This is a genomic window from Streptomyces sp. JK94 (assembly GCF_053613315.1).
This window is the reverse complement of record NZ_JBSICH010000017.1, coordinates 168,358-224,411: the sequence shown is the minus strand read 5'-3', so window position 1 is coordinate 224,411 and position 56,054 is coordinate 168,358. Positions and strand designations below refer to the sequence as shown.

The 56,054-nt window shown below is 74.1% G+C and carries 52 protein-coding genes and 5 pseudogenes (1 of these 57 running past the window's edge); 23 read left to right on the top strand and 34 right to left on the bottom strand.

What is annotated here, in order from left to right; all coding sequences use genetic code 11:
- The 4 genes from ACVV2G_RS18000 to ACVV2G_RS17985 all read left to right on the top strand — a co-directional run.
- Positions 1–186: the 3' portion of a hypothetical protein gene (locus tag ACVV2G_RS18000; RefSeq protein WP_356609522.1), read on the top strand. It extends 138 nt beyond the left edge of the window; only the last 186 of its 324 coding nucleotides appear in the window; the start codon falls outside the window, past its left edge; the stop codon is at positions 184–186.
- An 83-nt stretch (positions 187–269) separates the two neighbouring features.
- Positions 270–1,034 (top strand): maleylpyruvate isomerase family mycothiol-dependent enzyme, encoded by a 765-nt coding sequence (locus ACVV2G_RS17995; RefSeq protein WP_453843714.1) that lies wholly within the window; start codon positions 270–272, stop codon positions 1,032–1,034.
- Between the two features lie 195 nt (positions 1,035–1,229).
- Positions 1,230–1,769 (top strand): hypothetical protein, encoded by a 540-nt coding sequence (locus ACVV2G_RS17990; protein WP_453843728.1) that lies wholly within the window; start codon positions 1,230–1,232, stop codon positions 1,767–1,769.
- Positions 1,770–2,576: 807 nt separating this feature from the next.
- Positions 2,577–3,614, top strand: coding sequence for an NAD-dependent epimerase/dehydratase family protein (locus tag ACVV2G_RS17985; protein ID WP_453843713.1), 1,038 nt, complete (start codon positions 2,577–2,579; stop codon positions 3,612–3,614).
- A gap of 306 nt (positions 3,615–3,920) precedes the next feature.
- Here ACVV2G_RS17985 and ACVV2G_RS17980 read toward each other — a convergent pair whose 3' ends face one another.
- The 4 genes from ACVV2G_RS17980 to ACVV2G_RS17965 all read right to left on the bottom strand — a co-directional run bounded on the left by ACVV2G_RS17980 (position 3,921) and on the right by ACVV2G_RS17965 (position 8,249).
- Positions 3,921–4,484, bottom strand: coding sequence for a hemerythrin domain-containing protein (locus tag ACVV2G_RS17980; protein WP_453843712.1), 564 nt, complete (start codon positions 4,482–4,484; stop codon positions 3,921–3,923).
- Positions 4,485–4,585: 101 nt separating this feature from the next.
- Positions 4,586–5,119, bottom strand: a complete 534-nt coding sequence (locus ACVV2G_RS17975) for a DoxX family protein (protein WP_453843711.1) — start codon at positions 5,117–5,119, stop codon at positions 4,586–4,588.
- A gap of 152 nt (positions 5,120–5,271) precedes the next feature.
- A complete protein-coding gene (locus ACVV2G_RS17970; protein ID WP_453843710.1) occupies positions 5,272–5,763 on the bottom strand; it encodes a hypothetical protein in 492 nt (163 codons plus the stop codon).
- On the bottom strand, positions 5,760–8,249 hold the full coding sequence (locus ACVV2G_RS17965; RefSeq protein ID WP_453843709.1) for a molybdopterin oxidoreductase family protein: 2,490 nt from the start codon (positions 8,247–8,249) through the stop codon (positions 5,760–5,762). The genes ACVV2G_RS17970 and ACVV2G_RS17965 overlap by 4 nt, the downstream gene beginning before the upstream one ends.
- A 110-nt stretch (positions 8,250–8,359) precedes the next feature.
- Between ACVV2G_RS17965 and ACVV2G_RS17960 the strand changes: the two genes are divergently transcribed.
- The gene (locus tag ACVV2G_RS17960; protein ID WP_453843708.1) at positions 8,360–9,001 is read left to right on the top strand and encodes a GNAT family N-acetyltransferase; all 642 of its coding nucleotides are present in this window, start codon (positions 8,360–8,362) and stop codon (positions 8,999–9,001) included.
- 15 nt (positions 9,002–9,016) lie between these two features.
- Here the strand turns inward: ACVV2G_RS17960 and ACVV2G_RS17955 are convergent, their stop codons facing one another.
- From ACVV2G_RS17955 to ACVV2G_RS17945, 3 genes are read right to left on the bottom strand one after another with little or no spacing between them, the layout of a single operon-like run.
- Positions 9,017–9,742 (bottom strand): metallophosphoesterase family protein, encoded by a 726-nt coding sequence (locus ACVV2G_RS17955; protein ID WP_453843707.1) that lies wholly within the window; start codon positions 9,740–9,742, stop codon positions 9,017–9,019.
- The gene (locus tag ACVV2G_RS17950; RefSeq protein ID WP_453843706.1) at positions 9,742–10,041 is read right to left on the bottom strand and encodes a BON domain-containing protein; all 300 of its coding nucleotides are present in this window, start codon (positions 10,039–10,041) and stop codon (positions 9,742–9,744) included. The genes ACVV2G_RS17955 and ACVV2G_RS17950 overlap by 1 nt, the downstream gene beginning before the upstream one ends.
- Positions 10,038–10,784: a nucleotidyltransferase family protein gene (locus tag ACVV2G_RS17945; RefSeq protein ID WP_453843705.1), complete on the bottom strand. Its 747-nt coding sequence runs from the start codon at positions 10,782–10,784 to the stop codon at positions 10,038–10,040. The genes ACVV2G_RS17950 and ACVV2G_RS17945 overlap by 4 nt, the downstream gene beginning before the upstream one ends.
- Positions 10,785–10,944: 160 nt before the next feature.
- On the opposite strand from ACVV2G_RS17945, the gene ACVV2G_RS17940 reads away from it, so the two are divergent.
- On the top strand, positions 10,945–11,250 hold the full coding sequence (locus tag ACVV2G_RS17940) for a hypothetical protein (protein WP_453843704.1): 306 nt from the start codon (positions 10,945–10,947) through the stop codon (positions 11,248–11,250).
- Between the two features lie 28 nt (positions 11,251–11,278).
- On the opposite strand, the gene ACVV2G_RS17935 is transcribed toward ACVV2G_RS17940, so the two are convergent.
- The gene (locus ACVV2G_RS17935; protein ID WP_453843703.1) at positions 11,279–12,463 is read right to left on the bottom strand and encodes a PP2C family protein-serine/threonine phosphatase; all 1,185 of its coding nucleotides are present in this window, start codon (positions 12,461–12,463) and stop codon (positions 11,279–11,281) included.
- 595 nt (positions 12,464–13,058) lie between these two features.
- On the opposite strand from ACVV2G_RS17935, the gene ACVV2G_RS17930 reads away from it, so the two are divergent.
- Both ACVV2G_RS17930 and ACVV2G_RS17925 read left to right on the top strand, forming a co-directional pair.
- A complete protein-coding gene (locus ACVV2G_RS17930; protein ID WP_453843702.1) occupies positions 13,059–13,253 on the top strand; it encodes a hypothetical protein in 195 nt (64 codons plus the stop codon).
- A gap of 271 nt (positions 13,254–13,524) precedes the next feature.
- On the top strand, positions 13,525–14,568 hold the full coding sequence (locus ACVV2G_RS17925) for a polyprenyl synthetase family protein (RefSeq protein ID WP_453843701.1): 1,044 nt from the start codon (positions 13,525–13,527) through the stop codon (positions 14,566–14,568).
- On the opposite strand, the gene ACVV2G_RS17920 is transcribed toward ACVV2G_RS17925, so the two are convergent.
- The 3 genes from ACVV2G_RS17920 to ACVV2G_RS17910 all read right to left on the bottom strand — a co-directional run bounded on the left by ACVV2G_RS17920 (position 14,491) and on the right by ACVV2G_RS17910 (position 17,514).
- A complete protein-coding gene (locus ACVV2G_RS17920; protein WP_453843700.1) occupies positions 14,491–15,033 on the bottom strand; it encodes a terpene synthase family protein in 543 nt (180 codons plus the stop codon). The two genes, ACVV2G_RS17925 and ACVV2G_RS17920, sit on opposite strands and share 78 nt — an antisense overlap.
- 976 nt (positions 15,034–16,009) lie before the next feature.
- Positions 16,010–17,173: a S1 family peptidase gene (locus ACVV2G_RS17915; RefSeq protein ID WP_453843699.1), complete on the bottom strand. Its 1,164-nt coding sequence runs from the start codon at positions 17,171–17,173 to the stop codon at positions 16,010–16,012.
- A 194-nt stretch (positions 17,174–17,367) separates the two neighbouring features.
- Entirely contained in the window at positions 17,368–17,514 is a 147-nt protein-coding gene (locus tag ACVV2G_RS17910) for a hypothetical protein (RefSeq protein ID WP_453843698.1), read from the bottom strand.
- Positions 17,515–17,789: 275 nt separating this feature from the next.
- Here ACVV2G_RS17910 and ACVV2G_RS17905 point away from each other — a divergent pair, with 275 nt between their 5' ends.
- The 7 genes from ACVV2G_RS17905 (at position 17,790) to ACVV2G_RS17875 (ending at position 25,669) form a co-directional block, all read left to right on the top strand.
- Positions 17,790–18,296, top strand: a complete 507-nt coding sequence (locus tag ACVV2G_RS17905; protein ID WP_453843697.1) for an SRPBCC family protein — start codon at positions 17,790–17,792, stop codon at positions 18,294–18,296.
- Positions 18,289–19,908, top strand: a complete 1,620-nt coding sequence (locus tag ACVV2G_RS17900; RefSeq protein WP_453843696.1) for a phytoene desaturase family protein — start codon at positions 18,289–18,291, stop codon at positions 19,906–19,908. Before ACVV2G_RS17905 ends, ACVV2G_RS17900 begins: the two co-directional genes overlap by 8 nt.
- A gap of 49 nt (positions 19,909–19,957) precedes the next feature.
- A complete protein-coding gene (locus tag ACVV2G_RS17895; protein ID WP_453843695.1) occupies positions 19,958–20,839 on the top strand; it encodes an SDR family oxidoreductase in 882 nt (293 codons plus the stop codon).
- 788 nt (positions 20,840–21,627) lie between these two features.
- Positions 21,628–23,142 carry a phytoene desaturase family protein gene (gene crtI / locus ACVV2G_RS17890; protein ID WP_453843694.1) on the top strand — a complete coding sequence of 505 codons (1,515 nt, stop codon included), beginning with the start codon at positions 21,628–21,630 and terminating at the stop codon, positions 23,140–23,142.
- Positions 23,139–24,146 (top strand): phytoene/squalene synthase family protein, encoded by a 1,008-nt coding sequence (locus tag ACVV2G_RS17885; protein ID WP_453843693.1) that lies wholly within the window; start codon positions 23,139–23,141, stop codon positions 24,144–24,146. The genes crtI and ACVV2G_RS17885 overlap by 4 nt, the downstream gene beginning before the upstream one ends.
- Complete coding sequence (locus ACVV2G_RS17880) at positions 24,143–25,165, top strand: Rieske (2Fe-2S) protein (RefSeq protein WP_453843692.1); 1,023 nt, start codon at positions 24,143–24,145, stop codon at positions 25,163–25,165. The genes ACVV2G_RS17885 and ACVV2G_RS17880 overlap by 4 nt, the downstream gene beginning before the upstream one ends.
- A gap of 15 nt (positions 25,166–25,180) precedes the next feature.
- Positions 25,181–25,669, top strand: coding sequence for an MSMEG_6728 family protein (locus tag ACVV2G_RS17875; protein WP_453843691.1), 489 nt, complete (start codon positions 25,181–25,183; stop codon positions 25,667–25,669).
- A gap of 5 nt (positions 25,670–25,674) precedes the next feature.
- Here ACVV2G_RS17875 and ACVV2G_RS17870 read toward each other — a convergent pair whose 3' ends face one another.
- The 5 genes from ACVV2G_RS17870 to ACVV2G_RS17850 all read right to left on the bottom strand — a co-directional run bounded on the left by ACVV2G_RS17870 (position 25,675) and on the right by ACVV2G_RS17850 (position 32,173).
- Positions 25,675–26,424 (bottom strand): hypothetical protein, encoded by a 750-nt coding sequence (locus ACVV2G_RS17870; RefSeq protein ID WP_453843690.1) that lies wholly within the window; start codon positions 26,422–26,424, stop codon positions 25,675–25,677.
- A gap of 422 nt (positions 26,425–26,846) precedes the next feature.
- A complete protein-coding gene (locus ACVV2G_RS17865) occupies positions 26,847–28,919 on the bottom strand; it encodes an iron ABC transporter permease (protein ID WP_453843689.1) in 2,073 nt (690 codons plus the stop codon).
- A gap of 7 nt (positions 28,920–28,926) precedes the next feature.
- Entirely contained in the window at positions 28,927–29,910 is a 984-nt protein-coding gene (locus ACVV2G_RS17860) for an ABC transporter substrate-binding protein (RefSeq protein WP_453843688.1), read from the bottom strand.
- Positions 29,907–30,767 carry an ABC transporter ATP-binding protein gene (locus ACVV2G_RS17855; protein ID WP_453843687.1) on the bottom strand — a complete coding sequence of 287 codons (861 nt, stop codon included), beginning with the start codon at positions 30,765–30,767 and terminating at the stop codon, positions 29,907–29,909. Before ACVV2G_RS17855 ends, ACVV2G_RS17860 begins: the two co-directional genes overlap by 4 nt.
- A 227-nt stretch (positions 30,768–30,994) precedes the next feature.
- Complete coding sequence (locus ACVV2G_RS17850) at positions 30,995–32,173, bottom strand: spore photoproduct lyase family protein (RefSeq protein WP_453843686.1); 1,179 nt, start codon at positions 32,171–32,173, stop codon at positions 30,995–30,997.
- A 158-nt stretch (positions 32,174–32,331) separates the two neighbouring features.
- On the opposite strand from ACVV2G_RS17850, the gene ACVV2G_RS17845 reads away from it, so the two are divergent.
- Positions 32,332–32,517 (top strand): hypothetical protein, encoded by a 186-nt coding sequence (locus ACVV2G_RS17845; protein ID WP_053126814.1) that lies wholly within the window; start codon positions 32,332–32,334, stop codon positions 32,515–32,517.
- 34 nt (positions 32,518–32,551) lie between these two features.
- Here ACVV2G_RS17845 and ACVV2G_RS17840 read toward each other — a convergent pair whose 3' ends face one another.
- The 5 genes and pseudogenes from ACVV2G_RS17840 to ACVV2G_RS17820 all read right to left on the bottom strand — a co-directional run bounded on the left by ACVV2G_RS17840 (position 32,552) and on the right by ACVV2G_RS17820 (position 39,207).
- Entirely contained in the window at positions 32,552–33,343 is a 792-nt protein-coding gene (locus ACVV2G_RS17840) for an SAM-dependent methyltransferase (protein ID WP_453843685.1), read from the bottom strand.
- 429 nt (positions 33,344–33,772) lie between these two features.
- The gene (locus ACVV2G_RS17835; RefSeq protein WP_453843684.1) at positions 33,773–35,818 is read right to left on the bottom strand and encodes a beta-galactosidase; all 2,046 of its coding nucleotides are present in this window, start codon (positions 35,816–35,818) and stop codon (positions 33,773–33,775) included.
- 85 nt (positions 35,819–35,903) lie between these two features.
- Positions 35,904–37,247, bottom strand: coding sequence for an ABC transporter substrate-binding protein (locus tag ACVV2G_RS17830; RefSeq protein ID WP_453843727.1), 1,344 nt, complete (start codon positions 37,245–37,247; stop codon positions 35,904–35,906).
- A 78-nt stretch (positions 37,248–37,325) separates the two neighbouring features.
- A pseudogene (locus ACVV2G_RS17825) lies at positions 37,326–38,273 on the bottom strand (carbohydrate ABC transporter permease); the annotation flags it as partial.
- A gap of 7 nt (positions 38,274–38,280) precedes the next feature.
- Complete coding sequence (locus tag ACVV2G_RS17820; protein WP_453843683.1) at positions 38,281–39,207, bottom strand: carbohydrate ABC transporter permease; 927 nt, start codon at positions 39,205–39,207, stop codon at positions 38,281–38,283.
- Between the two features lie 324 nt (positions 39,208–39,531).
- Between ACVV2G_RS17820 and ACVV2G_RS17815 the strand changes: the two genes are divergently transcribed.
- Positions 39,532–40,524 carry a LacI family DNA-binding transcriptional regulator gene (locus ACVV2G_RS17815; RefSeq protein WP_453843726.1) on the top strand — a complete coding sequence of 331 codons (993 nt, stop codon included), beginning with the start codon at positions 39,532–39,534 and terminating at the stop codon, positions 40,522–40,524.
- Positions 40,525–41,003: 479 nt separating this feature from the next.
- Here the strand turns inward: ACVV2G_RS17815 and ACVV2G_RS17810 are convergent, their stop codons facing one another.
- The 11 genes and pseudogenes from ACVV2G_RS17810 to ACVV2G_RS17760 form a co-directional block, all read right to left on the bottom strand.
- Positions 41,004–41,810, bottom strand: a complete 807-nt coding sequence (locus tag ACVV2G_RS17810; protein ID WP_453843682.1) for a ribonuclease BN — start codon at positions 41,808–41,810, stop codon at positions 41,004–41,006.
- A gap of 363 nt (positions 41,811–42,173) precedes the next feature.
- The gene (locus ACVV2G_RS17805; RefSeq protein WP_453843681.1) at positions 42,174–42,575 is read right to left on the bottom strand and encodes a hypothetical protein; all 402 of its coding nucleotides are present in this window, start codon (positions 42,573–42,575) and stop codon (positions 42,174–42,176) included.
- 142 nt (positions 42,576–42,717) lie between these two features.
- A pseudogene (locus tag ACVV2G_RS17800) lies at positions 42,718–42,975 on the bottom strand (cytochrome P450); the annotation flags it as partial.
- A pseudogene (locus tag ACVV2G_RS17795) lies at positions 42,968–43,189 on the bottom strand (ATP/GTP-binding protein); the annotation flags it as partial. The pseudogenes ACVV2G_RS17795 and ACVV2G_RS17800, both read right to left, overlap by 8 nt.
- Before the next feature lie 25 nt (positions 43,190–43,214).
- Complete coding sequence (locus tag ACVV2G_RS17790; protein WP_453843680.1) at positions 43,215–43,562, bottom strand: DUF742 domain-containing protein; 348 nt, start codon at positions 43,560–43,562, stop codon at positions 43,215–43,217.
- Entirely contained in the window at positions 43,559–43,966 is a 408-nt protein-coding gene (locus tag ACVV2G_RS17785) for a roadblock/LC7 domain-containing protein (RefSeq protein ID WP_453843679.1), read from the bottom strand. The genes ACVV2G_RS17790 and ACVV2G_RS17785 overlap by 4 nt, the downstream gene beginning before the upstream one ends.
- Positions 43,963–45,687, bottom strand: coding sequence for a sensor histidine kinase (locus ACVV2G_RS17780; RefSeq protein ID WP_453843678.1), 1,725 nt, complete (start codon positions 45,685–45,687; stop codon positions 43,963–43,965). The genes ACVV2G_RS17785 and ACVV2G_RS17780 overlap by 4 nt, the downstream gene beginning before the upstream one ends.
- 174 nt (positions 45,688–45,861) lie before the next feature.
- On the bottom strand, positions 45,862–47,175 hold the full coding sequence (locus ACVV2G_RS17775; protein WP_453843677.1) for a cation:proton antiporter: 1,314 nt from the start codon (positions 47,173–47,175) through the stop codon (positions 45,862–45,864).
- A 75-nt stretch (positions 47,176–47,250) separates the two neighbouring features.
- Positions 47,251–47,943 (bottom strand): GAF and ANTAR domain-containing protein, encoded by a 693-nt coding sequence (locus ACVV2G_RS17770; RefSeq protein WP_453843676.1) that lies wholly within the window; start codon positions 47,941–47,943, stop codon positions 47,251–47,253.
- Positions 47,944–48,192: 249 nt separating this feature from the next.
- Positions 48,193–48,564, bottom strand: coding sequence for a hypothetical protein (locus tag ACVV2G_RS17765; RefSeq protein ID WP_453843725.1), 372 nt, complete (start codon positions 48,562–48,564; stop codon positions 48,193–48,195).
- Positions 48,563–48,706 (bottom strand): annotated as a pseudogene (locus ACVV2G_RS17760) (snapalysin family zinc-dependent metalloprotease); the annotation flags it as partial. The gene ACVV2G_RS17765 and the pseudogene ACVV2G_RS17760, both read right to left, overlap by 2 nt.
- Positions 48,707–48,713: 7 nt before the next feature.
- Between ACVV2G_RS17760 and ACVV2G_RS17755 the strand changes: the two are divergent.
- The 4 genes and pseudogenes from ACVV2G_RS17755 to pgm all read left to right on the top strand — a co-directional run.
- Positions 48,714–49,232 (top strand): annotated as a pseudogene (locus tag ACVV2G_RS17755) (LysR substrate-binding domain-containing protein); the annotation flags it as partial.
- Positions 49,233–49,306: 74 nt separating this feature from the next.
- Entirely contained in the window at positions 49,307–50,056 is a 750-nt protein-coding gene (locus tag ACVV2G_RS17750; RefSeq protein WP_453843675.1) for a PepSY domain-containing protein, read from the top strand.
- Positions 50,057–50,583: 527 nt separating this feature from the next.
- The gene (locus ACVV2G_RS17745; protein WP_453843674.1) at positions 50,584–51,012 is read left to right on the top strand and encodes a hypothetical protein; all 429 of its coding nucleotides are present in this window, start codon (positions 50,584–50,586) and stop codon (positions 51,010–51,012) included.
- Positions 51,013–51,276: 264 nt separating this feature from the next.
- Positions 51,277–52,917, top strand: a complete 1,641-nt coding sequence (pgm, locus tag ACVV2G_RS17740; protein ID WP_453843673.1) for a phosphoglucomutase (alpha-D-glucose-1,6-bisphosphate-dependent) — start codon at positions 51,277–51,279, stop codon at positions 52,915–52,917.
- Positions 52,918–53,034: 117 nt separating this feature from the next.
- Here the strand turns inward: pgm and ACVV2G_RS17735 are convergent, their stop codons facing one another.
- Together ACVV2G_RS17735 and ACVV2G_RS17730 are read right to left on the bottom strand one after the other, a co-directional pair.
- Entirely contained in the window at positions 53,035–53,235 is a 201-nt protein-coding gene (locus ACVV2G_RS17735; protein WP_453843672.1) for a hypothetical protein, read from the bottom strand.
- A gap of 234 nt (positions 53,236–53,469) precedes the next feature.
- Positions 53,470–54,438: a LysR family transcriptional regulator gene (locus ACVV2G_RS17730; RefSeq protein WP_453843671.1), complete on the bottom strand. Its 969-nt coding sequence runs from the start codon at positions 54,436–54,438 to the stop codon at positions 53,470–53,472.
- Between the two features lie 313 nt (positions 54,439–54,751).
- Here ACVV2G_RS17730 and ACVV2G_RS17725 point away from each other — a divergent pair, with 313 nt between their 5' ends.
- Both ACVV2G_RS17725 and ACVV2G_RS17720 read left to right on the top strand, forming a co-directional pair.
- Entirely contained in the window at positions 54,752–54,976 is a 225-nt protein-coding gene (locus ACVV2G_RS17725) for a hypothetical protein (protein ID WP_453843670.1), read from the top strand.
- A gap of 99 nt (positions 54,977–55,075) precedes the next feature.
- Positions 55,076–55,546, top strand: a complete 471-nt coding sequence (locus ACVV2G_RS17720) for an ATP-binding protein (protein ID WP_453843669.1) — start codon at positions 55,076–55,078, stop codon at positions 55,544–55,546.
- The last annotated feature ends 508 nt before the right edge of the window (positions 55,547–56,054 follow it).

Genomic DNA, 56,054 nt, shown 5'->3' with positions numbered 1-56,054 from the left:
GGCGACGACTTCGCGTTCTCGGTCCCGGTCGTCGAGCAGGCCGCGGGCTGCCTGCTGGTGCTGGCCGCCGAGAGCGCCCAGAGCCTGCGCCCCTCCGCCCTGCGCGCGCTGATCACCGTCGCCCTGCACCTGCGGGACGCCGTCGAAGCCGTCCGCCGGCCCGCGATCCCCACCGGGACCTGGTGAGCACCCCGGGGCCCACCGGGGCGGAGGGCGCCGTGGCGGGAAACTCCGTGCCCCGTCCCTGAGCCTGTGCTTGGCTCTGCGGCATGGACTTCTCCCGTCACCTCGACTGCCTCGCCGCCGACTACGACCGGCTGCGGGCCGTCGTCGGGACCGGTGCCGACGTGCCGGTGCCCACCTGCCCGGGCTGGACCGTCGCCGATCTGACCCGCCACGTGGGCGACGTCTACCTGCACAAGACCCTCGCCATGCGCGAGGGCGTCGAACCCGAGCCCTGGCCGCCGGCGGAGTTCGCCGAGGAGGAGCCCACCGCGCTGCTCGACCGGGGGTACACCGCGCTGCGCGCCGAGTTCGCCACCCGCGCCCCCAGGGACCCGGCCGCCACCTGGTACGCCCCCGACCAGAGCGTCGGCTTCTGGATCCGGCGGATGGCCCAGGAGACCGTCGTCCACCGCATCGACGCGGAACTCGCCGCCGGCCAGGCCGTCGCGCCCGTCCCGGCCGACCTCGCCGTGGACGGGATCGACGAGCTGCTCAAGGTCTTCGCCGCCTACTCCGTCGCCGCGTGGGGCGACTACTTCACCGACGTCCTGGACGGTTCGCCGGGACGCACCGTGCTGCTGCGCGCGGGCGACGCCGCGTGGCGGGTGCGGACGGGCCCGGGGGAGTTCGCGGTGACGGACGGCGCCGGCGGCGGCACGGCGGACGTGACGCTGAGCGGCTCGCCGCAGGCCGTGCTGCGCCGGCTGTGGAACCGGGAGGCCGCCGGCGCCGAGGGCGCTGTGGCGGTGGAGGGCGCCATCGAGGCGGCCGAGGAGCTGCGACGGTGCATCGTCGTGGCGACCCAGTGAACGGCCACCCGGGATCGGCGGACCCCGCCACCGGCTGACCCGGATGTGTCCGACGCCACGTCGACGACGAGAGCCGGGCCATGTTCGGCGCGGCGGGCCGCGGACTACCGTGCTCGCGGACCCCGCGTTCCTCCGTCACCCTCCTCCCGACCACCAGACCCCTGTCCCATGACGAGCAGTTCGGACGGCCCGGCAGTGCATGCAGATCTCTCCCCCGTCATCGCGGCGACCGCCCGGTGGCTCACCTGCGCCTACCCGGCGTCCGGCGGCGCGCTGGCCTGCGCCCTGAGCGAGGTGCAGGCGCGGCAGGCCGTCACGGTCGCCGCACGGCTGCGCTATCCGACCCCGATGGACGTGGCCCTCATGGACATGGCCGGTCCCGGAGGCTCGGCCCGGCTCGACCGGGTCACCGGCGCGAACGGCTCGGCGGACACCGGCCCGGTCCAGGACGCCTGGCGGACCTGGGTGGACGAGGTCCTCGCGAGCTGGGCCGCCTGTCTGCTGGCCGACCCGGACCTCGCCGCCCGCGCGGTGGCCGTGCTGGCCGACGGCCCCTCCTCGGCCGGGACCGCGTCCGGCGCCCCGGCCGAATTCCGCCGGCTGCTCACGCCCGACGACCGGGACCGGCGGGCGGCGGTGCTGCTGCGCCATCCCGACCTCGTCGCCGCCGTGGCCGGGCTGCACCACGCCCAGCTCCTCGCGCGCCTGGGCCCCGGCCAGGCACTCGTCGCCTGACCCCGCGGGCCGTCGGCGGCGCGGGCGCCCACGGCCTTCCGCGGGCGCGCGCCCGCCGCCGCTGGGTCCTTCGTGTCGCGGGGGTCCTTCGTGACGCGGGTGGCTGCCGACTCGTACAGCTCCCGGCGGTGGCCGCGCCGTCCGGTTCCGGGCCTCACGCATCGCGGTCCCGGCGGCGTCCGACTGCGCCAGGTGCCGACATCGACAGTCCCGTCGCCGCGGCGGATCCGGTGATCTGCAGGGCCAACAGATTCTGCACCGTGAGCTGCCTCCAGGCGCCCGGTTCGAGACGAAGTTCGCGACGCGACCGACCACCAGCGCGTGCTGCGGTATCTCGGGGACCGCAACGGTGAGCGGGAGGCCGCGGGGGCGGGAGGCGGGAGGGAGCCGGAGGAAGAAGACACAGTGCGCCACTCGAAGACGAGTCGTGAGAACCGGACGGGGAGGAGGACGGGAGCGAGGAGGCCGGCTGCGCCGCGCGGCCACTCCCAGAGCCGGAGGACGGCGCCGACATCGTGGCAGAAGGGCTCGGCCGGTCCTCGCCGACGCCCGCTCCCGGGCCTGGGCCGTACGGGCCGAACGCCGTGCCCGGCGCAGTCCTTGGTCCACGAAGTGTGCTTGATCACGGCTCCGGCCGCCCGCCGGCCGGGACCGGCCGGCGGGACGGGGGTCACCGCGGCCGTGATCCCCTCGGCCGGCCGCGTAATGGATCAAAAGTGGTCACAGTGGACGTTAGGGAATGAAGCCAACTCAACCGGGCACTCGGGGCCCGCTCGTCAGCGCTTCACGGAGGAAGGAAGGGTCCTCATGATGCCGACGGCGGCGTTCGGCCCGCGGGCGGAGGCCCGCCCGTCCTGGAGCCGTGCCCTGGTGACCGGTGGTGCGGGGTTCCTCGGGTCCCACCTGTGCACCCGCCTGCTGGATTCGGGTGTCGAAGTCGACTGCCTGGACGATCTCTCCACGGGCCGGGCCGAGAAGGTGGCCCACCTGGCGGGCCGCCCCGGCTTCCGGTTCCTGGAGTGGGACGTCTCCGCACCCGGCTGCGCGGACGCGCTCACCGGCCCCTACGACCTGGTGCTGCACCTGGCGGGTCCGGCTGCCCCGGCCGCCTGGCCGGACCGGCCCGTGGAGATCCTCGACACCGGCAGCCTCGGCACCCGCGCCGCGCTGGCCGTCGCCGAGCGGGACGGCGCCCGGTTCCTGCTCGCCTCCTCGCCGCCGGTGTTCCCCGGCCGACCGCCGTACGAGAGCCCTCAGGGGAGCGACGCCGACCCGGTCGGTCCGCACGGCGCCTGCGCCGAGGCCGTCCGGTTCGCCGAGGCCCTGGTCGCCGCGCACGCGGGCGCCCACGGATCGAACGCCGGGATCGTGCGGCTGTTCACCGGCTACGGACCCGGTATGCGGACGGACCGCGGAGGCGTGCCCGCCGCCTTCCTCGCACAGGCCCTCGCCGGACGGCCGGTCACCGTCGCCGGGGACGGCAGCCGGAGGTACCCCCTGTGCTACGTGGACGACATGGTCGACGGGGTGCTCCTGATCGCGGCCGGCCGCTCGGTACGGCCCGTGGACCTCGGCGGCGACGAGGCGCCCACGGTCGTGGAGATCGCCCGTCGGGTGATCGAGCTGACCGGCTCGGACGCGCCGCTCGTCTTCGTCGACGGGGCGGGCGACGGGCCAGCCGAGCCCCGGCCGGTCACCGGCTTCGCCCGTGAGATCTTCGGCTGGCTGCCGGTGGTGACCTGGCGGGACGGCCTGGAACGCACCGTCGTCTCCCTCCGCAACCGACCCGACCCGGTGCCGGCCACCCCGGTGACGACCGAGCGCACGGGGGAGTGGTGGGCCTAGCGGCGTTCGCCGCCCCGAGACCTGCCCGAGGCCTGCCCGAGGCCGCGGGGGCCCGGCCCGGGCCCTGCCTGGAATCGCGCGGCTCGGCCCAGGCTCTGGCCGATGCCACGGGGAGCCCGACCCGACCCGGGCCCTGCCCGGATCGCGCGCCCCCGCACCTGGATCTGCCCGGGACCGCGCGCCCCCGACCTCAGACGGCCCGGGACCGCGCGCAACCCGTCGCCCCGACGGACCGGCCGACCGCGTGGGAGGGGCCCGCCACCATGGTGGCGGGCCCCTCCCACGCGGTCGGCCAAGCGGTGGCGCTCAGTCCCGCTTGCCCCGCCCCGACATCGCGTCCCGCACCCGGTCGACCATGCCCGCGCCGGGCGCCAGGAGCTTGTTCATCGGGGGCTTGTCCGGGGCGGACGGGTGCGGTCGTGTCGGCGCCGTCTTCTTCGCCTGACGCACCTTGTCGCCCAACTCGTTCAGAGCGTCCGCGGGACAGGCCTCCCGGAGCCTCGGGAAGAGGTTGTCCTCCTCGTCGGCGACGTGCTCACGGATCTCGCTCATCAGCATGCCGATCAGCCGGTCGAACTCCGCGTCGTCCGCCGCGCAGCCCTCCAGGTCCTTCATGATTTGCTCGGCCTGGGCGTGGTCCTCGAGTTCCTTGTCCGCGAGCGCGCCGCCGTTCGCCACGTGCTCACGGACGGCCGGGTAGAGGTACGCCTCCTCCGCCACCGAGTGCCGGATCAGCTCGATGGTGGCCTGATCGGCGTACAGCTTGCGGTCCTCGTGGCCGGGCGGCAGCGCCTCGATCCTGCCGAACAGCTCCTCGACCTCACGGTGATCGGTCATCAGTTCGTCGATGACGTTTCCTCCGTGTCCCATGTTCCACCTCCAACTGGTCGTGGCGGTTGCGGGACCGACCCGCCACGCGTATCGGGTCCCCTCGGCCGGGGGACTGACACCGGGTCGCCCGGCGCAGAGCTTCAGATGCCCAGCTTCGCCCGGACACCGCCCGCCCTCGCCGCGGGCCGGGCCCCGGCCCGTACCGAGCGGTGCACCAGGTGGGCGTCGTGCCGCAGGCCGCGGGCGGCGTGACGGCCGCGCCACACCATCGAGGGGGCGCTGCCCGTGTCGTCCGCCGCGATCAGCAGGCCGCCCAGCATGGACAGGTTCTTCAGGAAGTGGATGCGCTGCTGGGCACGGTCGGACGGGTCCTCCGCCTCCCAGAAGCGGTGCGCCGCCAGTGTGGTGGGGACCAGTGTCGCCGCGATGGCCAGTGCGGACAGCCGCGGACAGCGGCCGAGTCCGAGCAGGGCACCGCCCACCACCTGCACGGCGCCGTTGAGCCGTACGAGTTGTTCGGTGCCGTCCGGCAGCGCCTCCACGCGGTCGGTCACCGGCCGGACGATCGGCTCGGCGGCGGGGGCCACCTGTTCGGGGTGGCGCAGGGACTGCAGACCGCCGGCCACGAACATCGAGGCGAGCATCGGGCGGCCGACCATACGCAAAAGACTCATGACGCTCTCTCGCTTTCTCCAGGGGAACCGAAAAACGGTCGGAGGACGTGACGCCTACTGGGATCATCAGGTGCCCGCAACGACCGGCGCCATTCGGAGCCCGGAGCGGCACCGGTGCCCACGGGTACCGCTGCGCGCCGGCTCCGCGCAGGTCACAGGCTGGTGAGCAGCTGGGGAGCCAGGTTCTTGATCATGGTGTTGGTCCAGCGCATCTGGCGCAGTGTCCGCGGATGGCAGGAGGAGGCGAGGTCCAGCAGCTCGCCGTCCCGGGACGCCTGGGCGGCCTGGGCGAGCATCTCCCAGTGCAGCGAGTTCTCCGCGGCGGCGACGTGCAGGTCCCTCAGGTCGCGCAGGAGCAGCAGGCCGGGCTCGGGCCGCCGTACCACCGCCTCCGACGCCCGCTCGCGCAGGGTCGCGAAGAACCCGTCCGTGGAGTGTCCGGACGGATCGTCCAGGTGCGCGCCGTGCTGCGCGCCGGCCTCGGCCAGCCGCCGGACGTGTTCGCGGGACCAGACGGCGAGATCGGTGGCGACGTGCTGGACCTCGTGCTCGGTACGGTGCCGCTCGGCGACCGCCACCAGGTCGTGCGCCAGGTGCCGCTCGCCGCGGTGCAGCGCGCGCAGGGTCAGGGTGATGCCGTTCACTGGGCACCTTCCTCACGGCCGTGCGGGAACTCGGCCGGCGTCTGTGTCGTGTGGGCCGCCGGTCCGCCCGCGGTGGGCCGTACGGCTCCGGCGGTGGCCGGCTCCGAAGCGGTGGTGGCCGGTGCGGGGGACGGCCGGCCCCCGCCGCGCTCGACGAGGGTGAGCGCGGCCGTGGCCGTCTTGAAGAGCGGCTGCTTGGAGGCCGGGTCCCAGTCGGTGACGGTCGTCTCGTTGGCGGCCCGCCCCGGAGTGCCCCGGCCCGGCCCGGACCCGTCCTCGGTGTCCCAGTAGCCGTAGTGGAACGGTACGAACAGCAGCCCCGGCCGGATGCCGGTCACCCGCAGCCGCCCCCGCAGGGCTCCCCGCCGGCTGGAGACCTCCACCAGGTCGCCCTCGCCGAGCCCGAGCCGGTCCGCGTCCGCGGTGGAGATCTCCACCCACACGTCCGGTGCGGCGTCGCGCAGCTGGGGCGCCCGCCCGGTCTTCGTGCGGGTGTGGAAGTGGTAGAGGGTCCGGCCCGTGGTGAGCTGGAACGGATACTCCTCGTCCGGCTCCTCGTGCGGCGGCCGGTAGGCGGCGGCCTTCAGCATCGCCTTGCCGTCCGGGTTGAGCGAGCGGTACTCCACGACCTCCTCGGACGCCCCGGTCTCCAGGTCCTTGCCGTAGCTCTCGCACACGTCCGGGTGCGCCCAGCTGATCCCGTCGGTGTAGAGCCTCGCGGTGCCCTCGGGCGCCCGTTCGTCGCAGGGCCACTGGATGCCGCTGGAGTCGCTCAGCGCGGCGTAGGACAGGCCGGTGTAGTCGCAGGGGCGGCCCGCGCTGCACCGCTTCCACGCCTCGAACGCCGACTCGGGGTCCTGCCAGGTGATCAGCGGGCCGCCGTCCTTGTCCCGGAAGTCCATGCGCCGCGCGTAGTCCAGGAAGATGTCCAGGTCCGGCCTGGCCTCGCCGGGCGGATCGACCGCCTTCCGGGACAGGTGCACCGTGCGGTCGGCGTTGGTCAGCACGCCGGTCTTCTCGCCCCACGTCGCGGCCGGCAGCACCACGTCGGCCAGTTGCGCCGTCTCCGTGAGAAACAGGTCCTGCACCACCGTGAAGAGCCGCTCCTGCGTCAGCACTGAGCGGATGCGGGACAGTTCGGGCAGCGAGACGGCGGGGTTGGTGCCGCTGATCCACAGCATCCGGATCGAGCCCTGCTCGGCGTAGCGGTAGATCTGCATCGCGTGCGTGGGCGGCGCGTAGTGCGGGATGGTCTCGGGCTCGACGTTCCACACCCTCGCGAGGTCGGCGACATGGGCGTCGTTCTGCCAGTTCCGGAAGCCGGGCAGATCGCCGTTGGCCCCGCACTCGCGGGTGTTCTGGGCGGTGGGCTGACCGTTCATCTGGAGCGGGCCCGCGCCCGGGCGGCCCAGCATGCCCCGGATCAGGTGCAGGTTGTTGATCTGCACCGCGGCGGCGGTGGCCTGGTGCGACTGGTAGACCCCCTGGAGGACGGTGGACACCAACGCGTCGGTGGTGCCGACGAGTTCGGCCGCCTCCTCGATCCGGGCGGCGGGGACGTCGCAGATGTCCGCGGCCCATCGGGGCGTGCAGGGGGCGACCCGGGCGGCCAGCTCCTCGAAGCCGACGGTGTGCGCGGTGATGAAGTCGCGGTCGATCCGGTCGTGCCGGATCGTCTCGTGCAGCAGCGCGTTGAGCAGGGCGAGGTTCGTGCCGCCGCGGGGCGCGAGGTGCACGGCGGCGTGCCGGGCCACCCGCGTGGGGCGCGGGTCCACGCACAGCAGGCGTGGCGGGTCGGCCCCCTCCAGCCGGTCCAGCAGCCGCATCCACTGCACGGGCTGGGTCTCGGCGATGTTGTGGCCGAACAGCGCGATCACGTCGGCGTGGTCGAAGTCGTCGTAACTGCCCGGCTGACCGTCGCAGCCGAACGACTCCTTCAGCGCCTCGGCGGCCGTGGCCGTGCACAGCCGGGTGTTGCCGTCGAGGTGGTTGGTGCCGATGCCGGCCCGGGCGAGGACCGCGAGGGTGTAGTACTCCTCGAGGAACAGCTGGCCGGACGTGTAGAAACCGATCGAGCCCGGACCCCGCTGGTCGAGCAGCTCGCGCGAGCGGGCGGCCACCAGGTCCATCGCCGTGTCCCAGTCCGTCTCCACCAGCCGCCCGTCCCGCCGTACCAGCGGCCGGGTCAGCCGGTCCCGGGAGGCGTTGGCCTGCCAGCCGAACAGGTCCTTGGGACCGAGCCGCCCCCGGTTGACCCGGTCCACGTCCCGGCCCCGTACGCCCACCATCCGTCCGTCGGCCACCGCGATGTCCATGGCGTCGCCGTCGGAGTGCAGGATCGACGCCGACTGCACCCAGCGCTGCACCGATCCGGGCTCCACCCCGTCCGCGAGAAACGTGTCCACCCGGGCCGGCCAGGTCTCGTGCCGCCCGTGCGGCGTCCTGCCGCCCCACGGCCGCGCGATCCGGTCCGTCGCATCCTCCATTGCCGGCCTCCTGCTCGCCCTTGTCCTCCTGCCGGCCCCCAGGTACCCGGGCGCCACCGATCGAAGCGAAGCTCTTGTGGGAGCGCTCCCAGAGGGGGGAGGATACTGCGGTGACCCCGACTGCCGCCGTACGCCCGTACCGTCCCGCCGACGCACCGGACCTCGACGAGATCTGCATCCGCACCGCACACAACGGCCGGGACGGCCGGCCGGTCCACGCGGACCCCGCCGTGCTGCCCGTCATCTTCGCCGCCCCCTACGTCCACCTCGAACCGGACCTGGCCTTCGTGCTGGACGACGGCCGGGGCCGCGCGGTCGGCTACATCCTCGGCACGGCGGACACCCCGCGTTTCGCGGAGGAGTTCCGCACCGAATGGCTGCCGCGGGTCGCGGACCGCCACCCGGCGCCGGACGGCCCGCCCGGCACCCCGGACGAGGTCATGGCCTCCCTGCTGCACGACCCGGAGCGGATGATCGTCCCCGAACTGGCCGCGTACCCGGCCCATCTGCACATCGACCTGCTCCCCGAGTGGCAGGGCCGCGGACACGGCCGTGCGCTGATGCGGACGTTCTGGCGGGCGCTGCGCGCACGCGGGGTGCCGGCCGTCCACCTGGTCATGGCCACCGCCAACACCCCGGCCAGGGCCTTCTACGACCGCATGGGCTTCCACGAGATCGAGGCGGCGGGCCTGGACCCCGCCGACGTCACCTGTCTCGGCCGTACGACCCGGGAGGAGACCGACCCGGCCTGACGCACCGGACGGTGGTCAGTCGGCTCCGAGCCGGTAGACGTTGAAGGCCCGGCGGATGACGGGCTGGGCCACGTTGCGCACCCGTACCCCGCCCGCCGTCATCCCGTGCTCGGTGCCCAGGTGGGCGTGGCCGTGGACGGCCAGGTCCGCGCCGGCGGTGTCGATCGCCTCGGCCAGCAGGTAACTGCCGAGGAACGGGTGGATCTCCGGGGGCTCCCCGGCGAGCGTGTCGGCGACGGGGGAGAAGTGGGTGAGCGCCACCCGGGCGGCGCAGCCCTGCGCGTCCAGCTCCTTCAGCGCGGCGTGCAGGCTGTCCGCCGAGCGGCGGGTGGTGCGGACGAACTCCTTCATGACCGGCTCGCCGAACTCACCCGCGCTGCGCCCGACGAAACCGCCGCCGAACCCCTTGGTCCCGGCGATGCCCACCCGCGTCCCGGCGCACTCCACGACCGTCCCCTCGCCCTCCAGGACGGTCACACCGGCGTCCTGGAGCAGGGCGGTGACCTTCTCGGGCTGTTCGTCGTGGTGGTCGTGGTTGCCGAGGACGGCCACCACCGGCACCGGCAGGTCGCGTACCTCCCGGGCGACCACCCGCGCCTCCTCCGGCGTGCCGTGCCGGGTGAGGTCGCCGGCGAGCAGCAGCAGGTCGGCACAGTCGGGCAGGGTCTCGAAGGCGGGACGCAGCAGCCCCTGGCTGTCCAGCCCCATGTGGATGTCTCCGACGGCGGCGACACGGACCATCACAGCTCCTCCGCCTGGTCGGGGCGCGACGTCTGCGCCACCACGATGTCGGCGTGCACGGTGAGACCGGCCAGTTCCTCGTGGGCGATGCGCAGCAGGACCTCGCGGCACCGCGCGGAGGGCACCGTGCCGGTGATCGCGATCGCCCCGGCGCGGATCTCGGTACGGACGCCGAGTTCGCCGAGCTCCTCCGCGGCGAACCGGTCGTGCAGGTGGGCGACGCGGTACTCGACGTTGCCGGCCGCGGGAGCAGCCCCGCCGCCCGCCGCGGGCCCCTGGTGTGCCACGGGGTCGCTCATCGCTGTTCCTCCTTCGCGGCAGGAGCCGCCGGGACGGTCGGCGGACGGGCCGGGGAACCGGCCGAGGGGCCGGCCGGGGGAATGATGTCCAGCCGCTCGAGGATGAAGAAGAACGCGGCGGGCATCGCGTCGGCGCCGCAGTCGCGGCGCAGCTCCTCCCAGTCGATCTTCTCCCGCAGGGTGCGGGCGATGGGCAGCACCGCACCGAAGTCGCAGTGGTGCTCGGAGAAGGCCGTCAGCAGCCCGCGCAGCAGGTCGGTCGGCGACAGGACCGGCATGAGCACGGAGTCGACCGACAGGTCCTGGGCCCGGGCCAGCAGCTCCGCCGTGACCGGCTCGTGCGCCAGCTCGAAGATCAGGTCGACCTGCTGTCCCAGGCAGCTCGCCTTCAGCAGCCAGTCCTCGGGAGGCGTGTACACCGCCAGGCCCGCCTCCCCGAGCGTCGCGGCGACGGCCTCCGCGTCGTCGGGCCGGATGCAGAAGTCGACGTCGTGCTGGAGGTTCTGGGTCCCGCCGTGCGCGTACACGGCGACGCTGCCGGCCAGCGCGAACGGGTGCTCCTTCTTCTTCAGGAGTGAGCCCACCTGCTTGGCAGCCTGCAGGATCGCCTGGTTGCGGTCGAGCGGGAGTTCTTCCTCGCGTGGGCCGGTCCCGGGGACGGGCCCGGGATCCCCCGCCGCCAGACGGAGCTCCGAAACGCCGGCGCGCTGGTCGAGAGCACGATCGTCGGCGGGCTGCGTCATCACTGTCCCCTTCCGGACTGTCACCTTCCGTGGACCGGAGTGCCGGTCCGCCCCTGGATTCCGGGTACCCGGCGCCGTACCGCCGACACGGAGCGCCGTCGCGGAGGTGAGGCGCCGTCGCGGGGTGAGGGGACCGGTGGATCGGGGGCACTCGGACGGCATGGACGACAAGCAGCAGCAGAGCGGGACCGACGACGGACGGACCGTGCGACGGCTGGTGGCCGCGTGGCTCGCGGAGACCGAGCGGCACGACCCCGCCGCGGCCCGGGAGGCCCGCACCGGCTGGGAGAGCGGCGCCCTGTCCGAGCGGGCCGCCCAGGACCTGGCCACCTGGGCCACCGCGCGGATCACGGACACGGGCTTCACCGAGGACGAGGGCCCCTACGTGGAGGGACCCGTCCGGATCACCCCGGCCGACAAGGACACCGTGCACGACTGGCTGCGGGCGCGCGGCCACCGGGTCTGAGACACCGGGCACCGCACCGTCCGGGGAGTCAGGAGGCCGGCGGCCGCCACTCGAACATCAGGATCGTCGCGTCGTCCCGCAACTGCCCGCCCGTCTGCGAGTCCAGGATCGAGTGGATCAGACGGCGCAGCGACTCCGGTGCCGGCTCGCCGCCCGCAGTGGCCCGGATGACGTAGTCCGCGAACCGTTCGAGCCCGAAGAGCTTCTCCTCCCGGGTGCGCGCCTCGATGATCCCGTCGGTGTACATGAGCACCCGGTCACCGGGCTCGAGCATCGTCTCGTGCGTCTGGCGCGGCTCGGTGGAGAGCTGGGCCGGCGCGCCCATCGGCGGGTCGGCCTCCCGCTCCAGGGCTCCGGTCATCAGCTGCTCGTCCCTGATCAGCAGGGGCGCGGGGTGGCCGCAGTTGCTCCAGCGCAGCAGGCCGGTCCCGAAATCCAGCTGGGCCAGTACGGCGGTGCAGTACTGTTCCGGCAGCCAGCGGGCCAGCGCGTCGTCGACGGATTTCACGAGGGTGGGCAGGTCGGCCCCGTTGCGCCGGGCGTTGCGGCAGGCGGCCAGCGCCACCGCGCTGGTCAGCCCCGAGGCCAGGTCGTGCCCCATGGAGTCGACGACCGAGACGTGCAGGGTCGTCCGGGTGAGCGAGTGGTCGAAGGCGTCGCCGCCGAGTTCGTAGGCCGGCTCCAGGACGGCCGTCGACACGACCTGCGCATTGCCGATGGTGCGGGGCGGCAGGAACGCGCGAAGCATCTCGGACGGCAGGTGCATCCGCTCGGTACGGGTGTGCCGCACGAAGGAGTCCTCGAAGGCCCGCTTCGAGGTGATCATCATCGCCAGGAGCGAGGCGAGCGCCCGCCCCCGGGTCAGGGTTGCGGAGGTGAGCGCCGACGAGTGGACCGCCAGCACGCCGAGCCGCTCCGCACCGTCCAGCAGGGGGAGCCACGCCGTGACACCACCGGACGCCGCCTCCTCCACCCGCAGCGCCTGCGTACGGTAGGCCCAGCCCGCGAGCGACCCGTCCACGGGCAGGCTCGACGCCACGTCGGTCTGCGGCACGAGATGACGTTGCTGCAGGTCCACGAGGTAGACCACCGCGTGCTGCAGGTCCAGGGCCTTGGTGCAGCGCGCCACGGCGGCGGCCAGGTCCAGCGTCAGATGTGCCGGGTCGGCGAGGAACTCCTGCAACAGCACGTCGCTCGCCTGTGACGTCGACACCTCGTCTCCCCTCGTCGACAGACCCGCCGTGACGTCCGCCACGACGGGGCGCGTTGGGCAGCAGTCTGGCACCGCGCCTGCGGCCCCGCCCGCCGAGGCGACCATGCGCGACGCGCTCCGGCTCACCGCGACCGGCCGGCCGCACATGGCCGCGGTGCCCACGCTGTACAGGAACGGCAGCATGGACGGACCGAGCGGGTACGCCCCCAGGGAGGAGACGGTGCTGAGCCCCGTGCAGCCGTCGGCGGCCGACGAGGTGGAGACGGCCGATCCGCTGGTGGTCGGTCGTGGTCAGCCGGCAGCCGGTCGCCCGCCCCGTGGCCGCGGCGTTCCGCCGGCGGGGCCGGAGCGATCGGCCCGGTCCGTGCCGCCGTCCGGCCCGGGCAGCCGACCGCCCCCGACCGCCTGCGGCGACGCCGCGTCAGGCACCCGCCCGGGCAGGGCCGATCGGCTGATCGTCGCTGTCCGTCCGGGTGCGTCGCCGCCCCGGCGGGACGAGACGGCCGTCACCCGAATGGCCCCCGCACGCTACTGGTGGCGACCGATCCGGTGTCTCCTTGAGGGTGTCAGCGGCGTCCAGGCTGGGAGGCCGAACATGTACGAAATGTGCGTGGGCCCGGAGAAGGCGGGCGGAGCGTTGGTGTGGCACGTGATGGCCAAGAAGGCCGCGGCCACGCTGTGCGGAGAAAGGCTCCGCGAACGTATCGAGGCATCCGACGGTGACCGGGCACGCCACTGCCCGGACTGCATGGCTTCCTTCGAGAAGCTGATGGCGACCACACCGTGCTGACGGACCGTCCGCGAACCGTCCGCCCCGCCGCACCCGCGGCGGGGCGGACGGCGTACGAACGGGCCCCGGCGCGCGATCGGCGTGATTGTCGGCTGGGTGCATGGTCGTAGTGCTGGGCTGCTTCGGTGATCTTTCGCCGTACGGTGCGCCACGCCCGCTCCGGCCTGCCGCGGCAGCCGATTGACTGACGGTGCGGCCGACACTGCGCCGGGCGAGCGCCGTGGGTCTTCCGCCGCCCGTCTTCCTGCCCTGCTGTCGTGAGGAGTAGTACGTGTCGCAGATCACCGACTCGGCTCCGGCGGGTGCCTTCCCGCGTCTGGACTGGGTCGACGACGTGCTGTCGCCCGCCCTGCGGGCGGCGGTCGAGTCGCTGCCCGCCGCGGAGAGCCTGGTGGCCAGGTACCACCGGGGCTGGTGCGAGGCCGACGGCGCGCCCCGCGGGTCCGTGTCCGGCGGCGGCAAGGCGGTGCGTCCGGCTCTCGCCCTGCTGTCGGCGGTCGCCGTCGGCGCGGACCCGTCGGCCGCGGTCCCCGGCGCCGTGGCGGTCGAGCTGGTGCACGACTTCACCCTGCTGCACGACGACGTCATCGACGGCGACGCGCTGCGTCGCCACCGTCCCGCCGCCTGGTCCCTGTTCGGCACCCCCGCGGCCGTACTCACCGGGGACGCCCTGCTGGTCGCCGCCCTGCGCGCCCTGGCCCAGGCGCCGCCGGGGCGGGCGGGCGCGGCCGTGCAGGAACTCGTGGCCGCGCTCTCGGAACTCGTGGAGGGGCAGAGCCAGGACGTCGCCTTCGAGAAGTCGCACGACGTCTCGGTCGCGGACTGCCTGGCCATGGCCGCCGGCAAGACGGGAGCTCTGATCGGCTGCGCCTGCGCCCTGGGCGGCGTGCTGGCCGGCGCGGACGGCGTCCGGTTGGGCGGACTGCGGGAGTTCGGCCGGCGCCTGGGCGTGGCCTTCCAGTGCACGGACGACATCCTCGGCATCTGGGGCCGCACCGCGCGCAGCGGCAAGCCGGTCGGCGCGGACCTGGCAGCCCGCAAGAAGTCGCTGCCGGTCGTGGCGGCCCTCGCGGCACCCGGCCCGGCGGCCGAGCGGCTGCGTGAGCTGTACCGGGCTCCGCACCCGCCGGGGGCGGCCGACATCGACCTGGCGCGCCACCTGGTGGAGGAGGCCGGGGGGCGGCAGGCGGCCGAGGACGAGGCACGCCGCCAGATGGCGGCCGCGCTGCGCGCCCTGTCACTGGCGCGGCCGACCGCGGACGCCTACCGCCAACTGCACGACATCGCCCGGGCGATGACACGCCGCGAGTCCTGAAACGCCGCCCGACGACGGCAGCCGCATCGTCAGGACGTCGTCCAGGCCCGGCATGCGCCCGGCCGCCTGGTTGCCGGTCTGCCAGACCACGCCCGACAGCCAGGCGCGATGGGCGTGCACGAACCGGCTCACCTGTGTGGGCGGCGCGAAGCCGCGGAATTGGCGCACGATGTCCTGCAGAGCCCTGGCGAACCGGTCCGTGCTCACCGCCGAATCCGTCTCGCAGGCCCGCTGCACCTGGCCGGCCAGCGCGTTGCACTGCGCGGACCGGCTGCTGAGCGGACCGCGGTCGCACCGGGCGTCGTCGAAGGCGAAGGCCCAGTACACCCACAGGGCCGCCGCCAGCAGCCGGTCGCCGTCCGCGACCGGGGCGAACCGGGCGAAGAAGTCGGTGCTGTGCGTCGCCACGGCCCAGGCGCGCTCCCGCTCCGAGGCGCACATCCCGATGTCGCCGATCCATTGCACGGCCTGCTTCTCGACCTGTCGGACACGGGGGTGAACGGCTGACTCGAATGGACAGAAAACCGGTGGCAATTCCACGCCGGACACGCGGTACGCGGGGGCCCCATGGCAGACACATCTTCCGGGAAAGGGATCGGAACTCGTTCACGATCACGGGGAACCGGCCGATCGAATGGCGGGAGGCCATGCCCGCCCGACGGCCGCTGTCCATCGAAAGAACTGCCTCCTCGCCGCGGTCGACCGGCCGTGACGATCACTCGTCCGGTGCAGTGTCGCCGCGCCCTCCCGGGGCAGTCGCACTTCGTGCCCCGCCGCGCAGTCCTCCCGCGCCGGGGCGGCGGGACGTGCCGCGGCCGGGATCCCCGAGTCGGCCGCGGCACTCCCTCGCCGGTCCCCCGGCGCCGCCCTGTCCGGTTCGAGTGCGCGTCCTGTCCGCCGCGACGGGTTGTCGGCCGCCGGAGATCGCGGGCCCTGGTGGCGCTCGTCAACAGCACCGCGGGTGCGGGCCGTCCGGGACTCGCACTGGCCGCGCTCGCCCTGCCGGCGGCGCTGCTCGACCTCTGCGCCCGCTTCACCGCCGCTGCGGGAACGGCCCTCCTGTGCCGGCTGTCCCTCGACGGCTGCGCCGTCCCGCCCGTCGGCACGACGGCCTGGACGGCCCGGCGGGACGCGGTCCGGCCGGCCCGTCTGCTCGGTGCGGCGCTCGTCGGCACGGCCCCGGCCCGCCTGGTCCACGCGTGGTCCGCCGGCCGCCGGCTGACCACGGCGACCGGCCCCCGGGGCGACGGAGGCGGGCGCCGGGCGGCTTCCGGCCCGTGTGACCCGTACGCGCGAACGGCGGCGGAAGGCGGGCCGCACCGGGGAGGGCTCGGCAGGGAAGCTTTGCCGGGGCGGGCCCGGCAGGGAAGCTTCGCCGGGGAAGACGGGGCAGGGGAGGGCTTCGCCGGGACATCGGCGAAGCCCTCCCCGCCGTACCGGATCAGGCTGTGTGCAGGGTCAGCCCGTAGCGGTTCAGAATCTCGTTGACGGGCTGGAACCAGGTCTCCCCGCCGCCGGAGCAGTTGCCCCAGCCGCCCGAGGTGACGCCCTGTGCCTGGTCGCCGCTGATGAAGGAGCCACCCGAGTCGCCGCCCTCGGCGCAGACACTGGTCTTCGTCATCTGGTGCACCGCGCCCTGGCTGTAGTTGACCGTCTCGTTCTTGGCCAGCACGGTGCCGCAGTGCCAGTGGGTGGTGGAGCCGGAACGGCAGATCGAGGCGCCGACGGGAGCCTCGTTCGAGCCGCGCACCAACTGGTCGGAGACCGTGCCCCAGCCGAGCACGACCGGTACCGTCCACCAGCCGCTGCCGACGCTGACCCAGGCGTAGTCGTTGCCCGGGAAGGAGGAGCCCTGGAACGTGCCGATGTGTGAGCCGTCCCAGCCGCGGACCGCCCCTCCCACACCGCCGCAGTGCCCGGCGGTGACGAACCCGCCGTGCACCGAGAAGCCGATGGAGCAGCGGACGTTGCCGGTGTAGTAGGGGTCGCCGCCGACGGTGCCCGCCGCGAAGGTCTGCGGAGCGGATCCCACCGTGCGCACCGTGACGGGGCCGGTCTCGCGGGCCCGGGACACGAACTGCTGGACATCGTTGTCGGTGCGCTCGCTCGCGACCACGTCGACGACCACGGTGTTGGCGGTCGGGTCGACGTGCCAGCTGCTCACGCCGGCGGGTGCGTCGAGGCGGTCGATGCGTGCCTTGGCCGCGTCGAGCCGCCGTGCGCTGTGCTCGACGGTGCGGACGTGGACGCCGGTGGCCTCGACCGCCCGGACCGTCGCGGGCGGCGCGTCCGCGGTGACGGCGACGGTCAGGCGTCCGCGGGCGGCGTCGAACCAGGAGCCGCCGAAGGCGTCCCCGGCGGCCCGGCGTGCGGTGGGGGCGAGGGCGGTGGCGCGGTGTTCGGCCGCGAGCCGGTCCTCGGCCTCGGCCCGGGTCAGGCCGAAGTCCCGCTGCATGGCGTCCAGAAGGCCGGCGGAGGCCGCGGGGGCCCCGGCGGAGTCGGTGGGGGAGTCGGCCGCCGAGGCCGGCAGCGTGCCGACCGCGGTGAGGCTGCCGAACACGAGGAGGCCGGCCAGGCCGAGGTGCCTGAGTCTGCTGCGTCTCACGGAAGTTGCCCTTCGTCGTTCCAACTGGGTGGGGGTGGAACAACCGCAGTCTGAGAGCGCTCTCATCGGGTTGCGCCCAGCTTAGCCAGACCTCATCGACAGGTCCATGCCAATGCAGGGTCTTTCCGCGGTGGTGTCCGCGCCGGTAGCCGGGGCCTCGCGGTGGAGCGCGCCGCCGGCCGGCCGGCGGCGGGTCACATCCGCAGGTCCGCCGGGTCGGTGACCCACCGCGTGTCCGGCCGCTCCGCCGGCCCGAACGCGAGCGTGCCGCCGCGCGGGGCCGTCCGGGACCCGGTCCACGCGGCGCCCCGCGCGCGTCCGTCGACCCGTACGGAGTCCACGTACCGGTGGGTGGCGTCGGCGGGCGCCGTGACCGTGAGCCGGGTTGCCGGCCGGGGAGGAGGGGAGGGGGGTGAGCCCGCGCTGTGGGGGCGACGGTGGCTCCGGGTCCTCTCGCGCGCGGCGGCCCCGCGGCCGGGTCCGGCTCCCGGGCCCCCTGGCGCACGCGGCCCCGTGGCCGGGTCCGGTGGGGCAAGTCCGTCCGGTTGGCCTGACGAGGACGGGGCACTCAGTGCTGCGACCTCGCAGTGACGGTTACGGGACGCGGGAGGCACGCGTGGCGGTTCGGCATCGGTTGGTCCAGGCTAGTCCCCGGGCGGTGTGGGACATCCTCGCGGACGGCAACCAGTACGTGGAGTGGGTGGTGGGCCCGTCGGACGTCACCCCGACGTCCGGACGGTGGCCGGAGGTCGGCGCGACGATCACCTACGAGGTGCGGCTCGGGCCGGTGCGGCTGCAGAACGAGTCGGTCGTCAGGCACTGCGTGCCGGGCTCCGTGCTGGAGATCGAGGCCAAGGCGGGCAGCCTCGGCACAGCCCGCATCGCCATCGAACTGCGGCCCTGGGGCGAGCAGTGCCTCGTGATCGTGGACGAGCACCCGCTGCGCGGCCCCGGCGGGGCGCTGCACAACGTGGGCGTCGAAGCGCTGATCCAGGTGCGGCACCGTGCCATGCTCTCCCGGCTCGCGAAACTGTGTGAGTCCGAGGCGGGGGAGCAGCGCCGCCCCGACTCGGCGGACTCGCCCGGGTCCGTGGAGTTCCGGCCGGGAGCCGGTCGTGCCTGACGCCGTCGTGATCGGGTCCGGTCCCAACGGCCTGGTGGCGGCGAACCTGCTCGTGGACGCGGGCTGGAGCGTGGAGGTCCTGGAGGAGCAGCCCGAGCCGGGCGGCGCGGTGCGCCACGACAGCGAGGTCGCCCCCGGATTCGTCAGCGATCTGTTCAGCTCGTTCTACCCGCTCGCCGCCGCCTCCCCGGTCCTCGCCGGGCTGCGTCTGCAGGACCACGGACTGCGCTGGGGGCACGCCCCCCACGTGCTCGCACACCCCCTGACCGACGGCACGTGCGCGGTCCTGGACCGCGACGTCGCGACCACCGCCGCCTCCCTGGACACGTTCGCGCCCGGGGACGGTGCCGCCTGGGACCGCCTGCACGAGGTGTGGGACCGCTACCGGGCCGACATCCTGGACGCGCTCTTCACCTCCTTTCCGCCGGTCAAGGCGGGAGCCCGGCTGGCGCTGCGGCTGCGCGGCGGGGGCGGGCTCCGGCTGGCGCGCACCCTGGTGCTGCCGGTGCGCCGCATGGGCGAGGAGGAGTTCCGCGGCGAGGGCGGAAAACTCCTCCTGGCCGGCAACGCCCTGCATGCCGACCTCGCGCCCGAGGCCGCCGGAAGCGGCGGCTTCGGCTGGCTGATGTCGATGCTGGGGCAGACCTACGGCTTCCCCGTGCCGGTCGGCGGTTCCGGTGCGCTCACCGCGGCCCTGGTCCACCGGTTGCGGGCCCGCGGCGGGACCCTGCGCTGCGGGCAGCGCGTCGAGCGGGTCCTGGTCCGCGACCGGCGCGCGGCGGGCGTCCGCACGGCGGGCGGGGAGACGGTCGCCGCACGGCACGCCGTCCTCGCGGACGTGTCCGTGCCCGCCCTCTACGGCGACCTCGTCGCCCCTGAGCACCTGCCCGCCCAGGTTCTCGCCGACCTGCGGCGCTTCGAGTGGGACTTCGCCACCTTCAAGGTGGACTGGGCCCTGGACGGTCCCGTGCCCTGGCGCTGCGAGGGCGCGGCGCGGGCCGGGACCGTGCACCTGGCCGACGGTCTCGACGAGCTGACCCGGTTCGCCGCCCAGATCGCCATGCGACAGGTCCCCGACCGCCCCTTCTCGCTGTTCGGGCAGATGACGACCACGGACCCGTCCCGCTCGCCGCGCGGCACGGAGTCCGCCTGGGCCTACACCCACGTCCCCCACGACATCCGGGCCGACGCCGGCGAGGAGGGCATCACCGGCAGCTGGGACGCCAGGGAGCAGGAACTCATGGCCGACCGCGTCGAGCGCCAGGTGGAACGCTTCGCGCCCGGATTCCGCGGGCTGATCCGGGCCCGCCGTGTGCTGGCGCCGCCGACGCTCCAGGCCATGAACGCCAACCTGGAGGGCGGCGCCATCAACGGCGGCACCACCGCCATGCACCAGCAGCTCGTCTTCCGGCCCATGCCCGGCACCGGCCGGCCGGAGACACCGGTGACCGGCCTCTTCCTCGCCTCCGCGAGCGCGCACCCGGGAGGCGGGGTGCACGGGGCGCCGGGCGCCAACGCCGCGCGCGCAGCCCTGCGCCAGCACCGCTTCGCGGGACTCGCCCGGGTGCAGCGGGCTCTGACCCGCCGCGACCGCATCGGAGACAAACGGTGAGACGTCCGCCTCCGGCCGCTCCCGCTCCCCCCGAGAAAGGGGCCACCCGGTGACAGACAGCCCTCTGCGGAACCGCACCGTCGTGGTGACCGGCGCCGCGCGCGGACTGGGTGCCGCGCTGGCGCACGCGTGCGCCGGCCGGGGCGCCCGGCTCGCGCTGCTCGGCCACGAGAAGCCGCGGCTGGACGCCGTGGCGGCCCGGCTGCCGGGACCGGCCCTCGCCCTCGAGGTCGACGTCACCGACCCCGCCGCGCTGGACGACGCCGCCGACGAAGTACGCGGACGCCTCGGACCGCCGTCGGTCGTGGTGGCGAACGCGGGCATCGCGGAAGGGGGCCCGTTCGCCACGTCGGATCCGGCCGAGTGGGGCCGCGTCATCGACGTGAACCTGACCGGCAGCGCCCACACGGCCCGCGCCTTCCTGCCGGACCTGCTCCGCACCGCGGGCTATCACCTCCAGATCGCGTCGCTCGCCTCGCTGGGCGCCGCCCCCATGATGAGTGCCTACTGCGCGTCGAAGGCGGGCGTGGAGGCGTTCACCCACTCACTGCGCGCCGAGGTGGCCCATCACGGGATCGCCGTGGGCATCGCCTACCTCAACTGGACCGACACCGACATGATCCGCGACGCCGACCGGTACGCGGTCCTGCGCGAGTTGCGGGCGCACATGCCGGCCCCGGCCCGCCGCACCTTCCCGGCGGACCACGTCGCCGCCCGGCTGGTGCGCGCCGTGGAGCGCCGCCGTACCGCCGTGTACGTGCCCGGCTGGCTGCGCCTGGCGCAGGTGGGGCGCATGACCCTGCCGCCCGTGGTCATGCGGCTGTCCCGCCACGAGCTGCCCCGGCTGGAGGCCGAGGGGGCCATGGCTCCCACCGGCCCGCTCGGCGCGGGCGGACGGGCCGACCGCTCGGCGGAGGAGACGCAGGCGTGAAGCGCAGGGGCCGCGGTGCGTCGCTCGCCGGGCCCGCGCGAGGCTCGCCGGGTGCTGCCGCAGGGCGCCGGGCCGCCGCATCGGCGACGGGGGTACGACGGGCCCGTACGGAGGCCAGTGACCGCCGTAGGTCGTTCGGTACATGTCCCGCAGGGGCTCAGGTCCACCCACCACGGCGATCGGTGGCGCGCCGTACGGCCCCGGTCCAAGCCGCGACGGCGGAGGGCCCCCGCGGCGTACGGCCCCGGTTCCACCCGCGACGGCCCCCGCGCCATACGGCCTCGGCCCCGCCCGCGACGGCGGACGGTGGCGGCCTGAAGGGCCTCGACGGCGGTCGGTTCGCCCTGTGAGGCTCCGCCTCCCACCGGCCGCCCCCGTGCCGTCCGCGCAGGCACGGCGTGCCGGACGCTCCGGGGCGGATGGCGTCCGGCGGCCGGTGACCCGTCGGCGTACGTCCGTGGGCCGCATGCTCACCGGTCGGACGCCCGCCGGCCGCCTGCCCGCCGGACGGGTGACTGCCGGGCGGGAACGGGCCCGGGCGGCGTCGTACGTGAGGCGGCGGGGGAAGGCATGACGCCGAGTCGCCCGCCAGACCGCGGCCGCCGTCGGAGGGTGCGCCCGCCGGTGCATCCACGGCGCGCCGCCCGACCGAAGTATCCGCAGCAGCCGAGGTGCCGGCACGGCTCACCGCCGCGGCCGACGACGAGAGGATCCGGGATGTGCCCCAGCACGGCAGACGACGGCGTACGGCAGCCGCGCGACCGGCCGGCCGCGGGTGTGGGCCCGCGATGAGGACGGTGACCGGACGCACCGACCACGTGGTGGTCGTCGGGGCGGGGCTGGCGGGGCTGTCCGCCGCCCTGCACCTGCTGGGCTCCGGACGGCGGGTGACGGTCGTGGAGCGTGACCCGCTGCCCGGCGGCCGTGCCGGACGACGCGAACTCGGCGGCTACCGGATCGACACGGGCCCGACCGTGCTGACGATGCCCGACCTGGCCGACGAGGCCTTCGCGGCCGTCGGCGACCGGCTGGCCGACCGTGTGGAACTGCTGCCCCTGCACCCCGCCTACCGGGCGTGCTTCGCCGACGGCGGAACGCTCGACGTGCACACCGGGGCGGCCGCCATGGAGGCGGAGGTCGAACGGTTCGCCGGGGCACGGGAGGCCGCCGGGTACCGACGGCTGCGCGCCTGGCTGCACCAGCTCTACACGGTGCAGATGCGCCGGTTCATCGACGCCAACTTCGACTCGCCGTTCAGCCTGCTCACCCCCGACCTGGCCCGGCTCGCCGCCCTCGGCGGCTTCGGCCGGCTGGACGCGCGCATCGGACGGTTCCTGACCGACGAGCGGCTGAAACGGGTCTTCTCCTTCCAGGCCCTGTACGCCGGTGTCGCACCGGCCCGGGCGCTCGCCGCCTACGCCGTCATCGCCTACATGGACACCGTGGCCGGCGTGTACTTCCCGCGCGGCGGCATGCACGCCCTGCCCCGCGCCATGGCGGAGTCCGCCGCCGACGCCGGAGCCGACCTCCGCCTCGGACAGGACGTCACCCGTCTGGAACGGTCCGGCGACCGCGTCACCGCGGTGGTCACCGCCCACGAACGCATCCCGTGCGACGCCGTCGTCCTCACCCCCGACCTGCCCGTCGTCCACCGGCTGCTGGGCCGCCGCCCGCGCCGGCCGGTCGGTCTGCGGCACGCTCCCTCCGCCGTCGTCCTGCACGCCGGAACCAGCCGTACGTGGCCGCACCTCGCCCACCACACGCTCTCCTTCGGCACCGCGTGGCGGCGGACCTTCGACGAACTCACCAGGACCGGCTCCCTGATGACCGACCCCTCCCTGCTGATCACCCGGCCCACCGCCCACGACCCCTCGCTGGCTCCCGGGGGCCGCCACCTCCACTACGTCCTCGCGCCCTGCCCCAACACCGACATCGGACCGGACGCCCGGGCCTGGGACGACCTCGCGCCCCGCTACCGCGACCGTCTGCTCACCACCCTGGAACACCGGGGACTGACCGGCATCGCGGCCGCCATCGAGGAGGAGTGCCTGGTGACACCGGCCGACTGGACCGCCCAGGGGCACGCCGCCGGCACCCCCTTCTCGGTGGCCCACACCCTCGCGCAGACGGGCCCCTTCCGCCCCCGCAACCTGGTGCGCGGCACGGGCAACGCGGTCCTCGCGGGCTGCGGGACCACCCCGGGGGTCGGCGTGCCGACCGTGCTGATCTCCGGGAAACTGGCCGCCGCCCGCATCACCGGAGCACCGGCACGCCGTACGGCGGCGAAGGGCGGGCACCGATGACCCGGCGCGAACTGGACGCGGCGGGCATCACCGACCCGGCCCTGCGCGACGCCTACGCCCGCTGCCGGGCCCTCAACGCCCGGCACGGCCGCACCTACTTCCTGGCGACCCGCCTCCTGCCCGCCGACCGCAGACCGGCCGTGCACGCCCTGTACGGATTCGCGCGGTGGGCGGACGACATCGTCGACGACATGGGCGCCGAGGCGACGACCACCGAGCGCGCGGCCACCCTCACCCGGCTCGAGGACCAGCTCCGGCAGGCGCTGACCGGTGCCCGGCCGGCCGGCGAACCCGTGGTGGCCGCCCTGGCCGACACCGCCGCCCGGTACCGCATCGACCCGGCGCACTTCACCGACTTCATGGCCTCGATGCGCAGCGACCTCACGGTGACCGACTACGCCACCTACGACGACCTGCGCGCCTACATGCACGGCTCGGCCGCCGTCATCGGCCTGCAGATGCTGCCCGTGCTCGGCACCGTGACCCCCCGGGACCGGGCCGCCCCGCACGCCGCCGCTCTGGGCCTCGCCTTCCAGCTGACCAACTTCCTGCGGGACGTCGGCGAGGACCTCGACCGGGGCCGCGTCTACCTTCCGGCGGACCTGCTGGCCGCACACGGCGTCCGGCGGGACCTGCTGCTGTGGAGCCGGCGCACCGGCCGCCACGACCCCCGCGTCACCGCCGCGCTGCGGGCCGCCGAGGACCTCACCCGCTCCGTCTACCGGGAGGCCGCCCCCGGACTGGGCATGCTGGACCCCGTCGCGCGCCCCTGCATCCGCACGGCGTACGTGCTCTACCGCAACATCCTCGACTCCATCGCGGAGAGCGGGTACGCGGTACTGCACCGGCGCGCGGTGGTGCCCCGCCGCCGGCGCGCCGTCGTCGCCGCCGACGGGCTGGTCCGGGTGCTGGCCGCCCGGCTGGGCGCACGCGGTGGCGCCGCTCGCGGGAGGCCGGCGGTGCCGTGCAGGAACGACGCCTACTCCGCGAAGGAGGCCGGATGAAGCCACCCCCCAGCCCCCGCCGGGGCCGCTGGCCCCTGCGGCTGCGCCGTCGGCCCGTGCCCTGGCAGAACCAGCGACCGACCTGGCGCGAGGCGCGCCCCGCCCTCATCGCCGGGGCGCTCAAGCGGGCCCTGGACCGTCCCTCGGGCAACTGGTTCGTCCTCGGCGCGAGCACCGGCGTACGGCCCACCCGCCCGCTGTCCGGCACGGTCGCGGGCGTCGAGGTCGTCGTCTGGCGGGACGCGACGGGACGCCTGGTGGGCGGTCCCGGCGCGTGCCCCCACCTCGGGGCACCGCTGGCCGACAGCCCGGTGCGGTGCGGCACGCTGGTGTGCCACTGGCACGGACTCGCCCTTGAGGGCACGGCGTTCGCCGGCTGGGAGCCCCTGCCGGTGCACGACGACGGTGTCCTGGTGTGGGTACGGCTGGACGCCGTGGGGGAGGAGGCCCCGACCCCGGCACCGGTCGTGCCGGAGAGGCCGCCGCGAGCGACGGCCCTGACGTCCGTCTGGCGCGGGGTCGGGGTCTGCGAACCCGAGGACGTGGTCGCCAACCGGCTGGACCCGTGGCACGGCGCCTGGTTCCACCCGTACTCCTTCGTGGACCTCACCGTCGTCGGCGCCCCCGACGACGGATCGGGGGCCGCCGAGGACGACGACCGCTTCGCCGTGGACGTGTCCTTCCGGCTCGCCGGACGCCTCGTCGTGCCCGTACGGGCCGAGTTCACCGCACCGGAGCCCCGCACCGTCGTCATGCGCATCACCGACGGCGAGGGCACCGGGTCCGTCGTGGAGAGCCACGCCACGCCGCTCGGCCCCGACGAACTCGGCCGGCCGCGCACCGCGGTCGTCGAGGCGGTGCTGGCCACCTCGGACCGGCCCGGTTTCCCGGTGGCCCGCCGCCTGGCACCCGCCCTGCGCCCGCTGATGCGCGCCGCCGCCGGACGTCTGTGGCGCGATGACCTCGCCTACGCCGAACGCCGCAGACAACTGCGCGACCAGGGCCGGTTCCCCGGCTGACCGGACAGGAGCGGCATGCAGACCTTCCTCCCCCACCCGGACTTCTCCGAGTCGGCGCTGGCCCTGGACCGCCGCCGGCTGGGCAAGCAGCGGGTCGAGGCGCTCCAGGTGCTGCGCGGCCTGACCGTGCCCGGCTACGGCTGGCGCCACCACCCGGCGGTGCGGATGTGGACGGGTTACGAGGAGGCACTGGTGCGGTACGGCCTGGAGGTCTGCCGCGTCTGGCGCGAGCGGGGCCACCAGGACAGCTGCGCGGCCTCACTCGTCGCCGGACTCGCCGTGTGCCGTCCGGGCGAGCCGGTGCGGGACCAGCCGGCACTGGCGCGCGCCGGGGAGTTGCCGCCCTGGCTCGGGGACGAGGCCTTCCACCGCAGCCACCGGTCGGCGCTGGTGCGCAAGGAGCCCGAGGTCTACGCCGAGCTGTTCCCCGGCGTCCCGGACGACCTGCCGTACGTGTGGCCCGCCTCGGACCGGGCGGGCGGGGCCGCGCGGAGCGCCCCCTAGCGGGGTCAGGCCTGCTGCCCGCCGGCCAGTTCCTTCAGGTCGACGGTCTGGTCGGCCGGCGGCTGCTCGGGGCTCACCGGCTCGTTGTAGTCGCTGAAGGTGACGCTGCCCGAGTTCTTGCCGCCCTCGGTCGTGCTCTTGAGGATGTACGGCTCGCCCTCCGTGGCGACGTACAGGACGAGGGTCTCGCCGGAGGACTTCTCCTTCGTCAGCTCCAGCGCCTCCTCGCCGTTCACCTCGGTCGTGCCGCCGCGCTTCATGCCCTGGCGCTCGGACTTGTCCTCGTCCATCGCGGCGATGAAGCCCTGCTTGTCGCAGACACCCGCGGTCGCGGCGTCGTTGGCCGGCATCTTCACCCACTTGTCCTGCAGCTTCGGTGCCATCTTCTGCGCCGCGTCGGGCTGCTGCTTCAGAGCGTTCTGCCAGTACTGTTCGTCACCGCGCAGGAAGAAGGTGGCGTCGGTGTGCCGCACGTCCGCGCGGGAGTCGGCGGCGCCGATGGTGCCCTGGCAGTTCTTCTCCTGGTCGACCGAGACGTCGATGGTGACGGTGTTGCCGTCCTCCAGGCTGGTGTCGCCCTTCACGTGCACGGACTTCGCCTGCTGGGTCGCCTCCACGGCCTTCGCGGCGATGTCGTCGGCGCTCTGCCCGTCGAACGGCTTGCTCTCGCCGCCGGAGTCGCCGCCGCAGCCGGTCAGCAGGGCGACGGAGACGCCGGCGGTCGCCACGGCGCTTGCCACTTTGAGGGTGCGCACTGACAGTCCCTTCCCATGTCGGTTCATAACCATCAAGTCCCTTGTTTTCCCGACGTGTTGGCACCGGGACGTTCCGACTACCCCGGATTGCCGCGACATGCACACGAAGGAGAATCGGTGATGTCGGTGTGTGGGCCGGCAGGTGGAGCACGCCGGCTCTCCGGAGAGCCGGTCGGCGAGCCGGGAGACGGCCCTGCCCTGATCGGTGAGCAGCGGGGCGACGTGGTTGAGCAGGCCGCTGCCGGCCCCCGGCGGCACGACCGGCTCGTAGGTGGCCTTCGCGCCCGTGGCCGCGCGGACCGGGCCGGCCGGCTTCAGCCATGACGGTTCAGTGACTTGACGGATCGTCCGACAGCGGGCCGGGTGGGGGACGGCGGGGCGCGGACACCCGGCGTCCGGGCCGTCCCCCGGCCGGGCGGTCGTTACCGGCGGCTGCGTACCAGGAGGTACAGGAAGTACGGCGTACCGATGACGGCCGTCATCAGTCCGGCGCCGAGCTGGGCCGGGGCGATCACCGTGCGGCCGATCAGGTCGGCCGCGCAGACGAGCGTGGCGCCGAGCAGCAGTGCGACCGGCACGACCCGGACGTGCCGCCTGCCCACGAGGGCGCGGGCCGCGTGCGGGGCCACGAGCCCGACGAACGCGATGGTGCCCGCGCAGGCCACGGCCGTCGAGCTGAGCACGACACTGAGCACCAGGAAGCCGAGGCGCCCCGGAGCCAGGCGCAGACCCAGCAGCCGCGGCGTGTCCTCGTCCAGCGAGACCAGGTCCAGCTCGGTGCGCCGGGCGACGGCCACCACGACGCCGACGGCCAGCGCCAGCGCCACCGGCACGACGTCCGGCATGGTCCGCCCGTAGGTGGAACCCGACAGCCAGGTCAGCGCCTTGGTCGCGTTGAACGGGTCGGTGAGCACGATCAGCAGACTGATCAGCGCCGTCGTCGCGGCGGCGACGCCGATGCCGACGAGGACCAGCCGGTTCTGCTGGAAGCCGCCACGGGCGGCCAGCCCGAAGACCAGGACCGCGGTGAGGCCGGACCCCGCGAAGGCGGCACCGGCGATCCCCCAGGTCCCGGCGACCGGTGCCGTGGTCACCAGGACCACGGCACCCAGCGCGCCGCCGCCGGTGACGCCGAGGACGCTCGGTTCCGCGAGCGGGTTGCGGGTGACCGCCTGCACCAGCGTGCCGGCCAGGGCGAGCGCCGCCCCCGCGCAGAGCGCGGCGAGCACCCGGGGCACGCGGGTGTCCAGGACGAAGGAGACGGTCCGCCCGGCCCTGCCCTGCGCCCAGTTGACCACGTCGCCGAGCAGCAGCTTGCTGTCGCCGACCAGCACCGCGGCGACCACGAGGCCGGCCAGGACGGCGGCCAGGACGGCCACCGTGGCCAGGAACACCGTCCGGCTCGGGACGCGCAGCCGGTCCGGGGCGCCGGACCCGGCCGTGTCGCGCAGCCGCAGCGCCATGGCGACCAGGAAGACGGCACCGACCAGGCTGGTGACCACGCCCGTGGGCACGGCCACCGCCAGGTCGTCCGTGATCAGCGCCCGCAGCAGCACGTCCGAGCCGAGCACCAGGGCCATGCCGGTCAGTGCCGCCGCCGGCATCGACGCACGGGAGCGGGCGAAGCCGCGGAAGCGGCGGGAGAGCGGGCGTACCAGAGCGGGGGCGCACAGGCCGACGAAACCGATGGGACCGGCCAGCGTGACCGCGGCGGCGGACAGCAGCGCCGCCAGGACCACGACCGTGACCCGGGTGGCCCGCACCGGGACGCCCAGCCCGCGCGCCGCGTCGTCGCCGAGCGCCAGGGCGTCCACCCGACGGGCGGTCAGCAGCAGGCCCGCCAGGCCGACGAGGACGAGGGGCAGCGTCTGCAGGACTCCGTCGAAGCCGTTCTGGGCGATGCTGCCCTGGTTCCACTGGTAGAGGCCCTCGGTCTGCTCGGGGAAGAGCAGGAGCAGTCCCTCCGTCATGGAGTTCAGGCCCAGCATCAGCGCGGTGCCGGCGAGGACCAGCCGTACGGTGCCCGTGCCGAGACCGGACAGGCCGAGCACGACGGCCGCCGCCGCCAGGCCGCCGAGGAAGGCGACACCGGAGGAGGCGATCATCGGGAGCGAGACGCCGGTGACGCCGGCCAGCCCGAGCGCCAGGTAGGAACCGGCGTTCACGGCCAGGGTGTCGGGGGAGGCCAGCACATTGCGGCTGACCGCCTGGAGCACCGCGCCGGCCATGCCGAGGGCGGCGCCGACCAGCAGGCCGGCGGTCATCCGCGGCAGACGCGAGGCGATGACGACGGACGCGTCGCCGGGGTCGGCCTGCCCGGTCAGGGCCTTGACGACCTCGGACGGGCCGACCGCGGCGGTTCCCTGGGCGATGTCGACGACGGCCAGGGCGGCGACCAGCAGGACGAGCCCGGCCGTCACCGCTGCCGCGCCCGACCGGGACACGGGAGCCGTCGTCGAGGGACGGGCAGCGGGTTCGGTGGCGGTGACGGCCATGGACTCGCTACTTCGTCAGCGCGCCGACGAGGGCGGCGACGTACGCCTCCATCGACCCGGGGCCACCGAACATCCAGATGCCGTCGTCCAGCCGGTGCACGTCGCCGGACTCGACGAACGGCAGGGACTTCCACACCGAGTTCTTGGCGAGGGGGCCGGTGAACGGGGTGGCGCTCGGGTCCTCGTCGTTGCCGATGTAGGCGAAGTGCACGTCCTCGGGCAGGTCCGTCAGACCCTCCACGTCGGTCGTGCCGAGACCGTAGGCCGGGTCGCCCTTCACCTTCCAGGCGTTCTCCAGGCCCAGCGCCTCGTTGACCTCACCGATGAGGGAGGTCGCGGTGTAGGGGCGGATGGAGACCTGGTTGGAGGCGACGTAGCCGTCGGCGAAGGCGATCCGCCGGCCGTCGAAGCCGGCGTCGGCCAGGGACTTCTTGCCCTCGGCGATCTTCTTCTCGAAGTTCTCGCGGACCGCCTCGGCCTGGTCCGTGGTGCCGGTGGCCTTGGCGATCAGGTCGACGTTCTCGAGCATCTGCTCGATCTGGCCGGTGCCGTCGGCGGAGGTGACCTCCATCACCGGGGCCACCTCGCGCAGCTGCTTGACCGCGGCGGCGGGCAGGTCCGTGGTGGCGACGATGAGGTCGGGCGCGAGGGAGGCGACGGTGTCCATGCTCGGCTCGCCGCGCGTGCCGATGTCCTTGGGCTCGTTCTTGAGCGGAACGGCGCTGTCCCAGGTCCGGTAGCCCTTGACGTCCGCGACGCCGACCGGGTCGACGCCCAGCGACACGAGGCTCTCGACGACGTTCCACTCGGTGGCGACGACCTTGGTGGCCGGCCCGTCGAGCTTCACCTCGGTGCCCTTGCCGTCCTTGAGCGTGATCGCCTCGGAGGCCTTCTTCTCCGTCTTGTCGGCGGCGGGTTCGGTGGTGCCGCAGGCGGCGAGGGTGAGCGCCGCGGCGGTGGTGGCGGCCGCGGTGAGCAGGAGGCGTCTCATGAGGTGGTGCCGAGCCTTTCGGTTCGTATGTGGTGGCGGCCGATCGGGCGAGTGCGCAGCCGGCCGGTGAGGGGGTCGGTGTCGACGTCGATGCGGATGCCGTAGACGGCGGTCAGCCGTTCCGGCGTCAGCACGTCCTCCGGCGGGCCGTCGGCGACGATCCGGCCCGCCGCGAGCAGCGTGATCCGGTCGGCGACGGCCGCCGCCTGGTCGAGGTCGTGCAGGACGACGCCGACGGCGATGCCGTGGTCGTCCGCCAGCTCGCGGATGAGGTCGAGGAGTTCGACCTGGTAGCGCAGGTCCAGGTAGGTCGTGGGTTCGTCCAGGAGCAGGACGCCGGTCTCCTGGGCGAGGCAGCTCGCGAGCCAGACCCGCTGCAACTGCCCGCCGGACAGGTGGTCGGCGCCGCGGTCGGCGAGGCCGTCGACGCCGGTGAGGGCCAGTGCCCGGTCGACGGCGGCCGGTCCGTCCGGATCCGGCCGCCCCCAGCGGCCCCGGTACGGATAGCGGCCGAACTCGACGACGTCGCGCACGGTCAGGCCGCCCGGCGTCGGACGCCCCTGGGTCAGCAGGGCGACGTACCGCGAGAACTCACGGGACGTCAGCGCCATCCCGTCGATGTCGCCGTCGATCCTGAGCGTGGCACTGCGGGCCCGCTGCAGTCGGGCGACGGTCCGCAGCAGCGTCGACTTGCCGCTGCCGTTCGGCCCGACCAGGACGGTCACCTCACCGGGCCGGAGCCCGACCGCCGCGTCGTGCACGACGTCGGCCCCGTCGTACGCGACGGTCACTCCCGTGGCCGACAGCTCATGTCCGCGCAGGCGCGGGCTGCCGGCTGCGTCTTCACCTGATCTCACATGGTGAAGGTTAGCCTAACCTAAAAAGTGCTGGTAGAGGCGGGGTCAGCACGGCGCCGGCGGCGGCCTGGCGCCGCCCTCCCTCCCGGCCGGGCGTCCTTCCCAACTCTCCTTCCGCAGCGGTGATTTACCTGATCCCGCTCGGGTTGGGGGCCACGGGCGGAGGAGGCGAATCCCGTCGATTCCCAGGAGGGTGGGGCCGGCGGGGGCGGACGTCGCAGGGCGCCTCAGAAGGCGTACCGGATGCGCAGCCAGGGCGCGTGGGCGGTGACCACGGCACGGAGCCGGGCGACCGCGTCGGCCTTGACGCCGTTGCGGTAACGCACGTTCAGCGCGCCGTTCTCCGAACGTTTGGCCTGCTGCAGGTCCGGCCGCCACAGCACCTCCTCGGCGCGGGGGTGCCAGCCGAGGTTGACCTCGTGCAGTTCCCGGTTGTGCGTCAGCATGATCACCTCGGCGGCGGCCTGCCGCTTGACCCGGTCCGGCAGGACGTCGTCGAGGTGCCGCAGCAACTCCGTCCACGCCTCCTCCCAGCCCGGCCGCACCACCACCGGGGAGAGGTTGAAGTGCACCTCGTACCCGGCGTCCAGGAAGTCGCCGGCCGCGGCGATGCGCTCGGCGACCGGCGAGGTGCGCACGTCCAGCAGCCGGGAGTCGTCGGGCGGCATCAGGGAGAAGCGGATGCGGGTCCGGCCGCGCGGGTCGAGGGCCAGCAGGTCGGGGTTGACGAACTTGGTGGCGAAGGACGCCTTGGCCGTCGGCCACTGGCGGAACGCATGGACCAGGTCCGCGGTGTTGTCGCAGATCAGGGCGTCCACGGAACAGTCGCCGTTCTCGCCGACGTCGTAGACCCACGCCTCGGGGTCGCACTGGTTCGGCTCGGGCTTGGGTCCCTGCCGGGCGATGTGCCGGCCCAGGTGGGCGATGATCCGGTCGGTGTTGGTGAAGACGGTGACGGGGTTGGCGTACCCCTTGCGGCGTGGTACGTAGCAGTAGGCGCAGGCCATCGCGCAGCCGTTGGTGGCGCCGGGGGCGATCCAGTCGGCGGACCGGCCGTTGGGGCGTGTGGTCAGCGTCTTCCTCTCGCCGAGGACGAGCGTCTCGCCCTTGACCCGCACCCACCGCTCCACGTTGCCCTCGTTGCCGTGCAGGCCGGGGATGCGCCAGTGGGAGTCCACCTCGATCACCCGTGCCTCGGGGAACCGGGCGAGGACCTGCCGGCCGCGCGGCGAGGCGGCCGCCGCCGGCTCGGCGTGGATCTCCCGGACCGGCAGCAGACGGCGCGCGGCGGCCGAGTCCCGGAAGAGCGGTCCGGCGGGCGCGGGCGCGGGCGGGCCGGGAGCGAGTGCGTCCAGGCCGAACAGGGTGCCGGAGCCGTCGTCCGGTGCGGTGGACGGGTCGTGCATGGGGTCTCCGGAGCGAGGTGCGGTGCGGACCGGGCGACGGGCGCCGCGGGTCCCTTCCCTCCACTGTACGAAGCGCGGGGCGTCGGCGGCTGTGTCACACGTCCCGTCCGGGGCATACGCGTGGCACGGCACCGCCCCGGTGCCCCCGATTCGAAGGGATGTACACCGTGCTCGCCATCATCGCGGCGGTCCTGTTCCTCATCGCCTGGCTGATCAACGCGGCGGAGGTGTCGACCAACGACGTCTTCACCTCCACCAACGTGATGCTCGTCGGCCTCGCCCTGCTGGCCCTGCACGTCGCCGGGATCGGCAGCGGCTGGGCGGCACGCGGGCGCCGCCGCTGAGGCCGCCCGCCCCTGCGCCGGGGGGCGCGGGCCCTCAGGGGATGCGTGCCACGGCCGCGTAGATGCCGCACTGCTCCGGCGCGGGCGGCTCCTGGTCCGCGTCGTACCACTCGGTGGCGGTGACCAGCCCGGGCGGCAGCAGCTCCAGGCCGTCGAAGAAGCGGGCCACCTCCGCCCGGGTGCGGAAGCCCAGGCGGATGCCGCCCTTGGCGTACTGGGCGATCACCTGCTCCGCCAGCTCGGGGAAGATGTCGATCGCCGCGTGCGACAGGACCAGGTGGCTGCCCGACGGGAGCGTCTCGACCAGGCCGCGGACGATGCCGTGCGCGTCCTGGTCGTCCGGCACGAAGTGCATGAGGGCGATCAGCGACAGCGCGACGGGCCGGTCGAAGTCCAGGATCTCGCGGGCGTGCCGCACGATCTCCTCCGGCTCGCGCACATCGGCCTGGATGTAGTCCGTGACCCCCTCCGCACTGCTGACCAGCAGGGCCTGTGCGTGCCGCAGGACGATGGGGTCGTTGTCGGCGTACACGACCCTGGCGTTCGGCACCGTCCGCTGGACGATCTGGTGGAGGTTGGGCTCGGTCGGGATGCCCGTGCCGATGTCCAGGAACTGGTCGATGCCCCGCGCGGCGAGGGACGCCGCCGCGCGGTTCATGAAGGCGCGGTTCTGCCGCGCCGCGTCCCGCGCCTCGGGCGGCAGTTTCTCCCCCACCGCCTCGTCGACGGGGTAGTTGTCCTTGCCGCCCAGCAGCCAGTCGTAGACACGCGCCGGGTGGGCCCGGCTGGTGTCGATGTGGGGAGGCTGGGAATGGTCCGTCGTCATGGCAGGCTCCGTGGTCCGGGAGGTGACGCTCCGCCGCAGTGTCCGATCATCGTACTGCCCCGTCACCGGGCCCATGTGCGGGGCGGGCGGCGGACGTTGTCGCCCGCCCCGGGAGCAGCGCCCGGGCGGCCGTCCCGGGATCACCCGCCGGGCGGGGCAGGGTGCGGGGCGGACGGCAGGACCACTCCCGGTCCGCTTCGGTGATCTCGCGCAGCACCCGCGGAGGCGTCGGCCGGCTCCTCGCCCCGCCGACGCTCCTCCTCCAGCCCCTCCAGCCCCTCCAGCCACGGCGCGCCGTCCGAGTACCGCTCCTGTCCCGCCGTCCCGCGGCGGACCTCGGTCTCCCGCGGGTCGGACGTCGTGCGGTGTCCTCCAGCCGGTGTGTGCGTGGGCGGCCGGCGCGCCCGGCGGACAGGGCGGGGTGTGCGCTCAGGCGGCGGGTGTGCGCAGCACGGCGACGCCCCGGGGACCGAGGACGACGGCGCCGTCGTCGCCGGTGCCGCCCACCAGGACGTCGCCGGCGAGCCCCGGGACGGTCACGGACCCGTCGGTCCGGTTGACCAGGAACAGGAAACGGCCGCCGGGGCCGCGGCGCACCGTGGCCTCCACCGATCCGCGCACCGCGGCGGGCAGGTCGCTCGCCACGCCCGCCGGTTCCAGCAGTCGCGGCAGCAGCGAGGCGAGCCCCTCGGCGCCGAGCCGAGTGGAGACGTAGGCGGCCGAACCGCTGCCCGCCGGACGCCGGGTGACGGCCGGCCGGCCCGCGTGCGCGCCGGTGCGGTAGTGGGCCAGGACCTCGGTCTGCGGCGCGGTGACCGTGATGTGGTCGGTCCACAGGGAGCCGGTGCTCGCGTCGTCCAGCTCCACGGTCTGCCCGGCGGGCAGCGGACCGAACTCCTCGACGCGGATGCCGAGCAGGTCCCGCAGGGCGCCCGGGTAGCCGCCGAGCCAGATGTGGTCGTTCTCGTCGACGACACCGGAGAAGTACGTCGTGACCAGGTGTCCGCCCTGCTCGGCGTACCGCGTGAGGTCCTTGGCGAGTCCGGCCGGGACCAGGTGCAGCACGGGCGCGATCAGTACCCGGTGCCGGCTCAGGTCCGCGCCGGTGGGGACGACGTCGGCGCGGATGCCGAGCGAGAGCAGCGCGGAGTACCAGTCGAGCGCCTCCCGGTGGTAGTCGAGCAGCGACGTGGGGTGCGAGTCCTGCTCGCTCGCCCACCACGACTCCCAGTCGAAGAGGATGCCGACCTCGGCGGGCTCGCGCTCGCTCCCGGCGACCGGCGCCAGGGTCTTCAGCGTGTCGCCGAGCGCGGTGACCGCGCGGAACAGGTCGCTGTCGGCGCCGGCGTGCGGGACTATCGCCGAGTGGTACTTCTCGGCACCGGCCGCCGACTGGCGCCACTGGAAGAAGCAGACCGCGTCCGCGCCGTGCGCCACGTGCGTCAGGGAGTCCCGGGCCAGTTCGCCCGGCCGCTTGGCGAGGTTGACCGGCTGCCAGTTCACCGCGCTGGTCGAGTGCTCCATCAGGAACCACGGACGACCGCCGGCGATGCCGCTGGTCAGGTTCGCCGAGAACGACAGCTCGTCGCGTTCCCGGCCGTTCGGCACGACATAGTGGTCGTTGGCGACGAAGTCCACCTCGGCCGCCCAGTCCGCGTAGTTCATGCCCTTGATCCCCGGCATCACCATGAAATTGGTGGTCACCGGGACGTCGGGCGTCAGCTCCCGCAGCACCCGGCGCTCCGCGCGCAGGTGGTCCTTGAGCACGTCCGACGAGAAGCGCTTGAAGTCCAGCTGCTGGGTCGGGTTCGGGTGGGAGGCGGCCAGCCGCGGCGGCAGGATCTGCTCCCAGTCGCTGTAGCGCTGCGACCAGAACGCCGTGCCCCAGGCGTGGTTGAGGGCGTCCAGCGTCGTGTACCGCGTGCGCAGCCAGTCGCGGAAGGCACGGGCCGCGTCGTCCGAGAAGTCGTACGCGTTGTGGCAGCCCAGTTCGTTGTTGACGTGCCAGGCGACCAGGGCCGGGTGACCGGCGTAGTGGCTCGCCAGCTTCCCGACCAGACGCAGGGCGTGCTCGCGGAAGACCGGCGAGGTGGGGCGCCAGTGCTGGCGCGCGCCCGGCCACAGCGTCTCGCCCCGCTCGGTGACCGGGAGGATCTCCGGATGCGCCGTGGTCAGCCACGGTGGCGGGGACGCGGTGGCGGTGGCCAGGTCGACGCCGACGCCGTTGTCGTGCAGCAGGTCCATGACGTCGTCGAGCCAGGCGAAGTCCCAGACGTCGGGACCCGGCTGGAGGCGGGCCCAGGAGAAGATGCCCACGGACACGACGTTCACGCCGGCCTCGCGCATCAGCCGTACGTCCTCCTCCCACACCTCCCGGGGCCACTGCTCGGGGTTGTAGTCGGCGCCGAAGCCGAGACGGGGGACGGGCGCGCCGTCCGCCCCGCGCTGGAGGCGGGACAGGAGCGTGGAGATCATGGCGGTCCTTCCGGTGGGGTCGTGCGGCCCGGGGGCGGCGCGCGGGCCGCGCGCCGCCCCCACGGGCCGCGGCATCGCGTTGCCGTTACTGGTCGACGGTGAAGCCCTGCTCGGTGCCGTACTTGACGGAGGCCTCCTGCCAGGACTTCAGGCCCTCGGTCAGCGTGGTGCCGGACACGTAGGCCTTGCCGACGGTGTCGTTGAAGACCGAGTTCGCGTAGACCTGGTAGGGCAGGTACGACCAGTCGCCGGGGACGTTCGCGGCCGACTCGGCGAAGATCTCGTTGGCCTTCTGGCCGCCGAAGTAGGGGAACGCGGTGTCCTGGAACTTCGTGGACTGCAGGTCCGCGGTGGTTGCCGGGAACGCACCGTTGTCGAGCCGGGTCTGCACGCCCTGGCCGGCGTTGGCGTACTCGACGAAGGCGTACGCCAGTGCCTCGTTCTCGCCGAGCTCCGGCAGCGCGAGCGCGCTGCCGCCGTTCTCGGCGCTGGTCTCCATGCCGGCCTTCCACTGCGGCAGCGGGGCGACGCGCCAGTCACCGGCGCCGTCCTTCACCCCCGAGGCGAGGTTGGCGGGCATCCAGGCGCCGGTGGCGAGGGTCGCGATGGTGCCGTCGCCGAGGCCCCTGTACCAGTCGTCGGTCCAGTTGGTGACGGGGGCGAGCAGTTTCTCGTCGATGAGCTTCTGCCAGGTGTCGGTGAACGACGCGGCGCCCTGGTCGGAGAAGTCGACGCGCACCTTGGTGCCGTCGACCGTGTACGGGCGCGAGCCGGCCTGCCACAGCATGCTGGTGGTGAAGCCGGCGTCACCGGTGTCCGCGGTGATGTACGCCTTCGGGTCGGCCTTGCGCAGCTCGCGGGCGGCGGTCAGGTACTCGGCCCAGGTGGTGGGCACCTCGATGTCGTACCTGTCGAAGACCTTCTTGTTGTAGAACAGGGCCATCGGGCCGGAGTCCATCGGCAGGGCGTAGACGCCGTCGCCGCCCGCCCGCACACCGTTCCACGGGCCGGGGGAGTACTGGGCGGAGAGCTTCTCCGCGCCGAACGGCCTGAGGTCGGTGAGCTGCTCGGTCAGTGCGTACTGGCCCATCGCGTAGTACTCGATCTGGGCGACGTCCGGGACGCCCTTCTTCGCCGACATGGCGTTCTGCAGCGCGGTGTACTGGTCGCTGTTGGTGCCCGCGTTGACGAGGTCGACCTTGACGCCGGGGTGTTCCTTCTCGAAGTCGCTCGCCACCTGCTCGAGCGTGGGCTCCCACGCCCAGACGGTGATGGTGCCGCCCTCGTCGAGGGCCGCCCGGACGTCCGCCTCGGAGACCGCCTTCCGGCTGGACCCCCCGTCGTCGGAGTCGCCGCAGGCGGTCGCCCCCAGGGCGAGGGCGCAGACGAGGCCTATACCGCGCAGCAGGCGGCGCGAGTGCTTGGACATGGGTGTGCTTCCACTTCTTCGTGGCCGGAACCGGCACCGTTCGAGGGGTCGGGGGAGGGGAGTGGGCGGGCGGGGCTGCTCCTTGACGCTTCCGGCGGCGAGTCCGGACTGCCAGTACTTCTGGAGCAGCAGGAACGCGGCGATCAACGGCAGGATGGTGATGAGGGAACCGGTGACGACCAGGTGGAAGACGGCCTCGCCGCCGGCGGTCGCGGCCTGGGCGTTCCAGCTGTTGAGGCCCAGGGTCAGCGGATACCAGTCGGGGTCCTTGAGCATGACCAGCGGCAGGAAGTAGTTGTTCCAGGTCGCGACCATGGTGAACAGGAGGACGGTGACGATGCCGGGCGCCAGCAGCGGCAGGGCGACCCGGAAGAACGTGCGCGCCTCGCCCGCGCCGTCGATGCGGGCCGCCTCCAGCAGCTCGGCCGGGACGGCCTCGCTCGCGAAGACCCACATCAGGTACAGGCCGAACGGCGAGATCAGGGACGGGATGACCACCGCCCAGGGCGTGTTGGTGAGCCCCATCTCACTGAACATCAGGAAGGTGGGCACCGCCAGCGCCGTGCCCGGCACGGCCACCGCGCCGATGACGACGGCGAAGACGGCACGCCGCCCGGGGAAGTCGAACTTGGCGAGCGCGTAACCGCCCAGCACGGCGAGGAAGGTGGCACCGCCCGCGCCGAGCACCACGTAGAGCAGGGTGTTCAGCAGCCAGCGGGTGAAGACGCCGTCGTCGTAGGTGAACGTCTGGCCGATGTTGTCCCACAGCGCGAAGTCGCCGTCGAACCACAGGCCGAAGGAACGGGACAGTCCCTCCTGCGTCTTCGTGGCGCTGACGGCCAGCCAGACCAGCGGCACCAGGCTGTAGAGGAGCACCAGACCGGTCAGGAGGGTCAGCGGGACGCTGCGCCCGGGCGTGCCGGGGGAGGGCCGGCGCCGGGGGGCGCGCAGCCGGGGGACCGGCCCCGGGGCACCGGACGGCGCGGACGCGGAACGGTCGGAGGCGGTGACGACGGGACCGGTCATCGCTGCTTCACACTCCCTTGCGCATGCCGCGCAGCTGGACGACGTAGGCGATGACCATCGTGATCAGCCCCATGACGATGGCGACCGTCGCGGAGTAGTTGTGCTGCTGCCCGTTGAAGGACAGCGAGTAGGTGTAGTAGTTCGGCGTGTAGTCGGTGGTGAGGGCGTTGGGGGCCAGCGGCTGCAGGATGCTGGGCTCGTTGAAGAGCTGGAAGCTGCCGATGACCGAGAAGATCGTCGCGATCACCAGAGCCCCGCGGATGGCCGGGAGCTTGACGGCGGTGATCACACGGATCTGGCCGGCGCCGTCGATCTGGGCCGCCTCGTACAGCGAGTGCGGGATCACGCGCAGCGCCGCGTAGAAGATCAGCATGTTGTAGCCGGCGAACTCCCAGGTCACGATGTTGCCGATGGAGGCGAGCACCAGGTCGGGGGAGAGCGGGTCGGGCAGTGAGACGCCGAGCGCGCCGTTGATGTCGCCGACCAGACCGAAGCGGGTGCCGTACATGAAGCCCCACATCAGGGTGGCCACCACGGCGGGCACGGCGTACGGCAGGAAGATCGAGACGCGGAAGAAGTCCCGGCCGTAGAGGCGCCCGCTGTCCAGCGCCAGCGCCACCAGCAGCGCGATGCCGAGCATGATCGGCACCTGCACGGCCAGGAAGAGCGAGACCCGGCCGATCGCGGCCCAGAACCGCTCGTCCTGCAGCGCCTGCGTGTAGTTGTCCAGGCCGACGAACGTGTTCCCGCCGATGAGCTGCTCGCGGAAGAGGCTCAGGCGGACCGAGTACGCGATCGGCGCGAGGAAGACCAGGGCGAACACGGCCACGAAGGGAGCGAGGAAGCCCCACCCCGTCCAGGAGCGGCGGTCCCGCCTCGTCGGAGGCGGGGCCGGCCGCGGTTCTGCGGCGGCCGGCGGTTGCGGCGTCGTCATCTGGTTCCTCGCTCGTCCACGTCCTGGAACTGGAACACGGGCGCCGGCCGGTACTGCTGGGCGGGCCGCACCCCCCGATGTTTACGCAAACACCAACCCTCCGGGAAGAGGTGGCGGGGAGTGTTATGTTTACGTAAACATCTGGTGGCGGCATGTCTACACTGCCCTGATGACGACGGTCAAGGGTCCCCGGGGGCAGGGCCGTTACGGCGACGGAGAGGCGGCGGACGGCGCGTGGACACGGCAGCGAGGGCCACGGCGGATCCGCCGGTACCGGCCGCGGGCGCGAAACGGCGGCGCGGCGGCGCGGGCCGGACGGCCTCGATGGCGGACGTGGCCCGGCTGGCGGGCGTCTCCGCGCAGACCGTCTCCCGCGTCTCCAACGGCTATGCCGGGGTGAACGAGGACACCCGGCGGCAGGTGCTGACGGCCATGAAGGAGCTGGGCTACCGGCCCAACAGCGCGGCCCGGGCCCTCAAGCGCGGCGAGTTCCGCACCATCGGGGTCATCACCTTCTCGCTGGCCACCACGGGCAACGTGCGCACCCTGGAGGCCATCGCCACCTCCGCGGCGGGCGAGGGCTACGCGGTGACGCTGCTGCCGGTCGCCGTCCCCACCCAGGACGAGGTGCGCGGCGCCTTCTCCCGGCTGGAGGAGCTGGCCGTGGACGCGGTGATCGTCATCATGGAGGTCCACCTGCTGGACGCGGCCACCCTCGAACTGCCGCCCCACGTGCAGGTCGTGGTGGTCGACTCCGACGCCGGAGAGCACTACACGGTCGTCGACACGGACCAGGCCGGCGGCACCCGGGCCGCCGTGCGCCACCTGCTGGACCTCGGGCACGACACGGTGTGGCACCTGGGCGGCCCCGAGGGCTCCTTCGCGGCCCAGCGCCGCACGGACGCCTGGCGGCAGACGCTCGCCGAGGCCGGCCGTACCCCGCCACCCCTGGTCCGGGGCGACTGGTCGGCGGAGTCCGGCTACCGGGCCGGCCTGGAACTCGCCGCCCACGACGCGTGCACGGCCGTCTTCGCGGCCAACGACCAGATGGCCCTCGGCCTGATGCGGGCGCTGCACGAACACGGCCGACGCGTCCCCGAGGACGTCAGTGTCATCGGCTTCGACGACATCCCGGAGTCCGGCTCCTTCCTGCCGCCGCTGACCACCGTGCACCAGGACTTCGCCGAGGTGGGGCGGCTCTGCGTGCAGGCGGTGCTGCGCAAGATGCGTCAGCAGGGCCCGGACCGGGGTACGACGCTCGTGCCGACCCGGCTGGTGACCCGGGCGAGCGCGGCACCGCCACCCGCACGGGGATGACCGGGGCGCCCTGGCCGGCCGGAAACCCGCGCCGGGGCTGCTGGGCCGCTCCCCGGCCCGCACCGGCTACGACGCGCAGCAGACGGACCGGCCCGTCGACCCGCCGCGGCCGGTCGACCTCTGGCAGCCGCCGGACGGCACCGCGCCGGCCGACTGCGGCGCGTACGGCGCCTTCGACGACGAGGCCCATGCGCACAGCCCGCAGAGCCCGCACAGCCCGCAGTTCCGGCTCTCCCGCCGCCGCAGCCCCCTGACCCTGGCCGCCGTGGCCCCTTGGCCCTGGCCGCAGCGGTGACCGGCACGGCCGCCGCGGTCCTGGCCGACGACGTGCGCCGGCGCTCGTGGTGGGGCGGGGCCGGGGCGGTGCTGCGGCGGACCGCGCGGACCGGCCGGAGGGCATGGCGCTGGTCACGGGACGGTTCCCGCGCCGACCACGGCCCGCGGGCGGTACGGGGACCGCCGGCGGGGGCCGTCCCCGGTCACCCCCGGTCGAGGCGGTCGATGTTCCGGGTCCACCAGTGGTGCTCGCAGAACCAGTGGCCGACCATCGCGCCGCCGAAGACGACGAAGCCGACCCCGATCAGCCAGGACTCCACCACCAGTACGATCCCGACCGTGCCGTAGCTGATCGCGTTGTCGAGGATGAGCGGCGTGAAGACGAGGTACGAGAAGCCGCGCAGGCCGATCAGGCCCACCATGGTCGCGATCGCCCCGGGCAGCAGGTCCCGCCAGCGCACCTGGCTGCCCAGCAGGAAGTGCTGGCCCCACCAGAAGAACAGCATGCCCGTCACCGTGGACAGCGCGATCCGCAGCGACCCGTGCAGAGCGGTCCGCGTCTGCACCTCCTGGTAGAGGTAGGCGGTGAGCGCGACCACCCAGGTCAGCTGGCGCCAGACGCGGTGCCACGGGCCGGAGGGGAGTTCCCAGATGCGCTCGTACCCGTTCTGCACGCTCGCCGCGAAGGACACGCCGAACACGACGAGCGCGACACCGCCCCACACACTCGTCGTGCCGACCACCTCGGTGGGCGGACTGATGATGTCGGTCAGCACACGGGCGGACCGGCCGGACAGACCCATCCCGTCGGCCAGCCAGGCCCCGAACCCGCCGCGCCCCAGGGGGTCGAAGGCGGCCACCACGATCAGCAGCGGCGCCAGCGTGACCAGGGCGAGGGTGGCGAACCCCAGGGCCCGGTGCATCAGCTCCAGGTCCCGGCCGCGCCGGACGAGCGCGGACGCGGCCAACCGGTCCCACGCACGGTGGAACGGCTGCCAGAACCGGTTCACGGGAAGCTCCTCGGGCGGTCCTTCCGATGGCTCGCGGACGCGCCCCTGAGTGACCCGGGCGGCGGCCGGACAAACGTGCCGCCCCCCGGACGGACGCCGCGCGCCACCCGGCCGGACGCCGCAGGGACCGGACGGAGCGGGGGACCGGCTCGGGAGGACGGTCCCCCGCTCCGCCCGGGCCGAGGACCGGCTCGGGTGGGCGGTCCTCGGGAACCGGCGGCGGGCCATCCCGACCGTCCGCCCCGGTGCGCGGCCCGCCCGGCACCGGGGACCGTCCCGGCGCCGGGCGGACCGGCGCGCAGCCGTACCGATGCGCGGACCCCGCCCGTCCCGTCCCCGGCCCGACCCGGCCAGCCGCCCGCGTCAGGGGTCCGTGCGCTGCTGCTCCCGCATGCGCTCGTTGTGCCAGGCGATGGCGGCGCGTATCTGCGGCTCCTCCAGGCCGGTCCGGCAGCCGAGCTGGTCCATGGAGAGCGCCGGCGCACCCGTGGTGAGGGCCCGGGCGAGCTTCGCCGCCCACAGCTCCTCCGTCACGAAGGGCCGGTGCGCGTAGCCGTCCTTGATCACGTCGAAGTGGTCGTCGCAGCACGCGATGATGCGGCGCAGCCCGTCGAGGCATGCGTCGGCGGCGTGCGCCGCGGAGGAGTCCGGCACGTAACCGCTCACGGACTCGTTCTCGGGGAAGACCCTGGCGCACAGGTCGCACAGCTCCACGGGGACCGGCTGCGCGGTCCGACGGCTCTTCCTGCCCTTGCGCTTCCACATGGCGACTCCCGGGGTGCCACACAGCAGTGTCGACGCCGGTGTGCCGATACGGGTTCGGCGTCCGGAATGCCGGAGTTACCCGCAGGGCGGGGAGCAAACGCCCCGCGGGCGCGCACCCCGGCCCCGGCCGGGCGGAGCCCGGTTACACCGGCCTGACCGGCAGCTCGAAGAGGTCGTTCTGCGTGACCACCGGCTTGTTGCGCAGCTCCGACGCCGGCACCGCCAGGTCCAGCCGCGGGAAGCGGGCGTAGAGCGCCGGGAGTGCCACGCCGGCCTCCAGCCGGGACAGGGCCGCGCCGGGGCACACGTGCGGGCCGTGGCCGAAGGAGATGTGCCGGCTGGGCGAGGTGCGGGTGATGTCGAACTCGCCCGCCGACGGACCGTGCGCCCGTGTTGCGCGCGTCGAGGTTGATGCGGCCGAAGTCGAAGGCCACGGTCGTCGCGGTCTTCCCGCGCACCTCGCTGGCGTCGTCGACCGCCTCGCCGGCCTGCGTCATCGTCTCCTCGGTGTTGAGGGGGCGGATCTCGCTGACCGAGCGGACCATGGTCGTCTTGCCGACGCCGAACCCGCCCACGACCACGATCTTCAGACCGTTGTCGGCGGACGCACCCAGCGGGGCACGCGCCGGGGTGGGGGCGTCAGAGATTGCGGAGGCCAACGAGCACCTGCTCCAGGATGTCGGGACCGGGGACGGCCGCCCTGCGCGGGTGGCGCACACTCACGCGCCCTGCGGCGTGCAGGTCGGAGAGCAGGATCTTGGTGATGCTCACCGGCAGCCGCAGCTCGGCGGCGATCTCCACCACCGCCGTGGGGGCCTCGGTCATCCGGAGGATCGCCGCGTGCTCCGACTGCAGGCCCGGTCCCGGCTCGCACTCGGCGACGATGAGGGTGACCAGGTCGAAGGGGCTGTCGGGGCCCGACCGGCTGCGCCCCTGGGTGAGGGTGTACAGACGGTCGGGTGCGTCGTCCCTGCCGGGACGGCTCACGACGTACGGGGCTGCGCGGTGAGGTGCTCCCCGAGCTGCTCGACGAGCTCGCTCATGTTGTGTCCGACGAGCCCCGCGTCCGCGTCCTCGGAGGTGACGACGGCCAGGTGCGCGCCCTCACCCGCCTCGACGATGAACAGGACGCCGCCGTAGAACTCGGTCATGGCCGAGCGCACTCCGCCGCTGCCGTCCCCGAACTCCACGGACGCTCCGTGGGACAGCGACTGGATGCCGGCGGCGATGGCGGCGAGCTGGTCGGCCTGGTCGAGGGAGAGTTCCGGGGTCCGGCACAGCTTGAGCCCGTCACGGGAGAGGACGAGCGCGTGCCGCGCGCCCGGCGTGCGCTCCAGGAGTCCCTCGATGAGCCAGGTCAGCTTCTCGTCGGCGGTGGTCGAGCCGGTCATGAAGTGGTGTCGCCTTCCGGGTGCGCGTGCGGGTGGGCAGGGTGGCCGGGGGCCGTCCCGGCCGGTGCGGGTGCGGCGGGCTCCGCCTGCGGGGCGGTGTCCCGCGAACCGGTGGGGCCGGTGGGCCGTACCGACTGGCGGAAGCTGCTGAAGCGGGCCGCGCGCACCTTCGCGTCGTCGGCGGGCGGAGCGGGACGGGGCTCGGCGGACCGGGCGGTCGTCCGGGCGCGCTCCGCCGCGGCGAGGGTGCGGCCGCGGCGGCGTTTGGGCAGCTCCGTGGCCGGCTCGCCGGAGCCGTCCGGCGCGGCCGGCTCGCGGTCCGCCGACGCGTGGACGGGCAGCGGTTCGAGGCCCGCGGCGGCGGGCACGTCACGGCTGCCGGGGGCGGTGGGCACGACGTGGGCCGATGCGGTGGAGCGCGGCGGATCCGCCGGGGCCGGGAGCGCCGTGTCCGGGGCAGGCGTCTCGGCGCTCGTCGGGACCGGGGCCGCCGGGGCGGCGGCCTCCGGACGCGAGGCCGCCGGCGCCGGGGCCGGGCGGCCGGGGGCGGCGGTGGGGCCGCTCAGGATGTCCTGGGGGATGAGCATCAGCACGCCCGTGCCGCCGCGAGCGGATGGCCGGAAGGACACCTTCAGCCCGTACTTGGCCGACAGCCGGCCCACCACGGCCAGGCCCAGCCGGGTGCCGGTCAGACCACCGATCCCGGCGGACTCGCCGGAGACCGCCTGCTGGGCGCGGCGCAGCTGCACCTCGCCCATCACCAGGCCGCTGTCCTCCACGGACACGATGACACCGGCCGGCACCTCCTCCAGGTACACGTGGACCTCGGCCGTCGGCGGAGAGAAGTTCGCGGCGTTGTCGAGCAGTTCGGCCAGTGCGTGCATGACGCCCTCGGCCGCGTGCCCGGCGACCGCGCTGTCGCCGGCCGAGTGGACGCGCACCCGCTGGTAGCCGGCGATTCGTCCCATCGCCCCGCGCAGGATCGACTCCATGCCGATGGGCCGTGCCCAGCGGCGCCCGGAGCGGGCGCCCGTGAGGACGGCCACGGAGTCGGCGAACCGGCCCGCCTGTGCGGTGCGGTGGTCGAGGTGCAGCAGGCCGGTGAGGACGTCCTCGTCGGCGTGCCGCTCCTCCATGGCCCGCAGGTCGGCGAGCATGCCCGTGGCCAGTGCCTGCATCCGGCCGGCCGCGTTGGCGGTCGCGGAGACGGCGGCGGCGCGCTCACCGGTCGCCCGCTCCAGCCGCGCCCGCAGCAGGCCGGTCTCCTCCCTGAGCCGGGCGGCCTCCTGGGCCCGTTGCCCGGCCAGACGTGTCCGCTCCTGTTCGGCATCGTCCGCGAGCCGTTCCCGCTCCCGGTCGTGCTCGGCCACGAGACGCGCACGTTCGAGGTCCGCCTCCGCCCGCAGGCGCTCCTGCTCCCGTTCCGCCCGCTCGGCGAGCCGGGCCCGGTCCTGCGTGAGGCCGTTCACCTCCGCGCGAGCGGCGTCCAGCAGGCGGCGGGTGGCCCGTTCCCCGCGGACGGCGTGCACGGCCACGGTCACCGCCACGCAGAGCAGGATCGCCGCGGCGCTCGCGCCCAGGCCGAGGGGCACCCGCACCGAGGGCGGTGCCGCGGCGACCGCCCCGCCGACGACGAGTGCCGAGACCACCGCGCAGGGCAGGCCCACGGCCACGAGGGTGCGGGGAGCGAGTCGGTCGCCGGGGCCGGCGGGCGCGGTCATCAATCGGGTCCTCGCCAGGCCGCCGGAGCGGCCCTCGTGTCGTCCTTCGGGCGCATGCGGGCAGGCAGCGATCACACGGCTCGCAACTGGCGGACACTATACGAGAGTCGGCGATCCCAATGAGAAGAGTCTTGCTCAATTACCGCGCGCTTCACGTCATTTGGAGCGGTGCGGTCACAGACGCTCACCGGCCACGTCGGCGTCGTCCGGCGTCTGCCCGGAGTGCCTGCGGCTGCGCGCCCTGTGCAGCCGCAGCCGGTCGAGGCGGACGATCGCGGGGGAGGCGGTCACCCCGTGCAGGACGACGGACGCGAGGACGGTGAAGGCCACCACGGCCCACAGCTCCCCGGCGGGCACGTGGAAGCCCTCCTTCCCGAGGGCGTGTGCCAGGTAGAACAGCGAGCCGATGCCGCGGATGCCGAAGAAGGCGGTGACCAGCCGTTCCCGCGGCCCCGCGGCCGTCCCCCACTGCGCGACCCACCCGGTCACCGGCCGGGCCACGAGCAGTACGAGCAGGCCGACGGCCGCGCCCTGCCAGGTCAGGTCGGCCAGCGCACCCTGCGCGACACAGACGCCCAGCAGGAGGAGGAGTCCGGAGGTCAGCAGCCGTTCGACCTGCTCGACGAAGTCGTGGAGCACGGCGTGGTAACCGTGGTCGCGTTCGGCGGCGCGGATGCTGCACGCGGTGACGAAGACGGCCAGGAAGCCGTAGCCGTGGGCGAGCTCGGTGACGCCGTAGGACAGGAAGGTGGCACCCAGGGCGACGAAGCCCTCCCGGTGTTCGGACAGTCGGACCGCCCGCAGGGAGGCGCGGAAGAAGAGCCAGCCGAGCACCTTGCCGACGGCCAGACCGGCCAGCACACCGACCACGCACGCGTAGACCATGTCGACCAGCAGCCAGTGCCCGATCCAGCCGCCGGACAGGCCCGTGCCCGCCGCCGCGGTCAGCGCGATCGCCGCCATGACGACCGGGAAGGCGAGGCCGTCGTTCAGACCCGCCTCACTGGTGAGCGCGAATCGCACCTCGTCCTCGTCGTGCTCCGCGTCGGTGGGCGAGCCGACCCGCACCTCGGAGGCGAGCACCGGATCGGTGGGTGCCAGTACGGCGGCGAGCAGCAGTGCGGCGGCGGGCGGCCAGTCCAGGAGCCACCAGGCCAGCAGCCCCGTGGCCGCGATGGTCAGGGGCATGGTGATGCCGAGCAGCCGCCAGGGTGCCCGCCAGCTGCGCAGGCCGAGGGGGCGGTTCAGCGCGAGGCCGGCACCCATCAGGGAGATGATCACGCAGATCTCCGTGAGGTGCTCCACCCACACCCGGTCGCGCACCAGGTCGATCTCGGGCACCGGCGTGGGGAGCAGTTGCAGGGCGACGCCGCAGGCCAGGAAGACGAGCGGCATGGACAGCGGTCGCCCGGCCACCAGCCGGGGGAGCACGGCCGCCGCGAGCGCGCCGGCCCCGAGTACGGTGAAGAGGAAGTCGGCCAAGGTCACCGCTGACGTGTGCCCGCCGTGGTGGGTTCGTACGCCATCCGGTTCGCCTTCCCGTTCGGGCCGCGCGCCGGAGCCTCAGGGCAGACCGCCCTGCTCGCAGACCCGGCGGGCGACGTCGCGGAGCTTCACGTTGTGGTCCTGCGAGTACCGGCGCAGCGCGGCGAAGGCCTGGTCCTCGGTCAGGTGCCGGCTGCCCATGATGATGCCCATGGCCTCGCCGATCGTGTGCCGCGTGCTGATCGCATCCTGCAGCTGGGCGTGCGTACGGGCACTGGAGAAGGCGACCGCCGCGTGCGAGGCGAGCAGCCAGCCCGCCGTCTCGCTGGCGTCGGTGAAGGCTCCGGGTTCGTGGGAGTAGAGGTTCAGTGCGCCGAGGTTCTCCTCCTCGGTGAACAGCAGGATGCCCATCATGCTGCCCAGGCCCAGCCTGCGGGCCTCGGGCACGTACTTGGGCCACCGCCGTCGCTCGTGGGTGAAGTCGGCGATCCGGAACTGGCGCGTCCCCCCGGACGTGCGCGCGGCGTCGAAGCACGGCCCTTCGCCGAGGCGCCCCTGCAGCTCGTCGCTGTCGACGACCACCTGGTCGGTCGGGGCGAGCGACTGCACTTCGTGGCCGCGCAGGATGAGGATGCCGGCGGCGTCACAGCCCTCCACCAGCTCCGTGGCCGCGCCGGTGATCCGCTTCAGTGTGTCGTTCACCGATTCCTGGGCCAGCAGATCGCGCGCCAGCGACGCCATCTGCCGGGCGAACCCGCGCCAGTCCTCCATGCCGCCACCTCCTCGTTCCAGAAGGGTGCCCCGGGAGGCCGGGCGCAACAATACCGGCGGGCCCGCCCCGTCCTGCTTTCCGGGGACATCCATCTGGGCGGCGGACCCGCGGACCGTCCTCCGCGGCGGGGCATCACCGGGGCCGTGCGCCGGTCACCCGCGATCACGCCCGTCCGGCCGCGGCCGGACGGGTCACCGGGGTGCCCGGCGGGGCGCCCGAGTCCGCCGTCCCGCCGGCCGGCCCCGGTCTCAGGTGCCGTCGGGCCGGAGCCGTTCGGCGGCCTCCGGCGGCTGGATCCGCATGCCGGGACGCCGCCGGTGCACGGTCAGGTACGTCACTCCGTCCGGGCCCGCGAGGACCGCACGCGTCGAGCCGCTCGGCAGCCAGGTCAGGGCCCCCGGGCGCAGGGGCCGCCGGTCATCGGGAAGGACGAGGGCGGCCCCGCCGTCGAGGACGAGCAGCAGGACGTCGAGGTCCGGTTCCGTGTGCGTGTCGACCCGTCCCGCCGGGGGGATGCGGACGACGTTGGCATCGAGTTGCCGTCCGGGTTCGGCGAGCCTCCACAGGGCTCCGGCCGACGGGTCGTCGCCGGACGGCAGGAGGTCCGCGAGGTCGCACAGGGCCGGGGCCGCCGCCCGACGTCAGTTCGCTGCACGGGCCGGAGCAGTGGTCGGGGAGGCCGAGCACGCGGCCGGTCCCGTGGGCGGTCACGCGGGTCGAGTCGTACTGCTGGTTCTGCCGGTGGTCGAGGAAGATGCATCCCCGAGGGGGCTGCGGGCTGCGGGTCCTCGTCGAGCGCGAACCGCAGTTCGTCACGCTGCCCGCCGAACACCCCGCGGCCACCCGGCCCGTCGTCCGTCTCGCCGACCTGGCGGACGACCGCTGGACGGCCGGTCCCACCGTCGACGGCGAGTGGGACGGCGTGCACCGCCTGCTGCGTGCCGTCGGTCCCGACCCGCGCGTCCTGCACGGCGACTAGCACACCGTGGCCTCCCCCGCCGCCACCGGCGAATTCGTGACCGTCTGCCGGCCCAGCCCCCCGTCCCGTCCCGACACGGCGGTACGGCGCCTGCGCGGCGATTCCCTCGGGGTGCGCCTGCTGCCGGCCGCGCGCACCCGGGCCGAACTGGAGGCCGTCCACCCGGCGCTGGGGGACGCGTACTGGGAGGCGGCCCGTGAGTCCACCGCGTACCGGGGGTGGCTGGAACACGCCGGTGCCCGCGCCGTTCCGTGTCCGCCCGCGTCCGTCACGGCGGACGGCCGCGTGATGTGCCTGCCGTCCCGCTGAGCGGGGTCGGCCATTGCGGTGATTTCCCGCCCATATCGGTATGACAAGAAGCTCGTATGGTTATGGAGAGGTGCATGAGCTCTGTGCGACGTCTCCCGCCTCTCCGTTCGATGGCCGTCCTCTGCGCCCTCGGCAGTTCCGTGCTGCTGATGACCGGCTGCACGAACGCCGACACGACACGCTCCAGTGTCGCCGAGGCGGCCCAGACCACTTCTCCCACCAGCACCGCATCCGACTCCGCCTCCCCCTCTCCCTCTCCCTCTCCCTCCGCCTCCCTGACCGAGGACCAGGCCGAGCGCAAGGCCCTGGTCCCGATGGCGAAGGTCACCTGGGACAAGGCGGCCGACACCGCCGTCAAGGAGGTCCCCGAGGGCAAGCTCGTCGACCTCGAACTGAAGCGCACCTCCGCCGAGGCCACCGCGTCGACCGGCTCGCCCAGCCCGAGCATGCCGAACCCGGCACCCAGCCAGGGCGCCCCGGAGTGGGAGGCCAAGGTCGCCGCCGCCGACGGCACGGTGCACCGGATCGACATCGACGCGGTCTCCGGCAAGGTCTTCCGCACCCAGGCCGAGGACCAGGACGCGGACGACAAGCAGCAGGTCGCCGACTGGCTGGACAAGGCGACCCAGACGCCCCAGCAGGCCGTGAAGGCGGCCACCGACCGGGCCAAGGGCACCGTGACCCACGTCGAGCTGGACGAGAACGACGACCGCAAGGTCATGTGGTCCGTGGACGTGGTGTCGACCGACACCTGGGACAAGACGACCGTGGGTGTCGACGCGACGAACGGCGAGGTCCTGAGCGAGGACGTCGACGGCGACTGAGCGTCCCGCGCCCCGGCGCGGCAGGCAGCGCGTGAACACCGTGGCACGTACGACGGGAGCAGCGGGTGGCGTGACCCCGCTGCTCCCGTCGTGCGCGCCCGGCTGCCCCGCCGGAGCGCCCGCCGTCGTACGCGGCAGGGCCGGGACGACCAGGCGGCGCGACCGGCTCCTCCGGCTCCGAACCGCGCCCGATCACCGGCACCCCGGGCTTCCTGCCCCACGGCAACGGCGTGCCCGGTGCCGTCGACGAGGGCCGCCGCCCGCCGGCGCGTCGCCGACGGTACCGGGCCCGGTGCCCGCCGCACCGACGACGGCGCGGGTCTCGTCCACCGCGCCGAGCGGGCCGAGGCGGTGACGGAGGTGCAGGGCAGAGAAGCCTGCGTGGTCGTGCGCGAGGGCGACGCGGTGGATGAGCGCGTCGGGCCGCGCAGGCCGCCCGGTACGTCAAGTCCCGGACGGTGGACGCCGGGTGAGCATCCGGCGAACCATACGTGTTTGCCGCCGGAGTGAGGGGCAATGCGGTGTCCATGAGCGATCCGAACAAGGACACGAACCAGAAGGCCACCACCACACGGACCGCCGAGTCCAAGGCCCGCAACGCCGCGGACAAGGCGACCGCCCCCGCCACGCGTGCCGGGCAGGCCGCCGCGGACAAGGGCGGTGACGCCGCGTCGGCGGCCACGTCGGGTGCCCGGCGTTCGGCGGACGCGGCGAACGGCGCCATGCAGACGGCGGCCAAGGGCGTCGAGGCCGGCCGCCAGGCGGTCGTCACCACCTCGGGGCAGGTCGCGGCCACGGCGAAGACCGCGTGGACGGTCATCGCCCACCGCAAGGCCGTCGCCGCGGGCGTGGGAGCCGGCATCACCGCCCTGAGTGCCGCGTCCTACGCGGTGGGCCGCCGGGCGGGACGCCACACGCACGGACCCCTCACCCGTCTCACCGGCGGCCGTATCTGAGCCCCGCACGGCGACGCCACGCAGCCCGGCCCGTCGGCCGCCCGCACCCGCGGCGACCGCCCACCGGGCCCGTGGCGTACCGCCGGCACGTCACCACGCGGCGGACGACGGCGGGCCGGCGGCCGTGGCGGCCCGTGCGGGCGGGGCACCTCCTTCACGCTGCCGGCATCCGGCCCGACCCGGCCGGGAACGTCCGGTACCGCTCGCCGGACAGGGGAAGATGGTCCGCGAGCGAATGCCCGACCGACGCGGAGGAGTGGGCGCATGCAGCACGACCGAGCCGGGAAGCCGGCCGGCCCCGAGGACCTGATCGACGTCGCCCGGCTGGTGACGGCGTACTACGCCCTGCACCCGGACCCGGCCGAGCCCGGTCAGCGTGTGACCTTCGGTACGTCCGGACACCGGGGATCGTCCCTCGCGGCGGCGTTCAACGAGGACCACATCGCCGCCACCAGCCAGGCCATCTGCGAGTACCGCTCCGCACAGGGCACCGACGGCCCGCTCTTCCTGGGCGCCGACACGCACGCCCTGTCCGAGCCGGCCCGGATCACCGCACTGGAGGTGTTCGCGGCCAACGACGTGACCGTCCTCGTCGACACCGCGGACGGCTACACCCCCACCCCCGCGGTCTCGCACGCCATCCTCACCCACAACCGCGGCCGCACCTCGGGCCTGGCCGACGGCGTGGTCGTCACCCCCTCGCACAACCCTCCGGCCGACGGCGGCTTCAAGTACAACCCGCCGAACGGCGGCCCCGCGGGCTCGGACGCCACCTCCTGGATCCAGGACCGGGCCAACGAGATCATCACGGCCGGCCTGAAGGACGTACGACGCGTCCCCTACGCCCGTGCGCTCGCCGCCCCCGGCACCGGCCGCCACGACTTCCTCGGCGCCTACGTCCGCGACCTGCCGAACGTCCTGGACCTCGACGCGATCCGGTCGGCGGGCGTGCGGATCGGTGCCGACCCGCTGGGCGGCGCCTCCGTCGCGTACTGGGGCCGGATCGCCGAGCAGCACCGCCTCGACCTGACGGTGGTCAACCCGCTGACCGACCCCACCTGGCGCTTCATGACGCTGGACTGGGACGGGAAGATCCGCATGGACTGCTCGTCGCCGCACGCGATGGCCTCGCTCATCGAGCAGCGCGACCGCTTCACCATCGCCACCGGCAACGACGCCGACGCCGACCGGCACGGCATCGTCACCCCGGACGCCGGGCTGATGAACCCCAACCACTACCTCGCCACCGCCATCGCCTACCTCTACGCCCACCGCACCGAGTGGCCCGCGGACGTCGGCGTGGGCAAGACGCTGGTGTCCTCCGGCATGATCGACCGGGTGGCGGCCGACCTCGGCCGGCGACTGGTCGAAGTCCCCGTCGGCTTCAAGTGGTTCGTGGACGGACTGGCCGGCGGCACCCTCGGCTTCGGCGGCGAGGAGTCCGCCGGGGCGTCCTTCCTGCGCCGGGACGGCTCGGTGTGGACCACCGACAAGGACGGCATCATCCTGGCGCTGCTCGCCTCCGAGATGACCGCCGTCACCGGCAGGACGCCCTCCGAGCACTATGCCGCCCTCACCGCCCGCTTCGGTGAACCCGCCTACGCGCGCATCGACGCCCCGGCCACCCGCGAGGAGAAGGCCCGCCTGGCCAAGCTGTCCCCGGCCCAGGTCACCGCCGACACCCTCGCCGGGGAGCCGGTCACCGCCGTGCTCACCGAGGCACCGGGCAACGGCGCGCCCATCGGCGGCATCAAGGTGACCACCGAGAACGCCTGGTTCGCCGCCCGGCCCTCCGGCACCGAGGACGTCTACAAGATCTACGGGGAGTCGTTCCGCGGCGCGGAGCACCTCCGCCAGGTGCAGGACGAGGCCAAGATCGTCGTCCTCGGCGCCCTGGGCGGCTGACGCCGTACCCGTGCCCCCGGGCCGGCCAGCCGCGACCGGGCCGGGGGAGTGCCACGGTCGGTCCGCGGATCTCGTAACCGCCGATCGCCTCCTGGAAGGCGACGCGCGGCTGACCGGTCATGCGGACACCGCCCGTCGCGAACGGACGACTGAGAAGCGCTCGGTCTGCCCGCGGTGTTCCCGGTGTTCGGGGCCGTCCCGGTGGAGCAGGGGCCGGCGGATCCGCTGCGGCAGCTTCTCCACCGTCTCGATGCCGGGTCCGGCCCGTACGGTGCCGGGACCGCGCAGCGGGGCCCGGGCGACCGCGTGATCGTGCACCTGCCATGTCCCGTCCGGTGCCCGGCTGGCCGGGCATGCCGGCCGGGGCCGTCCCCGGTCGGCATACCCGGCCGGGCGGCCTTTCGAGCCGAGTGGCTCTCGTCGTGCACCTCGTGGCCCCCCGGCCCGGTGCCGCGCGGCACCGGCGACCGCCCGGCTCGATGACGTGGTCACGGGATCGGACGGGCCCGGCCGTGGCCAGACCCGAAGCAGCCGAGTCGGGGACAGGGGGGATCAGGACCCGGCGTGATCGTCCCGCGGATGGCGGCGCAGGGCCCACGGCGGCGTCCAGACCTCCGTGTCGAGGCGGCCGGACGGCCGGGCGGCGAGGTAGGCGCGCAGCGAGGCCAGAGCCGGATGCGGGTTGTCGGCGTGCCAGAGCAGGGAGTGCGGGTAGACCGGTGTCGGGTCGCGCAGGGGGATGCGCCGCAGATCGTGGACGGCGGGCCAGACGAGCGGGGTGTGCTCGCTGAGGAACGTCGCGATCGTCGAGGACCCGGCGATCGTGTCGAGGAGGCCCTCGACGCCGAAGTCGGGGCCGATCGTGTCGATGGTCAGCCCGAACTCGGCGGCGAGTGCGTCGTAGTAGGCCGACCACTCGGTGCCGGGCGCGTTCCCGGGCATCCAGATGCGATGACCGGCGAGCTGGGCCGGCGTCACCGCCCGGGCCGCCGCGAACGCGTGGGCGGGCCCGGTGAACAGCTGGAGCGGCTCGTCGAGGACGGGCGTGGCCTCGATGCCGGCGGGGATCTCCTGTCCCGGCATGGCGACACACCGGAAGGACGCGTCGATCGACCCGGAGCGGATGGCGCTCACGGCCGCGTCCGCGCCGGCGTCGAAGAGGATGACGACGTCGAGGTCGACCTCGGGGTGGGCGCGGTGGAACTCGCGCAGCATGCCGGCCGTGGCGAGCCGCCTGCCGATCACGTCGACCCGCAGTGGGCGCCGGCCGGGCCGTACCGACGCGGCGGCCCGCTCCTCGGCGTCGAGCAGCGCACGCGCGTGCGGGAGGAACGCCTGCCCGTCGATGGTGAGCCGCGCACCGCGCGCCGTGCGGGCGAACAACGGCACCCCGAGGTCCTTCTCCAGCGCGGCGATCCGCTTGGAGACGGCCTGCTGGGTGATCGCCAGCTGCGCTGCGGCGATCTGGAACTGCCCCGCCTCCGCGGCGGCGACGAAGGTGCGTACGGCGATGAGATCCACGGCGGTCACCCTACTTCCACAACCCACGGTTGTGGGCGATGACCGTATTGGTTGGTTCGTCCCGTACCTTCCTGCCCGCTTCCAGGTGCGCGACGCAGGCGGCACCCCTGCCTGATATGTCCCCGGAGGCGACCCGTCCCTGCCGGGCTCATGGGCCGACCTGCACAACCGCGAGGAGTGCTACGCACTGGACGGCGCGCGAACACTGTGGTCGACGCGTGCGTCCCCCGTCCTCGCGGCGGTTGTGCGGGAAGGGCGTCCAAGGGCCGGGCGGGCAGTGCGCCGCGACGGGCGAACAGGCGCCCGGCACCGTGTGTCACCGGGCACCGCACAGCCGGGTGCGAGCATCTCGCACTGGCTGGACGACTGCGAGTGGTCCTGGACCGGGTCACTGGCTTCGTGGGCCCTGGACCACCCCGCCGGCCCGGGCAGCGTGCAGGCACCCGAGGAGGCCGCCGCACACCGCGCCGGACGGCTGCGGGCCCACCGGGACGCCCTGGGCTTCCTCTGCCCCGTTCTGCGCCCCACGCGGCCGTAGAGCCGCTGTCCGCCGACATCACGTCCGTCTCCGGTGTTTCCCGCGTTTCGGGGTAGACGGCTGGCGTAACGGTCAAGGCTCGGGAAGAGGGCGGATCGCATGGACGGGGCTGCCCGCAGCAGGGACCAGTGGGCGGACGAGCTGGTCAGGGTTTCGGCGGAGTACGAGGGCAGGCCCGGCGACATCGCCCGGGGCCGGGAGCTGGCCCGGCGGTTCCTGGCACGGGTGCGCTCGGCCCAGGGCCGCCCGGTGCCCGACCGCGCGGTGGACCTGGTGCAGCTGGTGGTCAGCGAGCTGCTCACCAACGCCTGCAAGTACGCGCCCGGCCCCTCGGTGGTCGATCTCGAACTGGCCGAGGACCGGGTGGAGGTCACGGTGTGGGACAGCGACCCGGTGCTGCCGGTGGCCGGGGCCCCGGACGCGGGACGGATCGGCCGGCACGGACTGGAGATCGTGATGGCCGTCTGCCAGAGCTTCGAGGTGCACCGGGAGCCGGTCGGCAAACGCATGAGGGCCGCGGTGACGCTCGCCGACGACATGAGCGGCAGGGCCGTCGGCCACGCGTCCTGATCCCGGCGGGGCGACGGAGCCACCCCGGCACGGGACGGCACCCGGCCCCCGGTCCCTCGGACCCCCGGCCCGGCCACCGCCCTCGCAGTCGGCCGAATGCGGGCCCGGGTCGACGTCGACCCGGGACAGACGGGCGTCTTCGAGCGGGTCGCCGTCCGCAGCAGTGCGCATCCGCGCCGGGCCGGCCGGCTGAGGGGGCCGTTGGCCTCGCTGTCGGAAGAACCCCGAGGTGGGGGACCCGACGCGGACCGATCCGGACGAGCAGGGGACAGGGCACCGCGTCCGAGCCCCCGGCACACGCAGCCGCGAGGGTCACGGCTTCGCCCCCTCACCGGCGCCGCCGCAGGAACTGTTCACGGCCACACCAGCCCCCGTACCCGGCGAGGTTCTCGCGGACCGTCGACCGATCGAGCGCAGCCGCCGGGCGCCGCCGGCCGGATCGGAGCCGAGCACCTGCCCGGACCGCCCCGGTGAGGACGACCGCCGACGCGGGGCCTCGGGGCCGGGG

Coding starts and splice junctions, on each gene's coding strand:
- ACVV2G_RS17975 (WP_453843711.1), bottom strand. CDS start 5,119: ATGAGTCTTTTGCGTATGGTCGGCCGCCCGATGCTCGCCTCGATGTTC.
- ACVV2G_RS17865 (WP_453843689.1), bottom strand. CDS start 28,919: ATGGCCGTCACCGCCACCGAACCCGCTGCCCGTCCCTCGACGACGGCT.
- ACVV2G_RS17805 (WP_453843681.1), bottom strand. CDS start 42,575: ATGTGGAAGCGCAAGGGCAGGAAGAGCCGTCGGACCGCGCAGCCGGTC.
- ACVV2G_RS17860 (WP_453843688.1), bottom strand. CDS start 29,910: ATGAGACGCCTCCTGCTCACCGCGGCCGCCACCACCGCCGCGGCGCTC.
- ACVV2G_RS17840 (WP_453843685.1), bottom strand. CDS start 33,343: ATGACGACGGACCATTCCCAGCCTCCCCACATCGACACCAGCCGGGCC.
- ACVV2G_RS17835 (WP_453843684.1), bottom strand. CDS start 35,818: ATGATCTCCACGCTCCTGTCCCGCCTCCAGCGCGGGGCGGACGGCGCG.
- ACVV2G_RS17785 (WP_453843679.1), bottom strand. CDS start 43,966: ATGACCGGCTCGACCACCGCCGACGAGAAGCTGACCTGGCTCATCGAG.
- ACVV2G_RS17965 (WP_453843709.1), bottom strand. CDS start 8,249: ATGGAGGATGCGACGGACCGGATCGCGCGGCCGTGGGGCGGCAGGACG.
- crtI (WP_453843694.1), top strand. CDS start 21,628: ATGAGGACGGTGACCGGACGCACCGACCACGTGGTGGTCGTCGGGGCG.
- ACVV2G_RS17780 (WP_453843678.1), bottom strand. CDS start 45,687: ATGACCGCGCCCGCCGGCCCCGGCGACCGACTCGCTCCCCGCACCCTC.
- ACVV2G_RS17885 (WP_453843693.1), top strand. CDS start 23,139: ATGACCCGGCGCGAACTGGACGCGGCGGGCATCACCGACCCGGCCCTG.
- ACVV2G_RS17820 (WP_453843683.1), bottom strand. CDS start 39,207: ATGACGACGCCGCAACCGCCGGCCGCCGCAGAACCGCGGCCGGCCCCG.
- ACVV2G_RS17940 (WP_453843704.1), top strand. CDS start 10,945: ATGGACGACAAGCAGCAGCAGAGCGGGACCGACGACGGACGGACCGTG.
- ACVV2G_RS17875 (WP_453843691.1), top strand. CDS start 25,181: ATGCAGACCTTCCTCCCCCACCCGGACTTCTCCGAGTCGGCGCTGGCC.
- ACVV2G_RS17720 (WP_453843669.1), top strand. CDS start 55,076: ATGGACGGGGCTGCCCGCAGCAGGGACCAGTGGGCGGACGAGCTGGTC.
- ACVV2G_RS17750 (WP_453843675.1), top strand. CDS start 49,307: ATGAGCTCTGTGCGACGTCTCCCGCCTCTCCGTTCGATGGCCGTCCTC.
- ACVV2G_RS17770 (WP_453843676.1), bottom strand. CDS start 47,943: ATGGAGGACTGGCGCGGGTTCGCCCGGCAGATGGCGTCGCTGGCGCGC.
- ACVV2G_RS17985 (WP_453843713.1), top strand. CDS start 2,577: ATGATGCCGACGGCGGCGTTCGGCCCGCGGGCGGAGGCCCGCCCGTCC.
- ACVV2G_RS17745 (WP_453843674.1), top strand. CDS start 50,584: ATGAGCGATCCGAACAAGGACACGAACCAGAAGGCCACCACCACACGG.
- ACVV2G_RS17930 (WP_453843702.1), top strand. CDS start 13,059: ATGTACGAAATGTGCGTGGGCCCGGAGAAGGCGGGCGGAGCGTTGGTG.
- ACVV2G_RS17815 (WP_453843726.1), top strand. CDS start 39,532: ATGGCGGACGTGGCCCGGCTGGCGGGCGTCTCCGCGCAGACCGTCTCC.
- ACVV2G_RS17830 (WP_453843727.1), bottom strand. CDS start 37,247: ATGTCCAAGCACTCGCGCCGCCTGCTGCGCGGTATAGGCCTCGTCTGC.
- ACVV2G_RS17945 (WP_453843705.1), bottom strand. CDS start 10,784: ATGACGCAGCCCGCCGACGATCGTGCTCTCGACCAGCGCGCCGGCGTT.
- ACVV2G_RS17880 (WP_453843692.1), top strand. CDS start 24,143: ATGAAGCCACCCCCCAGCCCCCGCCGGGGCCGCTGGCCCCTGCGGCTG.
- ACVV2G_RS17955 (WP_453843707.1), bottom strand. CDS start 9,742: ATGGTCCGTGTCGCCGCCGTCGGAGACATCCACATGGGGCTGGACAGC.
- ACVV2G_RS17950 (WP_453843706.1), bottom strand. CDS start 10,041: ATGAGCGACCCCGTGGCACACCAGGGGCCCGCGGCGGGCGGCGGGGCT.
- ACVV2G_RS17845 (WP_053126814.1), top strand. CDS start 32,332: ATGTACACCGTGCTCGCCATCATCGCGGCGGTCCTGTTCCTCATCGCC.
- ACVV2G_RS17850 (WP_453843686.1), bottom strand. CDS start 32,173: ATGCACGACCCGTCCACCGCACCGGACGACGGCTCCGGCACCCTGTTC.
- ACVV2G_RS17995 (WP_453843714.1), top strand. CDS start 270: ATGGACTTCTCCCGTCACCTCGACTGCCTCGCCGCCGACTACGACCGG.
- ACVV2G_RS17980 (WP_453843712.1), bottom strand. CDS start 4,484: ATGGGACACGGAGGAAACGTCATCGACGAACTGATGACCGATCACCGT.
- pgm (WP_453843673.1), top strand. CDS start 51,277: ATGCAGCACGACCGAGCCGGGAAGCCGGCCGGCCCCGAGGACCTGATC.